Source organism: Agreia sp. Leaf335, from assembly GCF_001423605.1.
Classification (GTDB): domain Bacteria; phylum Actinomycetota; class Actinomycetes; order Actinomycetales; family Microbacteriaceae; genus Agreia.
In genome coordinates this window covers 1,133,893-1,190,489 of the sequence record NZ_LMOQ01000001.1, presented here as the reverse complement: position 1 = coordinate 1,190,489, position 56,597 = coordinate 1,133,893, and the positions used below count along the sequence as shown (strand labels likewise).

The 56,597-nt window shown below is 67.5% G+C and carries 56 protein-coding genes and 1 tRNA gene (2 of these 57 only partly in view); 18 read left to right on the top strand and 39 right to left on the bottom strand.

The genetic code is table 11. The annotated features are described in order from the left end of the window. On the bottom strand, window positions 1-1,017 hold the 5' portion of the coding sequence (locus ASF79_RS05710; RefSeq protein ID WP_082495696.1) for an aminotransferase class I/II-fold pyridoxal phosphate-dependent enzyme. 642 nt of this gene lie to the left of the window's left edge; the window shows 1,017 of its 1,659 coding nt (coding positions 1-1,017); it begins with the start codon at window positions 1,015-1,017; its stop codon lies off the left edge, out of view. A gap of 211 nt (window positions 1,018-1,228) precedes the next feature. Between ASF79_RS05710 and rpsT the strand changes: the two genes are divergently transcribed. After that, complete coding sequence (gene rpsT / locus ASF79_RS05705) at window positions 1,229-1,489, top strand: 30S ribosomal protein S20 (protein WP_055774365.1); 261 nt, start codon at window positions 1,229-1,231, stop codon at window positions 1,487-1,489. A gap of 57 nt (window positions 1,490-1,546) precedes the next feature. On the opposite strand, the gene holA is transcribed toward rpsT, so the two are convergent. The 8 genes from holA to ASF79_RS05670 all read right to left on the bottom strand — a co-directional run bounded on the left by holA (window position 1,547) and on the right by ASF79_RS05670 (window position 11,193). Beyond that, on the bottom strand, window positions 1,547-2,533 hold the full coding sequence (holA, locus tag ASF79_RS17660; protein WP_235480507.1) for a DNA polymerase III subunit delta: 987 nt from the start codon (window positions 2,531-2,533) through the stop codon (window positions 1,547-1,549). Next, window positions 2,433-5,042 carry a ComEC/Rec2 family competence protein gene (locus tag ASF79_RS17030; protein ID WP_082495695.1) on the bottom strand — a complete coding sequence of 870 codons (2,610 nt, stop codon included), beginning with the start codon at window positions 5,040-5,042 and terminating at the stop codon, window positions 2,433-2,435. The genes holA and ASF79_RS17030 overlap by 101 nt, the downstream gene beginning before the upstream one ends. After that, window positions 5,039-5,695, bottom strand: coding sequence for a ComEA family DNA-binding protein (locus ASF79_RS05695; RefSeq protein WP_055852752.1), 657 nt, complete (start codon window positions 5,693-5,695; stop codon window positions 5,039-5,041). The genes ASF79_RS17030 and ASF79_RS05695 overlap by 4 nt, the downstream gene beginning before the upstream one ends. A gap of 104 nt (window positions 5,696-5,799) precedes the next feature. Next, on the bottom strand, window positions 5,800-7,659 hold the full coding sequence (locus ASF79_RS05690; protein WP_082495694.1) for a sensor histidine kinase: 1,860 nt from the start codon (window positions 7,657-7,659) through the stop codon (window positions 5,800-5,802). Window positions 7,660-7,666: 7 nt separating this feature from the next. Further along, a complete protein-coding gene (locus tag ASF79_RS05685; protein WP_055852746.1) occupies window positions 7,667-8,854 on the bottom strand; it encodes an ABC transporter permease in 1,188 nt (395 codons plus the stop codon). Further along, window positions 8,847-9,536 carry an ABC transporter ATP-binding protein gene (locus ASF79_RS05680; RefSeq protein WP_055852742.1) on the bottom strand — a complete coding sequence of 230 codons (690 nt, stop codon included), beginning with the start codon at window positions 9,534-9,536 and terminating at the stop codon, window positions 8,847-8,849. Before ASF79_RS05680 ends, ASF79_RS05685 begins: the two co-directional genes overlap by 8 nt. Next, window positions 9,533-10,576, bottom strand: a complete 1,044-nt coding sequence (locus tag ASF79_RS05675; protein WP_055852739.1) for a peptidoglycan-binding protein — start codon at window positions 10,574-10,576, stop codon at window positions 9,533-9,535. Before ASF79_RS05675 ends, ASF79_RS05680 begins: the two co-directional genes overlap by 4 nt. After that, window positions 10,573-11,193: a hypothetical protein gene (locus tag ASF79_RS05670; protein WP_156366169.1), complete on the bottom strand. Its 621-nt coding sequence runs from the start codon at window positions 11,191-11,193 to the stop codon at window positions 10,573-10,575. Before ASF79_RS05670 ends, ASF79_RS05675 begins: the two co-directional genes overlap by 4 nt. Before the next feature lie 116 nt (window positions 11,194-11,309). Here ASF79_RS05670 and ASF79_RS05665 point away from each other — a divergent pair, with 116 nt between their 5' ends. Continuing rightward, complete coding sequence (locus ASF79_RS05665) at window positions 11,310-11,993, top strand: response regulator transcription factor (RefSeq protein ID WP_055852731.1); 684 nt, start codon at window positions 11,310-11,312, stop codon at window positions 11,991-11,993. A 2-nt stretch (window positions 11,994-11,995) separates the two neighbouring features. Here the strand turns inward: ASF79_RS05665 and ASF79_RS05660 are convergent, their stop codons facing one another. Both ASF79_RS05660 and leuS read right to left on the bottom strand, forming a co-directional pair. Beyond that, entirely contained in the window at window positions 11,996-12,175 is a 180-nt protein-coding gene (locus ASF79_RS05660; protein ID WP_055852725.1) for a hypothetical protein, read from the bottom strand. A gap of 13 nt (window positions 12,176-12,188) precedes the next feature. Continuing rightward, window positions 12,189-14,669: a leucine--tRNA ligase gene (gene leuS / locus ASF79_RS05655; protein WP_442853851.1), complete on the bottom strand. Its 2,481-nt coding sequence runs from the start codon at window positions 14,667-14,669 to the stop codon at window positions 12,189-12,191. A 251-nt stretch (window positions 14,670-14,920) separates the two neighbouring features. On the opposite strand from leuS, the gene ASF79_RS05650 reads away from it, so the two are divergent. After that, window positions 14,921-15,520 (top strand): DNA-3-methyladenine glycosylase I, encoded by a 600-nt coding sequence (locus ASF79_RS05650; protein WP_200933529.1) that lies wholly within the window; start codon window positions 14,921-14,923, stop codon window positions 15,518-15,520. Between the two features lie 12 nt (window positions 15,521-15,532). On the opposite strand, the gene ASF79_RS05645 is transcribed toward ASF79_RS05650, so the two are convergent. After that, window positions 15,533-16,891 (bottom strand): anthranilate synthase component I family protein, encoded by a 1,359-nt coding sequence (locus tag ASF79_RS05645; protein WP_055852716.1) that lies wholly within the window; start codon window positions 16,889-16,891, stop codon window positions 15,533-15,535. Between the two features lie 18 nt (window positions 16,892-16,909). Between ASF79_RS05645 and ASF79_RS05640 the strand changes: the two genes are divergently transcribed. Continuing rightward, window positions 16,910-17,695: an aminotransferase class IV gene (locus ASF79_RS05640; protein WP_055852714.1), complete on the top strand. Its 786-nt coding sequence runs from the start codon at window positions 16,910-16,912 to the stop codon at window positions 17,693-17,695. Between the two features lie 5 nt (window positions 17,696-17,700). Here ASF79_RS05640 and cydC read toward each other — a convergent pair whose 3' ends face one another. From cydC to ASF79_RS05620, 4 genes are read right to left on the bottom strand one after another with little or no spacing between them, the layout of a single operon-like run. Next, window positions 17,701-19,356, bottom strand: coding sequence for a thiol reductant ABC exporter subunit CydC (gene cydC, locus ASF79_RS05635; RefSeq protein ID WP_055852711.1), 1,656 nt, complete (start codon window positions 19,354-19,356; stop codon window positions 17,701-17,703). Further along, a complete protein-coding gene (gene cydD, locus ASF79_RS05630) occupies window positions 19,356-21,002 on the bottom strand; it encodes a thiol reductant ABC exporter subunit CydD (protein ID WP_055852709.1) in 1,647 nt (548 codons plus the stop codon). The genes cydC and cydD overlap by 1 nt, the downstream gene beginning before the upstream one ends. A 4-nt stretch (window positions 21,003-21,006) precedes the next feature. After that, on the bottom strand, window positions 21,007-22,017 hold the full coding sequence (gene cydB, locus ASF79_RS05625) for a cytochrome d ubiquinol oxidase subunit II (protein WP_055852706.1): 1,011 nt from the start codon (window positions 22,015-22,017) through the stop codon (window positions 21,007-21,009). Between the two features lie 2 nt (window positions 22,018-22,019). Further along, window positions 22,020-23,456 (bottom strand): cytochrome ubiquinol oxidase subunit I, encoded by a 1,437-nt coding sequence (locus ASF79_RS05620; RefSeq protein ID WP_055852702.1) that lies wholly within the window; start codon window positions 23,454-23,456, stop codon window positions 22,020-22,022. A 96-nt stretch (window positions 23,457-23,552) separates the two neighbouring features. Between ASF79_RS05620 and ASF79_RS05615 the strand changes: the two genes are divergently transcribed. From ASF79_RS05615 to ASF79_RS05600, 4 genes are read left to right on the top strand one after another with little or no spacing between them, the layout of a single operon-like run. Then, window positions 23,553-23,933: a BlaI/MecI/CopY family transcriptional regulator gene (locus tag ASF79_RS05615; RefSeq protein ID WP_055774399.1), complete on the top strand. Its 381-nt coding sequence runs from the start codon at window positions 23,553-23,555 to the stop codon at window positions 23,931-23,933. A 2-nt stretch (window positions 23,934-23,935) separates the two neighbouring features. Then, window positions 23,936-24,880, top strand: coding sequence for a M56 family metallopeptidase (locus tag ASF79_RS05610; protein ID WP_082495692.1), 945 nt, complete (start codon window positions 23,936-23,938; stop codon window positions 24,878-24,880). A 49-nt stretch (window positions 24,881-24,929) separates the two neighbouring features. After that, window positions 24,930-25,622, top strand: coding sequence for a DedA family protein (locus tag ASF79_RS05605; protein WP_055852696.1), 693 nt, complete (start codon window positions 24,930-24,932; stop codon window positions 25,620-25,622). Beyond that, entirely contained in the window at window positions 25,561-26,409 is an 849-nt protein-coding gene (locus ASF79_RS05600; protein WP_055852693.1) for a CPBP family intramembrane glutamic endopeptidase, read from the top strand. Before ASF79_RS05605 ends, ASF79_RS05600 begins: the two co-directional genes overlap by 62 nt. 67 nt (window positions 26,410-26,476) lie before the next feature. Here the strand turns inward: ASF79_RS05600 and ASF79_RS05595 are convergent, their stop codons facing one another. From ASF79_RS05595 to ASF79_RS05575, 5 genes are all read right to left on the bottom strand, one after another. Then, a complete protein-coding gene (locus ASF79_RS05595) occupies window positions 26,477-27,403 on the bottom strand; it encodes a glycine betaine ABC transporter substrate-binding protein (protein WP_055852689.1) in 927 nt (308 codons plus the stop codon). 2 nt (window positions 27,404-27,405) lie between these two features. Beyond that, window positions 27,406-28,143 carry an ABC transporter permease gene (locus tag ASF79_RS05590; RefSeq protein WP_055777172.1) on the bottom strand — a complete coding sequence of 246 codons (738 nt, stop codon included), beginning with the start codon at window positions 28,141-28,143 and terminating at the stop codon, window positions 27,406-27,408. After that, on the bottom strand, window positions 28,140-28,826 hold the full coding sequence (locus ASF79_RS05585; protein ID WP_055852686.1) for an ABC transporter permease: 687 nt from the start codon (window positions 28,824-28,826) through the stop codon (window positions 28,140-28,142). The genes ASF79_RS05590 and ASF79_RS05585 overlap by 4 nt, the downstream gene beginning before the upstream one ends. Further along, entirely contained in the window at window positions 28,823-29,683 is an 861-nt protein-coding gene (locus tag ASF79_RS05580; RefSeq protein ID WP_055774418.1) for an ABC transporter ATP-binding protein, read from the bottom strand. The genes ASF79_RS05585 and ASF79_RS05580 overlap by 4 nt, the downstream gene beginning before the upstream one ends. Window positions 29,684-29,818: 135 nt before the next feature. Then, complete coding sequence (locus tag ASF79_RS05575; protein ID WP_162239067.1) at window positions 29,819-30,481, bottom strand: TetR/AcrR family transcriptional regulator; 663 nt, start codon at window positions 30,479-30,481, stop codon at window positions 29,819-29,821. A 67-nt stretch (window positions 30,482-30,548) separates the two neighbouring features. Between ASF79_RS05575 and ASF79_RS05570 the strand changes: the two genes are divergently transcribed. Both ASF79_RS05570 and ASF79_RS05565 read left to right on the top strand, forming a co-directional pair. Continuing rightward, window positions 30,549-31,286: an SOS response-associated peptidase gene (locus tag ASF79_RS05570; protein ID WP_055852679.1), complete on the top strand. Its 738-nt coding sequence runs from the start codon at window positions 30,549-30,551 to the stop codon at window positions 31,284-31,286. A 35-nt stretch (window positions 31,287-31,321) separates the two neighbouring features. Continuing rightward, entirely contained in the window at window positions 31,322-32,404 is a 1,083-nt protein-coding gene (locus ASF79_RS05565) for an App1 family protein (RefSeq protein ID WP_055774427.1), read from the top strand. On the opposite strand, the gene ASF79_RS05560 is transcribed toward ASF79_RS05565, so the two are convergent. Beyond that, complete coding sequence (locus ASF79_RS05560; RefSeq protein WP_055774428.1) at window positions 32,401-33,003, bottom strand: response regulator transcription factor; 603 nt, start codon at window positions 33,001-33,003, stop codon at window positions 32,401-32,403. The two genes, ASF79_RS05565 and ASF79_RS05560, sit on opposite strands and share 4 nt — an antisense overlap. Continuing rightward, window positions 33,000-34,217 carry a sensor histidine kinase gene (locus tag ASF79_RS05555; RefSeq protein WP_055853192.1) on the bottom strand — a complete coding sequence of 406 codons (1,218 nt, stop codon included), beginning with the start codon at window positions 34,215-34,217 and terminating at the stop codon, window positions 33,000-33,002. Before ASF79_RS05555 ends, ASF79_RS05560 begins: the two co-directional genes overlap by 4 nt. Before the next feature lie 163 nt (window positions 34,218-34,380). On the opposite strand from ASF79_RS05555, the gene ASF79_RS05550 reads away from it, so the two are divergent. From ASF79_RS05550 to ASF79_RS05530, 5 genes are all read left to right on the top strand, one after another. Next, window positions 34,381-34,956 carry a hypothetical protein gene (locus tag ASF79_RS05550; RefSeq protein WP_055852677.1) on the top strand — a complete coding sequence of 192 codons (576 nt, stop codon included), beginning with the start codon at window positions 34,381-34,383 and terminating at the stop codon, window positions 34,954-34,956. Window positions 34,957-35,060: 104 nt separating this feature from the next. Next, complete coding sequence (locus tag ASF79_RS05545; RefSeq protein ID WP_055852674.1) at window positions 35,061-35,387, top strand: DUF6504 family protein; 327 nt, start codon at window positions 35,061-35,063, stop codon at window positions 35,385-35,387. Between the two features lie 5 nt (window positions 35,388-35,392). Further along, window positions 35,393-38,860: a DNA polymerase III subunit alpha gene (locus tag ASF79_RS05540; protein WP_055852671.1), complete on the top strand. Its 3,468-nt coding sequence runs from the start codon at window positions 35,393-35,395 to the stop codon at window positions 38,858-38,860. A gap of 40 nt (window positions 38,861-38,900) precedes the next feature. Then, window positions 38,901-39,998 carry a winged helix DNA-binding domain-containing protein gene (locus ASF79_RS05535; protein ID WP_055852668.1) on the top strand — a complete coding sequence of 366 codons (1,098 nt, stop codon included), beginning with the start codon at window positions 38,901-38,903 and terminating at the stop codon, window positions 39,996-39,998. A gap of 47 nt (window positions 39,999-40,045) precedes the next feature. Next, window positions 40,046-41,029 (top strand): alpha/beta fold hydrolase, encoded by a 984-nt coding sequence (locus ASF79_RS05530; protein WP_055852665.1) that lies wholly within the window; start codon window positions 40,046-40,048, stop codon window positions 41,027-41,029. Between the two features lie 42 nt (window positions 41,030-41,071). Here ASF79_RS05530 and ASF79_RS05525 read toward each other — a convergent pair whose 3' ends face one another. Beyond that, the gene (locus ASF79_RS05525) at window positions 41,072-41,626 is read right to left on the bottom strand and encodes a YceI family protein (protein WP_055774439.1); all 555 of its coding nucleotides are present in this window, start codon (window positions 41,624-41,626) and stop codon (window positions 41,072-41,074) included. 164 nt (window positions 41,627-41,790) lie between these two features. Between ASF79_RS05525 and ASF79_RS05520 the strand changes: the two genes are divergently transcribed. After that, window positions 41,791-42,420 carry a mycothiol-dependent nitroreductase Rv2466c family protein gene (locus ASF79_RS05520; RefSeq protein ID WP_055852663.1) on the top strand — a complete coding sequence of 210 codons (630 nt, stop codon included), beginning with the start codon at window positions 41,791-41,793 and terminating at the stop codon, window positions 42,418-42,420. A gap of 49 nt (window positions 42,421-42,469) precedes the next feature. Then, window positions 42,470-43,645, top strand: a complete 1,176-nt coding sequence (locus ASF79_RS05515) for a coiled-coil domain-containing protein (RefSeq protein WP_055852660.1) — start codon at window positions 42,470-42,472, stop codon at window positions 43,643-43,645. A 15-nt stretch (window positions 43,646-43,660) separates the two neighbouring features. On the opposite strand, the gene ASF79_RS05510 is transcribed toward ASF79_RS05515, so the two are convergent. Beyond that, the gene (locus ASF79_RS05510) at window positions 43,661-44,485 is read right to left on the bottom strand and encodes a UbiA family prenyltransferase (protein WP_235500651.1); all 825 of its coding nucleotides are present in this window, start codon (window positions 44,483-44,485) and stop codon (window positions 43,661-43,663) included. 40 nt (window positions 44,486-44,525) lie between these two features. Beyond that, window positions 44,526-45,041 (bottom strand): MarR family winged helix-turn-helix transcriptional regulator, encoded by a 516-nt coding sequence (locus ASF79_RS05505; protein ID WP_055852656.1) that lies wholly within the window; start codon window positions 45,039-45,041, stop codon window positions 44,526-44,528. Window positions 45,042-45,080: 39 nt separating this feature from the next. Between ASF79_RS05505 and ASF79_RS05500 the strand changes: the two genes are divergently transcribed. Then, a complete protein-coding gene (locus tag ASF79_RS05500) occupies window positions 45,081-46,121 on the top strand; it encodes an FUSC family protein (RefSeq protein WP_082495689.1) in 1,041 nt (346 codons plus the stop codon). Here the strand turns inward: ASF79_RS05500 and ASF79_RS05495 are convergent. The 13 genes from ASF79_RS05495 to ASF79_RS05435 all read right to left on the bottom strand — a co-directional run. After that, entirely contained in the window at window positions 46,098-47,732 is a 1,635-nt protein-coding gene (locus tag ASF79_RS05495; RefSeq protein WP_055853188.1) for an MDR family MFS transporter, read from the bottom strand. The two genes, ASF79_RS05500 and ASF79_RS05495, sit on opposite strands and share 24 nt — an antisense overlap. A gap of 26 nt (window positions 47,733-47,758) precedes the next feature. Continuing rightward, window positions 47,759-48,391 carry a TetR/AcrR family transcriptional regulator gene (locus tag ASF79_RS05490; protein ID WP_162239066.1) on the bottom strand — a complete coding sequence of 211 codons (633 nt, stop codon included), beginning with the start codon at window positions 48,389-48,391 and terminating at the stop codon, window positions 47,759-47,761. 102 nt (window positions 48,392-48,493) lie between these two features. Further along, window positions 48,494-48,566 (bottom strand) — tRNA-Ala (locus ASF79_RS05485). Window positions 48,567-48,674: 108 nt separating this feature from the next. Beyond that, window positions 48,675-49,052, bottom strand: a complete 378-nt coding sequence (rsfS, locus tag ASF79_RS05480; protein WP_055852647.1) for a ribosome silencing factor — start codon at window positions 49,050-49,052, stop codon at window positions 48,675-48,677. Between the two features lie 6 nt (window positions 49,053-49,058). Then, on the bottom strand, window positions 49,059-50,123 hold the full coding sequence (locus ASF79_RS05475) for a hypothetical protein (RefSeq protein WP_055852644.1): 1,065 nt from the start codon (window positions 50,121-50,123) through the stop codon (window positions 49,059-49,061). Beyond that, complete coding sequence (nadD, locus tag ASF79_RS05470; RefSeq protein WP_082465812.1) at window positions 50,120-50,722, bottom strand: nicotinate-nucleotide adenylyltransferase; 603 nt, start codon at window positions 50,720-50,722, stop codon at window positions 50,120-50,122. The genes ASF79_RS05475 and nadD overlap by 4 nt, the downstream gene beginning before the upstream one ends. A gap of 12 nt (window positions 50,723-50,734) precedes the next feature. Continuing rightward, on the bottom strand, window positions 50,735-50,956 hold the full coding sequence (locus ASF79_RS05465; protein WP_055774464.1) for a hypothetical protein: 222 nt from the start codon (window positions 50,954-50,956) through the stop codon (window positions 50,735-50,737). A gap of 57 nt (window positions 50,957-51,013) precedes the next feature. Further along, window positions 51,014-52,282, bottom strand: a complete 1,269-nt coding sequence (locus ASF79_RS05460; protein WP_055852641.1) for a glutamate-5-semialdehyde dehydrogenase — start codon at window positions 52,280-52,282, stop codon at window positions 51,014-51,016. A gap of 10 nt (window positions 52,283-52,292) precedes the next feature. Continuing rightward, window positions 52,293-53,072, bottom strand: a complete 780-nt coding sequence (gene proB, locus ASF79_RS05455) for a glutamate 5-kinase (RefSeq protein ID WP_181035711.1) — start codon at window positions 53,070-53,072, stop codon at window positions 52,293-52,295. A gap of 11 nt (window positions 53,073-53,083) precedes the next feature. Beyond that, window positions 53,084-54,598, bottom strand: coding sequence for a GTPase ObgE (gene obgE / locus ASF79_RS05450; protein WP_055852634.1), 1,515 nt, complete (start codon window positions 54,596-54,598; stop codon window positions 53,084-53,086). Window positions 54,599-54,690: 92 nt separating this feature from the next. Beyond that, on the bottom strand, window positions 54,691-54,945 hold the full coding sequence (gene rpmA / locus ASF79_RS05445; RefSeq protein ID WP_044442950.1) for a 50S ribosomal protein L27: 255 nt from the start codon (window positions 54,943-54,945) through the stop codon (window positions 54,691-54,693). Between the two features lie 14 nt (window positions 54,946-54,959). Continuing rightward, entirely contained in the window at window positions 54,960-55,268 is a 309-nt protein-coding gene (rplU, locus tag ASF79_RS05440; protein WP_044442947.1) for a 50S ribosomal protein L21, read from the bottom strand. A 196-nt stretch (window positions 55,269-55,464) separates the two neighbouring features. Then, on the bottom strand, window positions 55,465-56,597 hold the 3' portion of the coding sequence (locus ASF79_RS05435) for an Ig-like domain-containing protein (protein WP_156366166.1). The gene runs 229 nt beyond the window's last position; the window shows 1,133 of its 1,362 coding nt (coding positions 230-1,362); the start codon falls outside the window, past its right edge; it ends in the stop codon at window positions 55,465-55,467.

Genomic DNA, 56,597 nt, shown 5'->3' with positions numbered 1-56,597 from the left:
CTCGAGCAGGAACCGCTCGGCCCACCCCGCCACGTCGCCGTCGGTCGCGTATCCGACGTTCACCCACAGGTAGAAGGCGCCCGACGGCTGGAGATATTCGATGCCGCGCTGGCGCAGAACGGCGGTGGCGGCGTCGAGGTTCTGCCGGTAGTGCAGGCCCGCGGTTGTCACGTGCTGCTGATCGCCCTCGACGGCCACGAGGGCGGCCAGCTGTGCGGGCGTGTTGACGCAGCTGATCATCGCCTCCTGCGCCGTGCGCATGATCGTCGACAGCCCCGGAGGTGTGACGAGGTATCCGACTCGCGCGCCGGTGAGCGCGTAGGTCTTCGACAGCGAGAAGACGGAGAACACGCGATCATCCGCATCGAGGCTTGCGACCGAGACGTGCGGCGTCTCGTAGCTGAACGCCTCGTACACCTCGTCGCTCAGGATCCAGAGGTCGTTCTGCCGCGCGAACTCCACGAGCGCCCGGAGGGTCTCTTCGGGAAAGACCGAGCCGAGCGGATTCGACGGCGAATTGATGACGATCATGCGGGTGCGCGGGGTGACGAGACGCGTCAGCTCGTCGAAGTCGGGGAGGAACGCGTTGTCACGGCGCAGCGGATACGGCACGGAGACAGCCGAGATCATCGCGGCATTCATCGCGAAGGTCGAGTATCCCGGATCGGGGATGAGCACCTCGTCTCCCGGGCCGAGCGTGAGGCTCATCGCGACGTAGAGAGCCTGCATGCCCCCGCAGGTCACCCAGACCTGCTCCGTGTCGACGACGACGCCGTTCTCACGGGCAAGCTTGCGCACCAGCGCCTGACGAAGTGCGGGAAGGCCGCCGTTGGGACCGTAGTCGGTCTCGTCTGCGAGCCAGGCATCAGAGCCCGCACGGAGGATCTCGGGAGCGACCGCGACGTCGGGCTCGCCCACCGCGAGCATCACCACGTCGTCGAGCACCAGGGCCATCTCGAAGATGCGGCGGATTCCCGACGGGGGAACGGAATCGATGTGGGATGCGAGCTGTGGCATGAGAGCATTAACGCTACGCCTCGGTCGGGGTACGGTGAAACGCCGCAGTCCGCTGAGACAGCGAACCGTCGGACGCCTCGATATTGTCGAGAAGGCGCCCGTCTGGTAACGTTGCCTGTTGGCTTACGCTTCCGTCTTACTATGCGGAGCGAACTCGCGGTCGCCGGTCGATCGCATTGCATTCATCCGAACACATACAAGAGGTAATTTCGTGGCAAACATCAAGTCGCAGATCAAGCGCATCGGCACCAACAAGAAGGCCCAGGAGCGCAACAAGGCCGTCAAGAGTGGCCTGAAGACTGCTATCCGCGCCACCAAGACCGCTGTCGCCACGGGCGACAAAGACAAGGCCCTCGCCGCGCTGACCGCAGCGGGCAAGAAGCTCGACAAGGCCGCCTCGAAGGGCGTCATCCACAAGAACCAGGCCGCGAACCGCAAGTCGGCCCTCGCGAAGACCGTCGCCTCGCTCTAACGAGGTGCACGCACGAAAAAAGCCCCGCTGATGCGGGGCTTTTTTCGTGCCCGCTAGTCAGCGAGGAAGCTCTCCCCGTTCGGCGATGACACCGATCATGCGCTCGAGCGAGTAGACCGCGTCGCGGCTGCCACCCTTGATGTTCTCGTCGGTCTCGGCGAGCATCTGGATGCTGCGCCCCAAGCCAGCACCCGACCAGCCGGCCAGGTCTCGGCGGGCTCTGTCGATCTGCCACGGCGCGAGGCCCAGTTGGCCGGCGAGCTGGCCTGACCCTCCGCGCGTTCCGAGTACCTTGGCCATCGTGCGGAGCTTCATGGCGAACGCCGCGACCATGGGCACGGGATCGGCGCCCGAGGCGAGCGCGTGCCGGGCGAGCGCGAGCGCTTCGCCGTGCCTGCCCGCGATGGCCATGTCGGCCACCGCGAAGGCGCTGGCCTCGACGCGACCGCCGTAGTAGCGGTCGACCGTGGCCTCGGTGATCTCGGCCGATGCATCGGCGACGAGTTGCTGACAGGCGCTCGAGAGCTCGGCGAGGTCGTCGGAGAACGCGGCGACGAGCGCCCGCAGAGCGCCCGACGAAACGCGGCGCCCGGCGGCGCGGAACTCGGAGGAGGCGAACTCGTACCGCTCGGTGTCTTTCTTGAGCTCGGCGCAGACGATCTCGATGCCCCCGCCCGAACCGGAGCGGATGGCGTCGAGCAGCCGCTTGCCTCTGACGCCGCCGCCGTGGCGGAGCACCAGGTATGTGTCGTCTGCCGGGTTCTCGAGGTAGGAGATCGTCTCGCTGAGGAAATCGTCGGTGCACTTCTCGACGGACGACACCCGGATCATGCGGGGCTCGCCGAAGAGCGAGGGGCTTGCAACGGTGAGCAGCTCGCCCGGCGCGTACGACGACGCGTCGATGTCGGAGACTTCGAGGCTGGGGTCTTCGATCTTCAACAGCTCACGAAGCTGCCGGATGCTGCGCTCGGCGAGGAACGTCTCTGTGCCCGAGACCAGCACCACCGGCGCCGGGCGGACCTGCTCCCACGAGAGCTGCGGGATCGAGGCCTTGGCCGTTTGTTTTGCGCCGCGTGCAGTAGCCACGTGTCCTCACTCTGTCGATTCTCGTCTCGAGCCTAGTCGGCGGCACCGACAGAGCGGACGCGGCCGGGGCGGCTACCGCCTTCTCGCTCCATACGACGGTCTGGCCATTCTCGATCGACACCACGATCAGTCCCAGCTGATCCGTGCGGAAGACACGAGTGGCCGCTCCCGAGAGGATCTCGAGGATGCGATTGTTCGGATGCCCGTAGTCGTTGTCGGCGCCCACGGAGATGATTCCCGCCCGCGCGTGGATGCCGTCGTAGAGCTCTGCGCTCTGGTCGCCCGATCCGTGATGCGCCACCTTCACGACATCGACCCGCCCCAGCCGGCCCTCCGCCATCAACTGGGCCTGGTCGCTCTCGCCGAGGTCTCCGAGGAACAGGGCATCGACGTCACCGGAGAACAGGAGCGTGACGCTTGCGCCGTTGCCCCGGAGCGTGGTGTCGACGGTGGGCCAGAGCACCTCCCAGCGCAGTCGGCCGAGCACTCCCCTGTCGCCGCGTGCCGCCTGGTGCACCGCGGCCCCGGACTCGACGAGGCGGCTGACCACCGTCTCGTCGGATCGACCGTCGGTGGGGCCCACGAGCACCGCGTCGGCGCGATCGACCACGGCATCGAGACCGCCGATGTGGTCGAGGTCGAAGTGCGTGAGCACGAGGAGGTCGATGCGACCGATCTGCATCCGATCGAGACAGGCGCGCAGCGCGTCTGGATCAGGCCCCGTGTCGATGAGCGCGGTGACACCGTCGCTTCTGACCAGTACCGCGTCGCCCTGCCCGATGTCGCACGCGGCGATGCGCCAGTTCTGCGGCACGGACAGCCGGAGCGCGATGGTGCCGCCGACCAGCACCCCGCCGTAGACGCCGACGATCGCCGCGATCAGGAACACGGCCGCGAAACGACGTAGCCGAGGGGCGCCGGTGGCCAGAACGACCCAGAGCGCCAATGCCGTCAGCACCAGCACGAGTAGGGCGCCGATGAGTCCGGGCACCCAGGGCAGCCGCGCCCCCGGTGCGCCCGCGAAGAAACGTGCGACAGCACCGATCCAGGCGGCGGGCACCCAGCACAGCCATGCCGCCGGAACCGCGAGCGCCGGTATGAGCGCGCCCACCAGGCAGGCCAGCAAACCCACAACGGTGGCGACAGGGGCGGCCGGAGCCGCGAGCAGATTGGCCGGCACGCTGTAGGGAGCGATCGTGGGTGTGAGGAGGGCGAGCACCGGCTGACAGGCGAGTTGCGCAGCAAGCGGAACCGCGATGACAGCGGCGAGCCAGGTCGGCATCCACCGAGACAAGGCGGAGGTGAGGGGCCGGGTGAACAGAAGGAGTCCGGCCGTGGCGAGAGAAGACAGGGCGAAGCCGAAGCTGTGCGAGAGCCACGGATCGGTGACGATGAGGCTGATGACGGCCACACAGAGCACGGGCATGCCTCGAGCCGAGCGGGACGCACCCATCGACACGAGAACGATCCCCGCCATCGCGGCCGCGCGAATCACACTCGGTTGCGGCGTCACGAGGACGACGAAGAGCACCAGCACGGCGCCGGCCGAGCCGAGTCGTGCGCTGCGACGAAGACCGGCGAAGCCGGCGATCAGGAATGCACCCGCGATGACGATGGCGCAGTTCGCCCCGGAGACGGCGGTGAGATGACTGAGACCGCTGTCTTTCATCGCCTCGTCGAGCGACGCGTCGACCAGCGAGTCGTCGCCCAGAGCGAGGCCGGGCACGAGTTCTGCCCCGTCGCCGGGGAGGCCACGGGCTGCGTCGGCGAACCGGGCGCGCAACTCGGCTGCCCACGCGAGCTGCCACCCCGGCGGCCGGATCGTCTGCGGTCGCCCCTCTGCGAACGCGAGCCACGCCGTCTGCGATCCGTCATCGGTCGCGCGGAACATCGCATCGACACGGATCGTCGATCCGATAGCCGGTGCGTCGGCGGTGGCGAGGTCGTCGACGAAGAGCAGCACTCTCGTCGACGTGCGGTCGCTGCGGCCGGCAGTGTTCTGAATCCGGTGCAGGGTCGCCTCGAACCGCACCCCCGACACCGACTGGCCGGCGAATCCCGAGTGCGCGGTCTCTGACGGCGTTCCCACGACCTCGAGCTCGGCCGACAGCATCGCCTGCGTCTCGTCGAGAAGAAGCGGCGGCTCTCGGAGGGGCTGGAAGACGAGAACCGCCGACGCGATAGACGCGCCGATGCCGGCGCACACGGCGATCGTCGGGAGAGCGCTGCGTGCTGCTCGGAGTACTCGACCCCGACGAGATCTCTTCGGCGACGAGGGCCGCACTCGCCACAGCGCGAGCGAGACCGCCGTGCAGGCGAAGGCGGCGATCAGCACCGGCACAGCTGCAGCAGGCTGGCCCACCACAGCGAAGGCCACGCCCCAGGCGCACAGAGCAGGAAGCGTCAGGCGATGATCGGCCCACCGGGTCGAGGCCGATTGCCGTGCGCCATGCTGCGTCTCGGTCACACGACTGCCGCATCACGGAGTCCATCGAGAGTCTTCTGCCCGATTCCAGGCACCTCGAGCAGCTGGTCGATCGACGTGAACGGACCGTGCTCGTCTCGGTAGTCGAGGATCTTCTTCGCCGTCTCCGGACCGATGCGCGGCAGAGTCTCGAGCGCCGCGGAATCGGCGGTGTTCAGGTTGACGGCGGACGACCCGGGATCTCCCGACGTTGCGGCGCCGCCGCTCGGCGGAGGTGGTGGCGCCTCTCCAATGGCGGGTGCGTACACCTGCTCCCCGTCGGCTACGACGCGCGCCAGGTTGAGCTGGGCCGGATCGGCCGCGTCTGTGTAGCCTCCGGCGGCGGCGATCGCATCGACGATCCGTGCGCCCTCGCGCAGTTCGTACAGCCCCGGTCGCGCCACCGACCCGAGCACGTGCACATAAATCACCGGCGCATCGGCCCCGCCGCCGCCGCCACCGGGCTCCCCCGTCCCGTCGAACGAGGATCCGCTCTGTTCGGCCCCCTGGTCGGTCACGAGAACTTCGCTGCTGCCCCTCGGCGCCAGCGCTGAGACCAGCACCGCGACCACGAGCACGGCGAGCACGATGACGATGCCCGCCCCGAACCCGATGCTGAGCCGAGCCCGCGCCGGCGGCGGTGGTCCGGCATCCATGCCCTCACGGTAGGCGCGTGAGCGGCCCCGTGGCTCGGCCCGATGCCGCGCTGTGAACAGCACGCACGCCGGGGCGATTGGTGAGGAGAGGTGGCTAGCCGATATCAGCCGAGCGAGTGGCCCGCAGGCAGCGACAGCTCGAAACGACTACCCTCGCCGATGGCGCTTCGCGCGCGAAGTGAGCCACCCAACGCCTCGGCGAGGCCTCGAGCGATGGAGAGGCCCAGGCCCGTGCTCTGTCCTGCGCGAACACGAGACGGCTCGCCGCGCCACAGCCGATCGAAGACCCGGGGAAGGTCTGCTGGCGCGATACCCTCGCCGGTGTCGACGACGGCTATCCGCACCGTGCCATCGTGCATTGTCGCCACCAGGTCGACGCGCCCACCCGGCGGAGTGTGCCGCAGCGCGTTCGACAGCAGATTGTCGAGGATCTGGCGCAGCCGCGCAGGGTCGGTCACAAGAGGCAGAGATGGACTGGCCTCGACGTTCAGCGCGACACCGGAGGTCGTCGCGCGGGCTCGGTACGCTTCGGCGAGCTCTCGAACAACGGCAGCCGCGTCGCATCTCGTCCTCTCCAGCACGAGGTCTCCGGACTCCGCGAGCGAGAGGAGCTGCAGGTCTCCGGTGATCCGCTCCATGCGCCCCGCCTCGTCGAGCACGAGCCGACGGAGCGCCGCGTCGTCGAGACCGAGACCATCGTCTGCTGCCTCGACCCATCCGCGGATGTTCGTGAGCGGACTGCGCAGCTCGTGCGCGATGTCGCCGAGCAGTCGACGGCGCGACGCTTCGTGGCCGGCGATCTCGCTCGACATACGATCGAATGCGGCGCCGACTCCGGCAAGATCGTCGCGGGCGTGCATCCCCGTGCGGGCCTCGCGATCGCCAGCGCTGAAGCGATCGACCGCAGTCTCGAGTCGGCGCGCGCTGCGCAGGGTCGGCACGATGATGAGAGCCGCCGCCGCAGACAGGAGCGCCAGCAGCACAACGACGAACACGGCGACGCGGGCGATCGACCCGGGACTCGCATCGAGCGGGCCCCGAGCGTCGCCTCGCTGGTCGGTGAGCACGATGTTCACGGCGGGTGCCGTGGTCACCCTCGACTGTTCGATACGCGCCTGCACGAGGCAGTCGTCGGCCGCGTCGCCACCGGTCGGAACGGTGCGGAACGCGAGATTCGCCGGGCCGCTCGACAGCGTCAGGTCGAGTTCGACGTCGGAGACGAGTGGTGCGTCTGCGGCGAGCAGGCAGGCGTTCGTGCGATCACGAAGCTGGTCGAGGGCGGCTCGCTCGCTCGGCAGCGGAGCGTTCAAGGCGGCACGGCCGCAATCCGGCGCATCCTCGTAGCCGTTGACCACGCGGCGACCGGTCGCCCACACAGCCGTTCCGACGACCGCATCGCCCAGACACTCCACGACAGCGCTCGCCTGCCGCGTGAGTAGCTCGCGTTGCGCCTCGTCAAGCACAAAAGCCCCGCTCGCGCCCCCGTTCACCTGCACCTCGAGCGTCACGGGGTCGACCACGGGTTCGAGCGGGTCGAGCAGTCGGGTGGAGCCTTCAGGACGGGGCAGCCCGGGCGCGGTGTCGGCGATCACCGCTCCCGTGCCGTCGATCACCGCGATGCGACGCCCCGTCTCGTGACTGAGCTGGAGGAGAGTGGGTCCGACGTCGCGCCAGTCGGCGTGGCTCCCGGCCCAGGTCCTGAGCGCGTCCACCACCTGCTCGTCTCGCACGAATTCATCGCCGGACGTCTGCTGGTCGAAACGGTACTCCGAGGTCTGCGCGAGCCAGACAGTGCCGCCCACCGAGGCGAGCACGAGCAGCAGCCCGGCCGCGAAGTAGCGGATGAGCATTCGGGGCACGCGCCGAGCGCCCTCGGCTGCGCTTCTCGTCGTCGTGCCCATGTCGTATGCCATGCTCTCATCGACCTCCGCCACGACGCGCATCCGCCCCCTCTGTTGCTGCATCACTCGGTCAGGTTGCCGCGAGCGCCGCGGTCGGCGATTGCCGAGCGGCGCGCACCGAGGGCGCGAGTCCGGCGACCGCGCCCGTGCAGAGAGAGGCGGCAATGCCGTACAGGACCGTCTGCAGCGGAACCACCAACGGCCAGCCCTGGTGGCCGCTCCAGGCGGCAGTGCCCAGCAGACCGAGCAGCACCCCGGCAGCCCCACCCAGAGCGCACAGCACGATCGCCTCGACAAGGAACTGCGCCTGGATCTGACCACGGTGCGCGCCGAGCGCGCGGCGGAGACCGATCTCCCGACGCCGTTCGAGCACCGAGACGAACATGGTGTTGGCGATGCCGATGCCCCCGATCACGAGAGCGACCGCGGCAAGAGCGAGAAACAGTCCGTCGAAACTGTCGCGGGCAGCCTCCTTGGCTGCGAGCACGGCGGATGGTCGACTCACCTGCACCAGTCCGCTCGCGTCGGGCGAGAGGGTCGCGGCGACGACGGGACGCAACGCTTCGATCGAGGCCTCGATACCGGTGACGTAGGCGGCGGTGGGCGCGCCGTCGAAGCCGAGCCAGCGCTGCGCGGCAGCATCCTCGACCAGAACAGCCGACTGCAGATCGGCGGAGAGCGGGGTCTCAGCAAGCACCCCGACGACCGTGAACGCAACGCCCCCGACATCGATCGTCACCGGCCGGTCGGGAAGCTCCGCCAGGCCGAGTCGCTCTGCGGCGTCTATGCCGAGCACTGCCGTCGGGAGATCGCTGCCGTCGAGCCAGCGGCCGGAGGTCACGTCTGCTCGCAGCACTCCCACGAAGTCGCCGCGAACGGCGAGCGTGGTCACCCCGCTCTCGGGGTAGCTGCGCAGCTCGTTGCTGCGCACGGGGGCGTGCGTGTTGCCGACGGATGCGGCACCGGTCACCGTTCCGATTCGCTCCAGCATGCCGACGGCCTCGGCCGGAAACGGCACGAGCTCGCCGTCGACGCCTGCCCGGGGATCGGCGCGGAGCAGGTCTGCGCCGAGCGCGGTGAGCGTCTTGTCGAGCGCGGCCTGCGACGATGCGGGCACCGCGGTGACGGTCACCAGCGTGGCGATGCCGATGGCGACGCCGATTGCCGAGAGCACGGCGCGCAGGGGTCGTGTACGGAGCCCGACGGTGCCGACCTCGATCAGGTCGCGGAGGTCGAGGCGGGGGCGGTGCTCACGCATGGGCCACCGCCTCGGAGTCGGTGACGATCCGTCCGTCGAGCAGCTCGATGCGCCGCGGCAGTCGCGCGGCAAGCTCGACATCGTGCGTGATCACGACGACCGTGGTGCCCTCGTCGTGCAGGTGCTCGAGCAGAGCGAGCACGCGTTCACCGTTGGCCGTATCGAGGGCACCCGTCGGCTCGTCGGCGAGAACGACGAGCGGATCGGTCACGATCGCGCGGGCGATGGCGACTCGCTGCCGTTCACCGCCGGAGAGGTCCTGTGCCGCATGCCGGATGCGGTGGCCGAGTCCGACGCGCTCCAGCGCTGCGCGGGCGAGGCCGCGGCGTTCGCGCCGGGGCACCCCGCTGTAGAGCAGTGCGGTCGCGACGTTCTGCTCGGCGGTGACGCCGTCGGTCAGATGGAAGCCCTGGAAGACGAACCCGATCGTGCTGCCCCGCAGGGCGGACAGCTGTCGGTCCGTGAGGTCGCGGGTGTCGACGCCGCCGATGCTCACGGTCCCCGCGGTGGGCCGGTCGAGGGTTCCGAGTACGTTGAGCAGCGTCGACTTGCCTGCACCGGAGCGTCCCACTATCGCGACGAGGTCTCCGGCGTCGACCTGCAGCGACACATCGTCTAGGGCGGCTACACCGCCGGGATGGATGCGGCTGACGTGGTCGAGCTGCAGCGCAGGAGTCGTCATCGTGCCGACACCACCGCCATGCCGGCGTCGATTCCTGCGCCGCTCACCTCGACGAGATCGTCGGCGATGAGACCCAGCTCGACTCTGTGAAGCGCACCCCGTTCATCCTGCAGCGCATAGCCGCCTTCCGCGAGGGCCACGAGCGAGGCCACCGGCGCGATCACCACGTCGTCCACCGTCTTGGTCACGACACGCACGGTGACAGCTGCGGCATCCACGCCGTCGAGAGCCGCCTGATCGTCGATCGCGACCACCGCGTGGACCTTCGCCTCGACCCCTTCGCCCGTCGTCGTCACCGTGACGAGAGAACCCTCGACGGTGCGCCCGTCTGGCAGTTCTACCGTCGCTCTGGCCCCCACCCCGATCACTCCGGCATCCTGGGCCGGCACCGATGCCTCGACGATCCTCGTCGTTGCCGTGACCGTGAACGGCTGGCCGGCTGCCGCATCACCCAGGCGAGCGGACACGGCGGCGATGCGGCTCGGCGCACTCAGGACGATCACATCGGCGGGGCCGAGCACGCCGGTGCGCTCCAGATCGAGGGACTCCTGCCAGTCACGCACGGCTTCGGCGAACTGCGGCCCTGTCACGAAGGTCGCCGGGTCGCTGTGACGCAGATGTCCGAGCTCCATCAGGTTCGCGGCGAGCATGCTGACGTCGGCCCCTTTCAGCCCCGAGCCGTCGACCGCTCGGTAGAGCGGAACGTCACCGACGAGCACCGGTACGGCACGCTCGTTCGCGCGCAGTGCCACCGACCCACGGACGAGCTGCTCGCCGACAGCGGGCAGTTTGGTGATGACTCCCTCGGCCTTGGCGGTCACCGGCGCGGCGGCTCCGAAGCTGACGGCGCCGTCGAGTCGAGCAGTCTGCGTGAGTGTGCCGCGCTCGACGACGACGGTGACCGGAGCCGCCGATTTCTCGGTGGGGGCAGTGTCATCGACAGGGTGGAGCAGCAGGACAGCTGCCGCGCCACCCACGGCCAGGGCCAAACAGAGCGCGAGCGTGCTGACGAGCACGGTGCGACGCCGGGAGCGCGTCACGGGGCGACTCCCTCGGATGCGGTGGCCATGCAGGCGTCGATGTGCTGCATACCCAGAGAGATCGATGCGGAGTCGTTGCTCTCGCCTCCGAGCGCCACGGCGATCCGACCGAATTGATCGGCCTCGCCGATCTCGACCTCCCGGACCCCGTGGCCGCGCAGGCAGTCCACGACCGTCTGCACGAAGCGCAGCGCATCCGGGTTCTGCGCGTCCAGCTCCCACGGCGGAAGCGGCGCCAGACGCGAGCAGATCGCCTCCGCCTCGGCAGAACTGTCGGTATCGACCGCAGCCGAGCTGCTGCCGCTCGTGTCGTCGCCCTCCTCCGAGGTGCTCTGCGGGGCCGAGGTGTGGTCGTCGATACAGCGATCACGCGGCCTCCACGCGGCCTCTCCCTCCTCGTCTGTCATGTCGAGGCGCTCCCGAACGGGCTCGCCGTAGGTGGCGAAGAGAGGGTCTACGCTTGCCGTCGGCACCGGAGAGCCGGTCTCCAGCGTGGCGACTCTCGAATCGCCCCCCGTGTCGTGTTCAGCCGCGGGGGCGGAACACCCAACGAGCATCGTCAGCAGCGCAACGCCGCCCACTGCGGCGGTCAGGGATCGGTGTGTGGTGCGAAGCACGGTTCCTCCTCGGATTATGAGTGGCTGTAATCCACGCTCGTCGCCGGATGTGAGGGACTTGTGAGCGATCGGTGCCGAGCCCGACCGCGTATCGGTCCCATGCATAGGATCAGAGCGTGACCCGAGTCTTGATCGTCGAGGACGATGCGCTGCAGTCCGAGCTCATCCGTCGCTACCTCGAACGAGAGGGGCACGACGTGACGGTGCTGGCCGACGGCGCCGAAGCACTCTCCGAGGTGCGCCGCTCCGCGCCCGATCTGCTCGTACTCGACGTGATGCTGCCCGGGGCCGACGGCCTCACGGTCTGCCGCACGCTGCGCGAGGAGGAGTTCGAACTCCCCATTCTGCTGCTCACCGCGCGCTCCACAGAGAACGATCTACTCCTCGGGCTCGAGCTCGGCGCCGACGACTACCTCGCCAAGCCGTACAGTCCTCGCGAGCTCGTCGCGCGGGTCCGAGCACTCTTGAGAAGAGCCCGCCGAACCGGGCCCACCTCGACGATCATCGCCGTGGGCGACCTCGAGATCGATCCTGAGCGGCATCGGGTCACGGTGTCAGAACGACTTCTCGACCTCACCCGAGCAGAGTTCGACCTACTCGAGGAGTTCGCCCTGCACCCCGGCATCGTGCTCAGTCGTGCCCACCTGCTTGATCGCCTCCACGGCACCGATCGCTGGATCGGCGGCCGCACGATCGACACCCACGTCAAGAATCTGCGAGCCAAGATCGAGACCGATCCGCAGAACCCGGCCCGGCTCGTCACGGTCTACGGGGTCGGGTACGCCCTCCACGCGGGGTGAGGTCAGCGCGGCGTGCGGCGCCGCTCACGGCGTGTGTCGACGGCCAGCACCGCCGCCGCGACGAGCAGGATGACGCCGACCGGAATCATGATCCAGTTCATCGTGAGCGCGGGAACGAGCACGCCGAAGTACACGCCGAATCCCGTCAGCAGCACGAGCGCGGTGTTGCGGTAGGCGTCCACTCGGCGACTCCCGCTAGGCCGCCGGCTTCGTCGCGATGCTGACGACGCGCGGGGCCCGCACGACGACGTTGACGATCTCACGATCGCCGATCGCACGCTGCACGGCGGCGGATGCCCGGGCCATCGCCTCGAGATCGCTACCGGCGATCGTGGGCGGCACCTCGAGCCGGTCGCGCACCTTGCCGTCGACCTGCACGACCGCGGTCACCGATTCCTCGGTGAGCAGCGCAGGATCGGCTCCGCGCCAGCCGTAGCCGGAGATCGTGGCCGGGTAGCCGAGTCGCTCCCACATGTCTTCTGCCGTGTAGGGCGCGAAGAGGCTGAGTCCGAGCGCGATCGTCTCGACGGCCTCGCGCACGGCCGGGTCGCCGCCGCCCGGGCCCTTGTCGACGGCCTTGCGGGTCACGTTGACGAGCTCCATGATGCGGGCGACGACCACGTTGAACTTGAACGCCTCGATGAGGCCGGGCGCCTCGGCCAGGAAGCGGTGGGTGACCCGGCGCAGGGCGATGTCGCCGTCGCGCCAGTTGACCTCGGGCTTGCTGGTGACGTCTCCGGCCAGCCTCCACGCGCGGGCGAGGAACTTGGAGGATCCGGCGGGCGACACGTCCGCCCAGTCGATGTCGTCTTCCGGAGGGCCGGCGAACGCCATCGTGAGCCGCACGGCGTCGACACCGTGCTCGTCGAGCTGATCGCTCAGCTGCACGATGTTGCCCTTCGACTTCGACATCGCCGAGCCGTCCATCAGAACCATGCCCTGGTTCAGCAGCGCGCTGAACGGCTCGGTGAACGAGACGAGTCCCAGGTCGAACAGCACCTTGGTGATGAAGCGCGCGTAGAGCAGATGCAGGATCGCGTGCGTGACGCCGCCCACGTACTGGTCGACGGGTGCCCACTTGTCGACGTCTTTCGGGTCGAAGGCCTTCTCGCTGTCGTGCGGGTTGAGGAAGCGCAGGAAGTACCACGAGCTGTCGACGAAGGTATCCATGGTGTCGGCGTCGCGCAGCGCCGGGGTGCCGTCGACGGGGTTGGTCACGTTGACCCAGTCCTCTGCGGCGCCCAACGGAGAGCTTCCGCGCGGCTTGAGGTCGAGACCGTCGCTCGGCGGCAGCAGCACGGGCAGCTGGTCTTCGGGAACAGGAATCTCTTCGCCGTTCTCGCCGTGGATGATCGGGATCGGCGTACCCCAGTAGCGCTGGCGCGAGATCAACCAGTCGCGCAGGCGGTAGTTCTTGGCGGGGCGGCCGGCGCCCTGCTGCTGCAGGATCTCGATGGCCTTCTTGATGGCGTTGACCTTCGAGAGCCCGTTCAGCGGGCCGGAGTTCATGAGACGCCCGTCGCCCGCGAGCGCGACTCCCGTGACGGCGGGGTCGTAGCTGCCGAAGTTCGGGTCGTCGAGCATCTCGTCGGTGATGATCGGGATGGCGCCGGTCGCGGGTGCGGTGACGTCGACGACCATACGGATCGGCAGGTCGAAGGCGCGGGCGAAGTCGAGGTCACGCTGGTCGTGGGCGGGAACGGCCATGACCGCACCGGTGCCGTAGTCGGCCAGCACGTAGTCTGCGGCCCAGATGGGCATGCGCTCTCCGTTGACCGGGTTGATCGCATAGCGCTCGAGGAACACGCCGGTCTTGGGGCGGTCGGTGGCCTGGCGCTCGGTCTCGGTGCTCTTCTGCACGGCGGTGAGGTACTGCTTGAACGCGTCCTGCACCTCCGGCGTCGACTCTGCCGCGAGTTCGATCGCGAGATCGGAGTCGGGGGCAACGACCATGAAGGTCGCGCCGAAGAGCGTGTCGGGCCGGGTGGTGAACACGGTGACGGGCTCGTCGCGCCCCTCGACGGCGAAGTCGACGTCGGCACCGATCGAGCGTCCGATCCAGTTGCGCTGCATGCTCAGCACCTTCGACGGCCATGAGCCCTCGAGCTGGTTGAGGTCGTCGAGCAGACGGTCGGCGTAGTCGGTGATCTTGAAGTACCACTGGGTGAGCTTCTTCTTGACGACCACCGCGCCGCTGCGCTCCGAGGTGCCGTCGGGTAGGACCTGCTCGTTGGCGAGCACGGTCTGGTCTACCGGGTCCCAGTTGACCCAGCTGGCCTTGCGGTAGGCGAGACCCTTCTTGTACATCTGCAGGAACAGCCACTGATTCCACTTGTAGTACTCGGGATCGCTGGTGTGCAGCACGCGGTCCCAGTCGAACGAGGCGGCGTAGCGGCGCATGCTGCGCTTCTGCTGTTCGATGTTGTCGTAGGTCCACTGGCGCGGGTCGAGGCCGCGCTTGATCGCGGCGTTCTCGGCGGGCAGGCCGAAGGAATCCCAGCCGATGGGGTGCAGCACGTTGAAGCCCTGCTGGCGCCAGTAGCGCGCGATCACGTCTCCCAGCGCATACGCCTCGGCGTGGCCCATGTGCAGGTCGCCCGATGGGTAGGGGAACATGTCGAGCACGTACTTGCGCGGGCGCTTGTCGCCCTCGAGGTCGGTCTTGAAGGGCTGCATCTCGTCCCAGCGAGGCAGCCACTTGTTCTGGATGGCGGCGAAGTCGTAGTGGAGGGCCGGGTCGTTGCGGGGGTCGTACTGCTCGGCGCTCGTCGTTTCGATGGTCACGCGACTCTCAATTCCTGCTTGGGTTCGGCTGCTGGGCCAAGATCGCCGCGATACACAGCCCGTCGATGCACGTCAGACGCGTGACACGGGGGCGCGGCAGCAATCCATCGTACTAAACCTGCCCGCACCGTATCGTTGAGCACGTGGATGCGACCATCACCAGCGCCGACGGCGTCACCCGTTGCGGCTGGGCTCATTCCGCGCCGGAGATGCTGCCCTATCACGACGAGGAGTGGGGCAGAACGCTGCACGGCGACCAGCCGCTGTTCGAGAAGCTCTGCCTCGAGGCATTCCAGTCGGGGCTCTCGTGGATCACGATCCTGCGCAAGCGCGAGGCCTTCCGCACCGCCTTCACCTCGTTCGATATCGACCGTGTCGCCGCATTCGACGAGGGCGATGTGGAGCGCCTCATGGCCGATGCCGGCATCGTGCGGAACCGCGCGAAGATCACCGCCTCCATCGCCAATGCCCGGGCGACGAAGGCCCTCGTCGACCCGCAGCCGGGGGCGCTCGACTCCCTGCTCTGGAGCTACGCTCCCCCACGGCGCACGGTCGCGCCGGAGTCGTATTCCCAGGTCCCCGCGTCGACGCCGTTCTCGACCTCCGCGAGCGCCGCACTCAAGACGCTCGGCTTCCGCTTCGTCGGACCCACCACGATGTACGCGCTCATGCAATACGCGGGCCTGGTCAACGATCACGCCGCCGGCTGCCATCTGGCCGTGGGTGAACCGGGCGCGCTCTAGCCCGAATCGCCGCTACAGGCCGAGCGCATCCAGCAGTGGACCGGCCTTGACCCGGGTCTCTTCGACCTCGTCGTCGACGATCGAGAGGGCGGTGATGCCGCCGCCCGTGCCGATGGATGCGCCGCGTGGCGTGAGCACGACGCTGCGGATGACCATCGCCAGGTCGAGCGCGTCATCGAGGCCGATGTATCCGAAGACGCCGGCGTAGATGCCGCGGGCGCCGCCTTCCAGCCTGTTCAGGATGCGCATGGCGCTGATCTTGGGAGCCCCGGTCATCGACCCCGCGGGAAACAGCGCGGCGATGGCGTCGAGCGAATCGGCCTCGGGAGCGAGCCGGGCTGTGACCGTGCTGACGAGCTGGTGAACGGAACTGTAGCTCTCGACCGCCAGCAGGCTGGTCACCTCGACCGATCCGAGCTGCGCCACCCGCGAGAGGTCGTTGCGCATCAGGTCGACGATCATGAGGTTCTCGGCCCGCTCCTTGTCGCTGGCGAGCAACTCCTCTTTGAGCCGCTCGTCGTCGACGACGTCCACTCCGCGCGGACGCGTTCCCTTGATCGGTTTCGTCTCGACGGCGCCAGAGGAGTCGATGCGCAGAAAACGCTCGGGGCTGGCGCTCACGAGTGCGACGTCGTTGATGCGCAGATACCCGCCGTGGTGGCTCGCGTGAGCGGCGCGCACGGCGATATAGAGACCGAGAGGGTCGGGGTGCACCTCGGCGGTGATCTCGTTCGTGAGGCAGAGCTGGTAGGCGTCTCCCCTTCGGATCGACTCCTGACACTCGCGTACCAGCCGCGCGTAGTCGTGCGCGTCGTGCCTCCACCGGGCGGCTGTCGCCTCGGCGGGCTGCCGGATGCGGTCCGCTTGTGCAAGAGGAAATGGCGCGAGCACCGGCGCGCGTCCGAGACGGAGGGCGTCGAGACGGCGCGCGGTGCGCTCGAGCCAGCCCTCGGCATCCGGTTCGCCCTCGAGCGCGAGCAGCGTGACCGTGCCCGACCGGTGATCGAAGGCGATCGCGCGGGTCACCCACAGCAGAGCCGCGCCGGGCGTCGTCGCCGAGGCCGTGTCGACCCCGAGCTCGACCGCGCCGAACTCGTACGACAGCCAGCCGACCCAGCCGAGTGCGAATCCCTCGGACGCGCCGCTGACCAGGTCGACCCCGCGTCGGCGTTCGCGCAGATCGTGGATCAGCCCGGGCAGGTCTGCCGGGGCATCGATCGGGTCTCCGGCGCCGAGGTAGCTCGTGCCCGAGGCCGCGTCACGACCGGAGTCGAGCCAGAACGCGTTCGGCTCACGACCGTAGACCTCGATGAACACCCGCTCGGGATCGACCCAGTGCTCGAGTGCTCTGGTGACGACGCGGCGGGACACTGTAATAGCGTAGGCCGTGTGATCGCGCCCCGCTTCTTCGTCTGGACGGGGCGAGAACTGGCAGAGACGCCGGATGTTCCGGCTCACGACGGCGTGTTCGTGGCCGACAGCTGGCTGGTCGCCGACGGGGGCGTGCGGGCCCTGCAGCTGCATCGCGACAGATTCCTTCCCGGCGTCGCATCGGAGACGAGCATCGACTCGCTCGCCGCAGAGGGCTTCTGGCAGGCGGCGGTCGATGCGCTCCCCCACACGGGCGAGTGGTTTCCCCGCGTCGAGGCGCTGCGCACGGACGCCGGGCCGACACTCTCCTTCCGCCTGCGCCCCGCACCCCCGCTCGGGGCCTCGGTACGCGTGGCGTCGCTCGACGAGGGCGACCCGCGAACGGTCGCCACGGTTAAAGGTCCCGACCTCGACCGACTCGGCGCGCTGAAGAGCGAGGCAGCGCAGAACGATGTCGACGAACCGATCATCGTCTCGGCCGCGGGCCACATCGTCGACGGAGCCACGAGCGCGGTGCTGTGGTGGCGCGGAGAGCGGCTGTTCGCTCCCTCCGCGTCGCTCAGCCGTGTCGACAGCGTGACCGCCAAGTCCATCCGGCTTCTCGCCACGGCCACGGGCATCACGACCGGAGAGGAGTTCGCCGCCCCGGCGGATCTCTCGGGGTGCGAGGTCTGGGTGGTCAACGCGCTGCACGGTATCCGGGTCGTGACGTCGTGGCGGAACGGACCGACGCTCGGTCGCACCGCCGGACGAGCGGCCGCGTGGCAGCGCCGACTCGACGCCCTCGTTCGGCCGCTCCCCTAGCCTCGTCAGCCCAGCCGCAGACGAGCCGTTATCAGCTCGGCAGGAACGGGCAGGTGGCTGATGATCACCACCGCGCGTCGGCCGTCGGGGTCGGCGGATGCGGACAGCAGGTCTCGCAGCAGAGCGTCTGCTCGGCCCGGGTCGACATTGGCCGTCGGCTCGTCGAGCACGAGAATCGGGAAGTCTGCGAGCAGCGCGCGGGCCAGGGCGATGCGCTGCGCCTGTCCACCCGACACGAGCGATCCCCGCTCGCCCACCCGGGCATCCAGACCGCCGCGCTGCTCGAGCCACTCCGACAGCCCCACCCGTTCGAGCACGGCGATCAGCTCGTCGTCGGACGCGTCGTCTCGGGCGAACAGCAGGTTCTGCCGAATCGACTCGTCGAACAGGTACGGCGTCTGCTCGCTGAGCCCGATCGTGCGCCGCACCTCGGCGAGGGGCAGGCTGCGCGCGTCGACGCCGCCGAGGCGGTACGAGCCCTCGAACTCGAGGAAGCGCACCAGGACGTGCGCGAGCGTGGTCTTTCCCGATCCGCTCGGGCCGGTCACCAGGATGCGGTCGCCCGGCGACACGGTGAGGTCGATTCCCCGAATGGCCGGCGACGACTCGTGCGGCCACGAGGCCGAGACGCTCCGAAGCTCGATCACCGCGTTCGCCGGATCGACCGTTCGGTGCGCGTCCGCTGCACGGTCTGTCGGAATCTCCGGCGGCACGATCTCCGGCACGGCTGAACCGATGCGCTCGGCGCTCGAACGCACCTGGCGGAGCGCCGACAGCGCGAGCGGCACGCTCGAGATCACCTCGAAGACGGCGATCGGCACCAGCGCGATGATCGCGAGCACCGGCCCGTCGAAGCCCGCGGTTCCGAGCGCGGGGATGCCGACGAGGAGCGCGGCGATGCTCGCCGCCCCCGCCAGCAGAGACAAGATGCCCGTGGCGACGCCGGTGCCCGCCGCGCTCGAGAGCACGGCGCGGGTCAGCCGCGCGTCGGCGCGTTCGACCGCGGCTAGCCGGGAGCCGGTGGCGTCGAAGGCGGTGAGCACGTCGAGGTTCACGACGGTGTCGAGCACTTCGTCGGCGAAGGCGCCCCGGAGCGGGGCGATCGACCGCTCGGCGCGCGCCGCGATGAGGCTGTTGGCCGCGGTTCCCACGAGCGCCGCGAGCACGAGCGCGACCAACAGGGCGAGGCCCGCCGGAGGAAGCAGGATCCACACCGTGATGACGCTGGTGGCGGCCACGGCCCCCGAGATCAGCAGCGGCTGAACGACTCGCAGGGGCAGGTTCTGCAGCTCGTCGACGTCGGCGGTGAGTCGAGTCAGGAGGTCTCCGCGTCGCGTGCCGGTGAGTCCGTCGGGGGCGATCGGCACGAGGGGCTCGTAGATGCCGACCCGCAGCGTCGCCAGGGTGCGGAACGCGGCATCGTGGCTCGCGAGACGCTCGGCGTAGCGGAAGCCGGCTCGCCCGAGAGCGAAGGCCCGAACGCCGACGATCGCCATGTTCAGGTAGAGGATGGGCGGCATCTCGGCGGCACGCGTGATGAGGTAGGCCGAGGTCGCGAGCAGACCGACCGCGCAGAGGGCGCTCAACAGTCCGAGCAGGGCTCCGGGGGCGAATCGCCTGGCGCTCGGCTGCGCGAGGCGCAGAATCTCGCTCGTGCGCATCAGGCGACCATCGCAGCCGGCTCGAGCGCAAGGATGCTGTCGGCGGCACGGGCGACCGCCTCGCGGTGCGTCACGACGACGAGGGTGAGCGTCGTGCTCTCTCTGAGGGCGCGAAGCCCCTCGACGAGTCTCGCTTCCGACAGTTCGTCGAGGGCCGAGCTCGGCTCGTCGAGCACCAGAACAGACGAATGCCGCTCGAGCGCGCGATAGACCGCGCGAGCGATCGACACCCGCTGCGCCTGCCCGCCCGACAGGCCCGCCCCGGCGACCCCGAGCATCCGGTCGAGGTCTATCTCGTCTGCCGCGGCGACGGCGAGCGCTCGCGCGGCCAGCGCGCGATCGGGCGAGCGGCTTCCGAGGGTCACGTTCTCGAAGACCGAGCCCTCGAGCAGTCCGGAACGCTGCCCGCACCACGAGATCCAGTCGAGACCGGTCGCGCCGACCTCGATCTCGCGCCCGCCGAGGGCGACGACGCCCGTGTGCCCGACGAAGCCGAGGAGCGCGGCGACGAGCGTGGACTTGCCGACCCCGGACGGGCCGGTGATGGCGGTGAAGCTGCCCTCGGGGAACTCCGCGTCGAGGGGCCCGATCACGGGCCGGTCGCCGTATGCCGCACCGAAGCCCGTCAAGACGAGCGCGCCTGCCGATGCGCGATCAGGCGTGGCAGCGACCGCCGTCGCGGGCGCGGCGGACGACTCCGCGTCGAGGATCTCGAAGACGTCGTCGGCCGCGGCGACACCGTCTGCCGCGGCATGGAACTGCGTTCCCACCTGGCGCAGCGGCAGGAAGGCCTCGGGCGCGAGAAGCAGCACGAAGAGCCCGACGGAGAGGCCCAGCGAACCGTCTATCAGGCGCAGCCCGACCGAGACGGCGACCACGGCGACCGCGAGACTCGACACGAGTTCGAGAACGAAGCCGCTGAGGAACGAGACCCGCAGCACCTTCATCGTCTGCACGCGATACTGCTCGGTGACACTGCGGATGCGCTCGGCCTGGCGTGCCGCGCGCCCGAACAGCGTCAGCGTGGCGAGACCCCCGACGACGTCGAGGAAGCCTGTGGAGAGGCTGTTGAGCAGACGCCACTGCTTCTTCTGCACGGTCTGCGTCGCCCACCCGATGAGGACCATGAAGACGGGGATGATCGGGAGTGTCAGCACCACGCCAAGGGCGCTCGGCCAGTCCTGGAGAAAGATCACGAGAACGACGACCGGCGTGGCGATGGCGGTGAGGATGAGCTGCGGAAGATAGCGGGAGAAATAGGTGTCGAGGGCATCGAGACCGGGACCCGTGACGGTGGCTACCGACGTCGCGTTCCGCTCGGCCATCCACCCCGGGCCCAGCCGGGTGACGGCAGAGAGCACGCGGGAGCGCAGCTGGCTCTTGACCCGGGCGGCGCCTCGGGTGCTCGTGACCTCGGCGATCCAGAGCAGCAGTGCGCGCGCCGCCACGACGCCGGCGAGTGCCGCGATCAGCGGAGCCAATTCGTGAAGGCCCTGTCCGTCGATCGCTCGCACGATGACCTGGCTGAGAAACCAGGCGAAGCCCACGATGCAGGCGGTCTGGGCCAGCCCGATCAGCGCACCCGCCGCCAGGAATGCCCGGGCTGCTCTGGCATAGCCGAGCAGCCGGGGATCGAGAGGTTTCACTCGTCTAGTGTGCCGCCTGCGCACCCTCGATGTGCGCACGGGTGATCCTCTTGCGGAACACCCAGTATGTCCAGCCCTGGTAGGCGAGGATCAGCGGGAGCGCCACGAGGGCCACCCAGGTCATGACCTGCAGCGTGTAGGCCGACGACGAGGCGTTCGCGATGGTGAGGCTGTTGGCCGGGTTGTTCGAGGCCGGCATCACATCGGGGAAGAGCGAGAGGAACAGGCTGAGTACGGCGAACGCGACGGTCGCCGCCATCGCGCCGAACGCCCACCCCTCGCGCCCCCGCGCGTTGGCGAGCACGGCGGAGATCAGCGTGACCGCAGCGACCAGAGAGAGCACGGCCGACCAGAAGGTGCCGTACGCCAGGGTCGTCCACAGGAGGAAGGACGCGGCGACGACGATCGTGAGCAGCCCCGAGCGGCCGGCCAACCGCCGGGCTCGTCGCTGCAGCTCCCCGTCGGTCTTCAACGAGACGAACAGCGTGCCGTGCGTGAAGAAGAGCAGCAGTGTGGTGAGCCCGGCGAGGAGCGCGTAGGGGTTCAGGAGGTCGAAGAACGACCCGGTGTAGTTGAAACCCGAATCGAGCGGAACACCGCGGACGATGTTGCCGAACGCGACGCCCCACAGGAAAGCGGGGACGGCAGAACCGATCACGATCATGGCGTCGAATCGGCGCTTCCAGGCGGCCTCCGGCCGCTGGTGGCGATACTCGAACGAGACACCGCGCAGAATGAGCGACAAGAGGATCAGGAGCAGCGCCAGATAGAAGCCCGAGAACAGGGTCGCGTACCACTCGGGGAACGCCGCGAACAGCGAGGCGCCGGCGACGATCAGCCAGGTCTCGTTCAGATCCCAGATCGGGCCGATCGTGTTGATGATGACCCGGCGGTCGGTGTCGTCTTTTCCGAGGAACGGAATCGACATTCCGACGCCGAAGTCGAAGCCGTCGAGAACGAAGTACCCGATGAAGAGGAATGTGATGATTCCGAACCAGACGATCGTGAGGTCCATGATCAGTACACCGTCGTTTCCTGGCGTCGCACGCCTGTCTCGGGATGGGGTTCGGGAAGGTCGTCCGGGCCCTTCTGGGCAGCCTTCTTGATGAGCTTGAACTCGACGACGGTGAGAGAGCCGTAGATGAGGGTGAAGGCGATCAGAGAGATCAGCACCTCGAGGCCGGTGACGTTCGGCGAGACGCCGTCAGCCGTCTTGAGCAGGCCGAACACGAGCCACGGCTGCCGGCCCATCTCGGTGAAGACCCAGCCCATGATCATGGCGCCCAGCGAGAGCGGGAAGCTCCAGATCGCGGCCTTCCAGATCCAACGGCCCCAGCGGCCCGCGAACAGGCGGGCGCCGAGGGCGCTCTTCTTTCGGGTCAGCACCAGACCGACGAACGCGGTGAACACGTGCAGAACGCCGAGCGCGATCATCCACCGGAACGCCCAATAGGTGACCCAGATGGTGGGCGTGTAGTCGCCGGGGCCGTAGAGCTGAACGTACTGAGCCTGAAGATCGTTGATGCCTTCGACGGTGCCGTCGAAGGTGTGCGTCGAGAGAAAAGAGAGCAGGTACGGGATGCGGATCGAGAACAACTCGCTCGAGCCGTCGGGCGTGCCGAGGGTGAAGATGCTGAACGAGGCGTCGGCTCCCGTCGATGTCGTGTACATCGCCTCCGCGGCCGCCATCTTCATGGGCTGCGTCTGCACCATGGCGAGGCCGAGCGAGTCGCCGGTCAAGACGGTGAGAGCACCCGCGATCATCATCATCCACAGGCCGAACTTGAGCGCCGGGCGCATGGTGTCGAGGTGCTGATTGCGCGAGAGGTGCCAGGCGGCGACGGTGATGATGAGACCGGCGGCGACCATGAAGCAGGCGAAGATCGTGTGGGGGAACGCCGCGAGCGCCACCTTGTTCGTGAGGAGTGCCCAGATGTCGGTGAGTTCGGCACGCCCCTTCGCCTCGTTGATGTCGTAGCCCACCGGGTTCTGCATGAACGCGTTGGCGGCGATGATGAAGTAGGCCGAGAGGATGCTGCCGACCGCGGTCGCCCAGATGGTGGCCAGGTGCAGGCCGCGCGGCAGCTTGTCCCAGCCGAAGATCCAGAGACCGATGAATGTCGCCTCGAAGAAGAACGCGAGCAGGCCTTCCATGGCGAGCGGCGCTCCGAACACGTCGCCCACGAACCGCGAGTAGTCGGACCAGTTCATTCCGAACTGGAACTCCTGCACGATTCCCGTGACGACGCCCATCGCGAAGTTGATGAGAAAGAGCTTTCCGAAGAACTTTGTGAGCTGCAGATACTTCTCTTTGTCGGTGCGCACCCACGCGGTCTGGAACAGCGCGACGGTGAGCGCCATGCCGATCGTGATGGGTACGAAGAGAAAGTGGTAGACGGTGGTGAGGCCGAACTGCCAACGCGACAGGAGCAGTGGATCGAGCCACTCGTTCATGGAGAGTTCCCCTTCGGAAGTAGACTTCTACACAACGTAGAAATCCTTCTTCTACAGAGCGTAGAACATATCGAAACGAAAAGGTAGTCTTGTCGCATGATCACTCTCGGCGTACTCGAGCGTTCGGTGATGAACGCCCTGTGGGAGTCCCCCGACGGCCTCTCCGCCCCCGAACTCGGCGAACGGCTGGTGGCAGCCGAGGCTCCCGCCAAGCGTCGCGAACTCGCGACGACCACTCTGCTCACCGTGCTCTCGCGCCTCGAGAGCAAGGGCTTCGTCTCGCGCAGCCGCGCCACCAGGCCGCACCGATATCACGCGGTCAACTCGCGGTCTGAGCACACGGCCGAGCTCATGCACGAGGTTCTGCAGCTCGCGCCCGATCGAGACGACGCTCTCGCCCGTTTCGTCGGTGGGGTCTCACCGACCGAAGCCGAAACGCTTCGCCGCCTCCTCGCATCCCGCGGCACCGGTAACTGACGGTGACCGGAGCCTGGATCGGGCTCGCGGTTCTCGCCCTCGCTCTGGCGTGGCCCGTTCCCATCGCCCTGTCGAAAGCGGCGTGGCCCGCCCGCGCCCCGGGCACCGCGTTGGCGCTGTGGCAGGCGGTTGCCCTCTCCGGTGGTCTCTCGATGATCGGGGCACTGTTGGCGTTCGGCCTGACGCCCTTCGAGAACGACCTGGGGATCGCATCGACACTCCTCTCCGGCCACCTCCTCGACGGCCCCGTGCCCGCTCAGGCCGGCGCCTTGCAGATCGTCTCGCTGGCCGGGGCCGTGGTGCTCGGAGTTCACCTGGTGCTGAGTCTCGCGACCACGGCGGCCAACACCGCCCGCGAGCGCCATCGGCATCGAGCACTGATCGAACTCCTCAGCTCGCCGCTTCAGGGCAGCCCCGGAACGCGCATGCTGGATTTCCCTGCACCCGTCGCGTACTGCCTTCCCGGCGTGCGCTCGATCACGGTGCTCACCGAGGGCCTGGTTCGGGTTCTGGATGCCGCGCAGCTCCGGGCCGTGTTGGCCCACGAGCGGGCGCACCTCCGCCAGTATCACCATCTCGTGCTGCTCGCCTTCAAGGCGTGGAACATCGCGCTCCCGTGGTTTCCCATCGCGAACCGCGCCGAGAAGGCCGTCGCCCTCCTCGTCGAGATGCTGGCGGACGACGACGCTCGTCGCGAGGTAGACGACGCCTCGCTCGCCACGGCGATCGCCATCGTCGGCTCCCCCTGGAGAGACGGCGACCCCGCGTCCGCACCTCTCCCGTCAGACGAGATCGTGCCCGAGGCCGATCCCGAGACACTCGGGGCACGGGTATCGCGTCTGATCTCCCCACCCGACTCTCTCTCCCGGGCAGCTCGCGCCCTCGTGCTCACGACCGGGGTCGTCCTCGTCGCCGTGCCCGTCGCCGTGCTCGTCGCCCTGCTGTGATCGGGCGCATCCCCAGGTCATCGACACCGACAGGTCATAGGCTCGGGGCGTGAACGAGATTCTCAGTTGGATACTGGACACGGTGTCCGGCGTCGATCCCGTGTGGCGCACCCTCATCGCGGGTGTCGCCATGCTGCTCGAGACGAGCATCCTGCTCGGTCTCATCGTTCCGGGCGACACCGTACTGCTCGTCACCGCCACCGGAGTGCAGGGCCCGGTGCAATACGTCGCGCTCGCCCTGGCCTCCATCGTCGGCGCACTCGGCGGCGAGAGCATCGGATTCATGCTCGGTCGCTACTTCGGCCCGCGGATCCGCCACTCGCGGCTCGGGCGACGAATCGGAGAGCGGCACTGGCAGCGGGCAGAGCGCTACCTCGATCGCCGCGGAGGCATCGCCGTGTTCCTCTCCCGCTTCCTCCCCGTGCTGCACTCTCTCATCCCCGTCACCGTGGGCATGAGCACGATGACCTACCGCCGATTCATCGCGTGGACCTTGCCCGCCTGCATCCTGTGGTCGTTCGCCTACGTCACCGCCGGCTCGGTCGCCGCCGGCAGCTACCGCGAGCTGGCCGACCGCCTACACTTCGCGGGGTACATCTTCGTGGCCGCCATCGTGGTCTTTGTCATCGTTGTGATCATCGTGAAGAAAGTCATCGCGCGCGGTGAGGAGAGGCATATGAATGACGCACCAGACTCCCCCGATTCCCCTGACTCCGCCGAGCGGGGCGCACTCCCCCGCTGAGGCGGCCGACGACTACTCGTCGATCGGATATCGTCCCGACGCGGCCATCCGTTGGGGTCTGCCTCAGTTCGCCATCGGGATCGGTCTGTTCGTCGCGATCCTCATCGTGGTCAACGCCGTCGCCCTGTTCGTGCCGCGCGCGGCGCAGAGCCCGCTGCTCTTCGCGGCTGTGCTCGCGGGGTACGGTGCGCTGTTCCTGTCGGCCCTCCATGCAGCGCGTTCACGGGGAACCGGCTCACTCGCTCGGGACTTCGGCCTGCGCTTTCGGCCGGTCGACCTGGCCACCGGGCTCGGCGTGGGGATCGCGGCGAAGATCGTCGGCGTCATCATCGCGATTCCGTTGGTCGGGCTGACCGGCGGCGTGCCGACGAGCAATGTGCCGATGCAAAGCGATCTCGTCTGGATCGTCCTCAATACCGTGGTCGCCACCACCCTTGTGGCTCCCCTCGTCGAGGAGCTCTTCTTCCGTGGGCTGCTGCTGCGGGCGATCAGAAACGGTGTGTTGCGCGGCCGGGCATCGCACCCGCGCACTGCTCCGCCTTCCGCGGCTCGGGCGCGCAGCGCCCTGCTGGCCAGCATTCTGATCTCGTCAGTGGCCTTCATGGCCATGCACCTGTATCAGGCGCCCGATCTGACCACACTCCTCGTGCTCGGCACCTCGACGCTCGTTCTCGGGCTGGCCAATGCCGCGCTCGCGACCCGTACTGGTCGTCTGGGCCCCGGCATCGTCGCGCACATGGTGTTCAATGGCGTGGCTCTTCTGGGTTTTTTCGCCACCAGTAGATGACGCCCGCTCCACGAACGAGCGGGCCCGTCGACCTCGGTCGACGGACCCGCTCGTGGTGACAGAAGGCTTAGAAGAGCTTCTTCTCGGCGAGCCACGCCTTGGCGATGACCTCGGCCGATTTCTGGTCGTTGACGCTCTGCGAGTTCAACTCGACGAGATCGTCTTCGGTCAGCGCACCGTTGACCTTGTTGATGACGTCTGCTGCCTTGTCGTCGACCTTCTTCGACGCGACGGGCACGACGTTGTCGGCCACGAACAGGCCATCGGGGTCGGTCAGAGCGACGAGGTTGTTCGACTTGATGTTGGGGTCGGCCGTGTAGATGTTGCCCAACTGGATCGTGTTGTCGACGAGCGCCTTCACGGTCAGGGGTCCGCCCGAGTCCTCGATCGACTGGAAGGTCGTGTCGATTCCGTACTTCTCCTTGAGCGTTGCCGGGCCGTAGGGGCGGGTCTCGAGCTCCGCGTTGCCGCCGACGACGATCGGAGTCGTGACGTTCTTCAACGAGGCGATGTCGGTGAGCTTGTTCTCGGCCGCGTAGGCCTCGGTCACCGTGTACGAGTTCTGGTCACTCGCCTCGGACTTGTCGAGCGCGCGCAGGCCGTCGGGCAGAGCCGCCTCGAGCTCGGAGTAGACATCGTCGCTCGTCGTCGCCTTCGTGTCGGGCTTGAGCGCCTGCAGCAGACTGCCGCTGTAGTCGGGGAACAGGTCGATCTTGCCCGCCTCGATCTCGGGAAGGTAGACCTCACGCTGACCGATGCGGAACTGGCGGTCGACGGTGTAGTCGTTGGCCTCGAGCGCCTGGGCGTAGATCTCGGCGATGATCTCGTTCGAGTAGTAGTCCTGCGAGCCGATCACGATGGAGTCGGTGCTGGCCGCATCAGTGGATCCGGCGTCCAGCGGATCGGATGTTGCACACCCTGCCAGTGCCACCACGGCACCGACCGCGATAACGCTTGCGACGATCCGGCCCTTCCTAATGTTTGCTGTGAACATCGTTATTTCCTCTCTTGGGTGGGAGACCCCACCACCGCGACGCGTCGGGATGACGGCGTGCGGACATCTGTGTTCTGGTTTGCGACGACGCCGCGTGGTACGACCAACTTCTGCAACACCGCGAAGATTCCCTCGCTGAGCAGCGCGAGCGCGATCACGAGCAGTGACCCGGCGAGCATCTGGGAGTAGTCGTTGGATTTGAGGCCGACGAAGATGAAGCGCCCGAGGCCGCCGGCACCCACGTAGTCGGCGAGGGTCGCCGTCGCGATGACCTGGAGTGTCGCCGAACGAAGCCCTCCGATCAGCAGGGGAAGGCCGAGCGGAACCTCGACCTTGCGCACGATCTGACCCTCCGTCATTCCCACGGCCCGAGCGGAGTCGATCGTGCGGCGATCGATCGCCTCGAACCCCGAGTAGGCGCCGGCCAGAATCGGTGGGACCGCCAGCACCACCAGCGCGATGATGGGGGCCTCCACGCCGATTCCGAGCCAGAGCGCGACGATGATGAGCAGGCCGAGGGTGGGCAGCGCCCGGAATCCCCCGGTCAGGCTCACGGCCAGGCTGCGACCGCGACCCGTATGCCCGATGAGGTACCCCAGCGGGATCGCGATGACGCTCGCGATGACGAGAACGACCAGGCTGATCGTGAGGTGTTGCACGAGACGAATCGGAATGCCGTTCGGTCCCCCGAGATGGGCCGGATCGAAGATCCAGGCGAAGGCGTCGATGAGCAGATTCACGATGCGGCCGCCTCTGCGGTGAGCCGCGAGCGACGCGTGGAGGAGGCCCGGGTCGCACGCGCCCACGGCATGAGAAGCCGACCGAGGAGCACCAGTGCCGCGTCGATCAGCAGTGCGAGCGCGATGGTGGCCACCATGCCGGCGAGCACCTCTGCCACGATGTTGCGCTGCAATCCGTCGGTGAAGAGCAGCCCGAGGCTCTTGATGCCGAGGACCGCACCGACCGTGACGAGGCTGACGGTACTGACCGCCACCACGCGGATGCCCGCGAGAAGCACCGGACCCGCCAACGGCAGATCGACCCTCCAGAAGCGCGTCCACGGCGAGAATCCCATCGCGGTGGCGGACTGGCTGATGTCCGACGACACCGAGCCGAGGGCATCCGACGTCGTGCGGACCATCAGCGCGATGCCGTAGAGGGTGAGCGCCACGACGACGTTGATCGAATCCCTCGCGCCCGTTCCCAGGACGATCGGGAGAACGATGAGGAGCGGCAGAGAGGGGATCGCGTAGAGCAGGCCGAGCACCGTAAGCAGCACTCCGCGGCTGAGCCGGTAGCGGTTCGCCACCCAGCCGAGTGGAACAGAGAGGACGAAGCTCAGAACGATGGGCGGGATGCTGAGTGCGAGGTGCTCGAGAGTGCGCTGTCCGATGAGGGGCAGGTTCTCGATGATCCAGTTCATGCCGGTTCGTCCTCGAGGGGCCTCGGGTCGCCGCCGGACGGGGCACCGTCGACCAGGACTCCGGCAGCGCGGCCCTCGCTGTCGAGCACCACGTCGCGCCCGTCGCGCCGGTCGATGTGCAGCGCCCTCTTGCCCTTGGTCGCTCCGATGAAGTCGGCCACGAAGTCGTTGGCCGGAGCCGTGAGGATCTCGGTCGGCGAGCCCTTCTGCACGATGACGCCGCCCTTCTGCAGGATGACCACCTGGTCGCCCAGCAGGAATGCCTCATCGATGTCGTGTGTGACGAAGACGACCGTCTTGTCGAGCTCGCGCTGCAGCCGGATGAGTTCTTGCTGGAGCTCTGCGCGCACGAGCGGGTCGACGGCGCCGAACGGCTCGTCCATCAGCAGGATGTTCGGGTCGGCCGCCAGTCCACGGGCGACGCCCACGCGCTGCTGCTGACCACCCGAGAGCTGGCTCGGGTAGCGGTTCGCAAGGGAGCGATCCAGACCGACCGTGTCGAGGAGTTCGAGGGCCCGGGCATGAGCCTCCCGCTTCGGAACCCCGTTCAGAAGGGGGACGGTGGCGACGTTGTCGACCACCTTGCGATGGGGCAGCAGCCCGGAGTTCTGCATCACGTAGCCGATGCGACGACGGAGTTTCACCTTGTCGAGACCGACGATGTCTTCGCCGTCGATCTCGATCGAGCCGGATGACCGGTCGATCATGCGGTTGATCATGCGCAGGATGGTGGTCTTGCCACAGCCGGAGGACCCGACGAAGACCGTGGTCTTGCGCGACGGGATCACGAGGCTGAAGTCCTCGACGGCCAGCGTGCCGTCAGGAAAACGCTTCGAGACCTGACGGAATTCGATCATGTCATGGCCCGTTCGTCTGGCGCGCACGAGTGCGCGCGTGTGACCTCAGCCAAACATGCAACGCCCCAATCGGCAAAGCATGCGAGCCGGGAATGACGAATTGTGTCCGGCAGGCTAAGGTGCAGCCGACTCAGGTCAGGCGAGCGGCGTGGCGCTCTCGTCGTTGCGGGTGAGATAGTCGCGAACGACCTGCTCGCACTCGTCGATGATCGTGTCGTCGCCCGGGCCGCCGAGCATGAATGCTCGGACCAGCAGTGCGTCGATCATGGTGACGGCGACCTCGAGGCGCGTCAGGAACGCGGCCCCGTTCGAGACGCCGTACTTCTCGATGAGCACGTCATGCAGATTCTGCGCGACGCGATGCGTCTTGATGCGCGACACGTCGGTCTCGGGCGACGAGACCAGGTCGCCGAGTCTGATCGATGTGAAGCCCACCTCGCTGCGGTGCATGGCGACCGAAGAGCCGATAGAGACGACGACCGCGTCGATCCAGCTCGAGGGGGTCTTCTCGGCGATGTCGGCTTCGAACTGCCGCAGGAACCGCTCGATGCTGCGGGCTCCCAGTGCCGTCAAGACCGCGATGCGGTCGGGAAAGTAGCGGTAGACGGTTCCGATGGAGGCCTCGGCTCGGTCTGCGACGAGGGCCGTGGTGAGTCGTTCGATTCCCACCTCGTCGACGACGGCGGCCGCCGCGTCGAGCAGAGCGGCGATGCGATCGGAGCTGCGAGCCTGAATGGGTTCGTTGCGCACCTGCACGGCGTCGGGGCGGATTTCCTCGGTGACGTTGTTCACAGGCACGGCGCCGATCCTTTCATCAGGGATGTGCTGACCATCTTAGTTGCGCGAGGGCGGCAGAATAGAGAACATGTGTGGTCGTTTCGTCGTGTCCCGTGCAGCAGGCGACCTGGTCGCCCTCTTCGATGTCGATGTCGAAGGCGCCGACTTACCCGAGCCATCGTGGAACGTGGCACCGACCCAGCGCGTCCCGGTGATCATCGATGCCGTCAATCGTGCTGCCGCGACCGACGAGGACGCACCCGCCGTGCTGAGGCGGCTGGAGTCGGCCCGCTGGGGACTCGTGCCCGGGTTCGCGACCGAGCCGACAGCATCCGCGCCCCTCTTCAACGCCCGCATCGAGACAGCGGCAGAGAAGCCGGCCTTCCGCGAGGCCGTCGCCGCGCGCCGTGCCGCCATACCGGCGTCGGGATACTACGAGTGGTTGATCGCGCCCGACGGCAGCAAGAGGCCGCAGTTCGTCTCAGCCAGCGACGACGAGCCGATCCTCTTCGCCGGACTGTACGAGTGGTGGCGCAATCCTGCGGTCGCAGCCGACGATCCCGCTCGTTGGCTGCTCTCGACCACCATCCTGACTCGAGCCGGAGCGGGGCCGCTGGCCTCGCTGCACGAGCGGATGCCCGTGTTCCTCGAGCCTGGACTGATGGAGGACTGGCTCGACCCGCGCACCACCGGAGACGCGGGACTGCTCGCCGACATCTCGCTGGCCGCCGAAGAGCTCGCCGACGACATGATGTTCCACACGGTCGGGACCGCTGTCGGCACGGTCGGCAACGACTCGCCCGAACTGGTCATGCCGGTCGACTGACGGCGAGGCAAATCGGATGCGTGCGACACTGGGGTGTGCGGAAATCGGATAAGCCCCTCTCGGCCAAGCAGGGCGCCGAAGTCATCATTCACCGTGCGGCCCGCATCGAAGACGCGGTGCACGAGTTCCGTCAGAAACGGGCACAGGCCAGCGGCAAGGTGCCCACGGTCATCCCGTTCACGGGATACGGGTCGACCACCTGGGTCAGGGTCCTCGCCCGGGTGCTGCTGACGACCCCGCCCAGACCCGGATCGCGCGAAGACCGCAAGGCCCGCACGCAGCACGAGAGCGTTCGCGGGTGGAGGAGCTTCACCAGCGTCCCCTTCGGCAACGCCTCGGTCACGGTCGAGGCGGGCGGCGGGTCCCACACGGTGGCCGCCGATCGCGGCGGCGTCGTGGATGCGGTCATCGAGGTCGTACTCGAGCCCGGGTGGCAGACGGTCACCATCGGGATCGACGGCGGCCAGACGGTCGAGGCTCCGATCTTCGTCCTCGATCCCTCGTCTCGCTTCGGCGTCGTCAGCGACATCGACGACACCGTGATGGTCACGGCCTTGCCACGGCCTCTTCTGGCTGCCTGGAACACCTTCGTGCTCGATGAGCACGCACGGGTGCCCACGCCCGGAATGGCCGTGCTGCTCGAACGCCTGACCACGGAGAACCCCACCTCCCCCGTGATCTACCTCTCGACGGGCGCGTGGAACGTCGCGCCCACGCTCAGCCGCTTCCTCTCACGCAACCTCTACCCCGCAGGCCCTCTGCTTCTCACCGATTGGGGTCCGACGCACGATCGTTGGTTCCGCAGCGGACGCGAGCACAAGCGAGAGAACCTGCGGCGGCTCGCACGCGAGTTCCCCGACGTGCGCTGGCTGCTCATCGGCGACGACGGGCAGCACGACGAGGAGATCTACGCGGACTTCGCCATCGATTTTCCCGAGAGCATCGCCGCGGTCGCCATCCGACAGCTCTCGCCGAGCGAGGCCGTTCTGGCCGGAGGCCGCTCGAACGACGAGGTGCACACCGAGCAGACCGGCGCGACGTGGGTCTACGCCCCCGATGGCGCCGGCATCTCAGCCCAGCTCACGGAGGCCGGCATCCTCCAACTTCCGCCGCGCTAGATCCAGCCGCGTTCCTGGGCGACGAACACGGCCTGCTGACGAGTATCGACGGCGAGCTTCGCGAGCACGGCCGATACGTGATTGCGCACCGTTCCGGGCGCGAGCTTCAGCTGCCGGGCGATCTGGGCGGTCGTCTCGCCCCGTCGGCCGACGCGCAAGACGTCGAGCTCTCGATCGGTGAGCGGGCAGCGTTCGTCGCTCAACGCGTCGGCCGCCATCTCCGGGTCGACGTACCGGGCTCCCGCCATCACGCGCCGGATGACCGCGGCAACTTCTCCGGCATCCCGCGACTTGGGCAGAAAGCCGGCCACTCCGGCCGCGAGCGCACGTCTCAGCACACCGGGGCGCGCATGACGGGTGACCACCACGCACCGCGCGCTGACCGTGCGTCGAAGCCGCTCGGCGACCTCGACTCCATCGAGGCCGGGCATCTCGAGGTCGAGAAGGCACACATCGGGCTTCAGCCGCTCGGCCTCGGCGACGGCCTCCTCGCCGTCGGCGCATTCGGCGATCACGTCGATGTCGCCCTCGAGGCGCAGCAGGGCCGCGAGGGCGGAGCGGATCATCGCCTCGTCGTCGGCGAGAAGCACCCGGATCATGCTCGCACCGCCCGGTTGTCCGGAACAGTGACGACCACGCAGAACTCACCATCGTCTGTCGTCACGGTCAAGGAACCACCGGCCGCGCCCACGCGCCGAGCGATGCCGTCGAGCCCTGATCCGCGGTTGTCGGCGAGGATCATCGGGTCGGATTCCCCGGTGTCGTTTCGGATCTCGTAGCGCCACTGCTCGCCGCCACGGGTGAGGGCCAGTGCGGCCCGGCGTCCGCCGCCGTGACGGAGCACGTTCGTCGTCGTCTCACGGATGACGGGTGCGAAGACCGAGGCAGGAGCATCGGCCGCATCCGGTGAGACACGCGTGTCTGCCGCCATGCCCGCCGCACGGAGGAGGTCTCGGGCATTCGCCAGCTCGTCGGGCAGGGGCACGGAGCGGAAGCGCGTGGCGAGGTCCCTGGTTCCCTGGCGTGCCTCGTCGACGCTCACTCGCGCCGCGCGCAGCTGCTGCAGCGCCGCATCCCGGTCATCGGGCAGCAGGCGCTCGGCCAACTCCAGCTGCAGGGCGATCACCTGCAGATGATGACCCTGCAGGTCGTGCACGTCTGTCGCAACGCTCAAGCGTTCCTCCGCGGCGGCAAGGCGCGACTCGGAGATCCGGGCGCGGTCGAGCGCGATGAGAACGTCCCACCACCAGAGCGAGAACACCGTCATCAACGGAAGAACGCTCGTGTAGAAGCCGAACACGAAGTAGTCGCCGCCTCCCGGCCCCGCGAAGGCGCCGTTGACGTCGAGCCCCCAGAGACACACCAGCAGCACCGTGACGACGATCACCAGGCGCAGGCGCACAGGGCGCGGCCAGTCGAGCAGCTGCAGAGACTGCGCCAGCGGCAGCGCGAGCATCAACCAGAGACCGCTCACTGAGAAGACGACGGTGCCGGCGGCCACAGCCACCAGCAGCGGCACGAGAACAGAGCGGCCGGGCAGGCTCGTCGTCTCACCCGTGCGATGCCGATAGGTGCGCACCAGCGGCAGGGTCGAGGCGATCCAGATCAGTCCCGCAGCCGAGACCACGAGCAGTGTCGCCGCCTGTTCTCCTCTCTGGATCAGCGTCGCCGCCCAGATCAGCACGATGACGACCTCGAAGAACACGACCGCAGACGCCGTGTACCACCAGGTGGCGACGACTCCCCGCGCCGTCGTCGAGCCCGGTCGCCCGGTCGTATCGGATGCGCGGCGAGAGTCTGCGGGATGCGTCACGTCCACCACCATAGGCGCGTGACAGATGTCACGGCCGCGGCGGGCATAAGACCCGACAGGAGGTGACAGACCGACACTGTCGAAGGGGCAGCTCGTGCGCTGGGCTTGACCATGACACCGGCACCGTCGATCCGGGTGCCGCCACACGAGAAGGAGTCACACCATGGACCTCATCCCCCGCTTCCAGGATCTGGTCGCCCAGGTTCCGGAGTTCGTTCAACCGCTGATCGTCGCCCTGGCAGGCGCCGTGCCCTTCATCGAAGGCGAGGGGGCCGCCGTCATCGGCGTCATCGGCGGAGTGCATCCCGTGGCCGCCGTGCTGGCGGGTATCGCCGGCAACTTCCTCTGCGTACTCGTGCTCGTGACGCTCAGCTCGAGAACACGCTCGGCGATCGTGAGCCACCGACGAAGTAGGGCCGAGGCCCGCGACGCGACCCGGGTCGGCGCCGGCCCCGGGGCGCATGACGAGAGCGCAGACGAGAACGCAGACGTGGATGCACCGGAGTCGGGCCGAAAGACGGCTCGCTGGGTGAAATTCCAGCGCGCGCTCGACCGCTACGGCGTTCCCGGAGTCAGTCTGCTCGGGCCTCTGCTGCTGCCGACGCAGTTCACGGCGACGATGCTCACCGCGTCGGGAGTGGCCGCGCGACGCGTGCTGTTCTGGCAGGGTCTCGCCATCATCGGCTGGACGACCCTTCTCGGCGTCGTCGTCGGCGGTGTCGTGCACACCGTCGCATAGTCGCGCTCGCACGCCACGCCGGGGCGAGTGGCGGATGTCGGTGCCGGTTCGTACACTTCGAATATAGAAGATATATTCGAATGTCTCCCGATTGGAGAGCGGCCATGAACATCGAAGAACCCGTCACCGTCGAGCTGTCCGACGACGGCTCTCCCCTGAGATTCGAGTGGCGTGGGGTGCACTACGGAGTCATCAGCGCACCCGAACGCTGGTTCGCTCGACGACCCTGGTGGCTGCTCGACGGCAGGGCCTCTCTCGGCACGGGCGGGGCGCTGATCGATCGTGAGATGTGGCGCGTCGATGCCGTGCCGCTCACCGCCGGCATGCCGCGCCGCGACGGCACGTTCGATCTCGCCCTGCGCTCCGCGCCGAGCGAGTGGCACATGTCCCGCGCCTTCGACGACGTTCTCGACACGCAGCTCTTCGCCTGACGCCGATGCCCCGATTCACCCACCTGCATGTCGCGTCGGCCTACTCCGCGCACTTCGGAACATCCCAGCCCGAGGCGTTGGTCGCTTCCGCTGTGAGCGACGGCGCCGAGGTCGCGGCCATCACCGATCGCGACGGCCTCTACGGCGCCATCCGGCATGTGCGGGCCTGCATAGCCGCGGGCATCGACGCGGTCGTGGGCGTCGACCTGGCTCTGCTGCCAGAGAGATCGGCGCGAGCCTCGACCCCGGGCAGGCAGGCCGATTCCCCGGCTCCCCCGTCCTCGACGCCGGCCCGCATCACGGTCCTGGCGCACGGCCACAACTCCGGAGAGGGATGGGCTGCACTCTGTCGGCTGATCAGTGCCGCCCACAGCCCTGCAGGCGACGGAATGCCGCGGCGTCCGAACGATGTCGGCATTCAGCGCTCCCGTCCCAGCGGGTTTCTCATCGGGGAGTCCGGCCCGGTCGCGACGGTACTGCTCGGCCCTGATTCCGACGTCGCGCAGGCGGTAGCCGCGGCAGATCTCTCACTCGCGGCATCCATGCTGGCCGAATGGAAGAGACTGCTGCCCGGCGCGATCGCGGTCGAGGTGGTGTGCCACCTCACCGAACCGGGCGAGCGCGCGAGCATCCGCCACGCCGCGCGCATGCTCGAACTCGCCGACAGCGTCGGCGTGCCTGCCGTGCTCAGCAACGCCGTGCGTTACCTCAGACCCGACGACGCGGTCACGGGCGACGTGCTCGACGCGGCCGACAGACTCCGCCCCCTCGGCGCATTCCAGCCTCAACCCAACGCCCAGGCCTGGCTCAAGTCGGCCGATGCCATGAGGCGACTCGCTTTTCTCATCGTCGACCACTCTGCGCTGCCCCGATCGGCAGCCGAGCAGCTGCTCTCGAGCACAGAGCGCCTGGCAGACACCTGCCGACTCGACCCGCGTGAGGACCTCGCCTGGCGGCGACCCAAGCTTCCCTCGCAAACGGTCCTCGGCATCGAGGGCGACCCGCTCGTCGAGCTGCGTCGACGAAGCGAATCCGGCCTCCTCGAGCGCTATGCCGATGCACGATCGAGCGAGGTCGAGTCGCTGAAGACCCGCCTCGACACAGAGATCGACACGATCGGCCGATTCGGCTTCGCCAGCTATTTCCTCACCGTCGCGGAGGTGTCGTCGCTCATGCGCTCCATGAACGTGCGCAACCAGGCGCGCGGCTCCGGAGCCGGAAGCCTGGTGAACTACGCACTGCGCATCTCCAACGTCGATCCGATCCGACACGATCTGCTGTTCGAACGCTTCCTCGGCAACAAGAGATCGACTCTGCCCGACATCGACATCGACGTCGAATCGGCCAGGCGGCACGACATCTATCGGGCGATCTTCGAGCGTTTCGGCCAGAACCGGGTGAGCCTCATGTCGATGCAGAACACCTACAGGGCCCGCGGCGCCGCGCGCGATGCCGGACTCGCCCTGGGGCTCGACGACGCCCAGATCGATCTCGTCGCCACCAACCTCTGGCGGTTCAACGCGCGTGACTTTCGTCAGGTGCTCGATGAGAAGCCCGAACTCCGCGAGATCGCCGCCCTGGTCAAGAACGATGCCCAGATCGACATGCTCGTCGATCTCACCGAACGACTCGACCGCCTTCCCCGGCACATCAGCATGCATCCGTGCGGCGTCATCCTCGGCAACGACGAGCTTCTCAACACAACACCCGTGCAACCCAGTGGCATGGGCCTGCCCATGAGCCAGTACGACAAGCACGACATGGACGACGCGGGGTTGCTGAAGCTCGACGTCCTCGGTGTGCGCATGCAGAGCACGCTGGCCTATGCGGTGTCCGAGATCCACCGTGTTCACGGTCGTCGCACGGCCCACGCGGGCGGCCTGCCCGTCGACGCGCGCTACGTCAGCGCAGACGGCATCATCGAACTCGACGAGATTCCCCTCGACGACGAAGCGACCTTCGAGGCGATCCGCACCACCCGCACCCTCGGTATGTTCCAGATCGAGAGTCCCGGCCAACGCGAACTGATCGGCAAGATGCAGCCCACCGAGTTCGAAGACCTCATCGCCGACATCTCGTTGTTCCGCCCCGGCCCGATGAAGGGCAACATGGTGGCGCCCTTCCTCGACACGAAGCACGGCTTCGCCCAACCTCAGTATCTGCACCCGACGTTCCGCCCCTTCCTCGAAAGCACCTACGGCGTCGTCATCTACCACGAGCAGATCCTGCGCATCTTCGCGGCCTGCATGAACGTCTCGCTCGCCGAAGGCGACGAGATGAGACGAACGATCGACGACCCAGATGCTCGTGTCGAAGAGCGATTCCGTCAACAGACCGCAGCGAACGTCGATAGCGACGGCGCGCGCATCTACGACGACCGGGCCATCGAGCGCATCTGGGCCGTGCTCAAAGGATTCGGCTCGTTCGGCTTCTGCAAGGCCCACGGAGCAGCGTTCGCCCTGCCGACGTTCCAAAGCGCCTGGCTGAAGACGCACTACCCGGCCGAGTTCGTGGCCGCTCTGCTCACCCACGACCCCGGCATGTACCCTAAACGGCTGCTGCTCGCCGAGGCCCGACGCATGGGTGTGCCGATCCTGCCGCTCGACGTCAGCGCCTCTCGCGAGGTCTACACGGTCGAGCGCATCGAGCCACCCCGATCGCACGGGGTGCTCGCCGATCCCGACGACGTGATCCTCGGCATCCGCCTCTCGCTCAGCGACGTGCATGGAATCACCGCGGCCGAACTCGAGCGAATCCTCGAGAACCAGCCCTACGTCGGCATCGGCGACTTCTACCAGCGTGCCGCGCCGTCACGCGCCCTGCTCACCCGGCTGGGCCTGGTCGGCGCTCTCGACTCACTGGCCGCGCCCGGTGAGGCCGTGGGTGATGCAGCTGCATCGCGCGGCGATGTGATGGCGCGAGTGCGCGAGCTGATCGCGAGGGGCAAGCGTCCCGCGACCCGGCACATCCAGCCGACCCTGCCCATCTTCGTCGACGACCGAGAACAGCTGACCGAGCTCGCTGAGCCGCCGAGCATGATCGAGCGGGTGGCGACCGAACTCGATGTGCTGCAGATGGAGATCAGCGAACACGTGATCGAGAGCTACCGTCCCCTGCTCGACGAGCTCGGCGTCCTGCCTGCGAGCGAGCTTCTCAACTGCTGGAACGGCACGACCGTGCTGGTGGCGGGAATCCGCGTCGCGACCCAGACTCCCCCGATGCGCAGCGGCAAACGAGTGGTGTTCATCAGCCTCGACGACGGCTCGGGGTGCTCGGACTCCACATTCTTCGAGGAGGCCCAAGACCGGGCCGGACCTCTGCTCTTCGGAACGAAGCTCATGGTGATCCAGGGAAAGACGCGGCGAACGGGAGAACGCGGAATCTCGATCGAGGCGAGCAACGCCTGGGATCTGAAGGCGCTGTGGGCGCAGTGGCAGCAGACGCAGCAGCGTCAGGCGCGTGAGGCGTCGTGAATTCCGTGACACCGATCGCCAGCCCGAGCAGAATGGGCGCATGCGACGCACAGACCGCGCTCGGATCGCGAACCTCAGGCTGGTCTCCCAGCACCTGGCGGCGAGCACATTCTCCTCACCCGCAGAAGTAGCTTTCTCGATGCTCGCGATGCAGGCGCAAGACCTGTCGTCGGCGCAGTGGGCTCTGGCCGTGCGCAGCCCGGGCTCCACGATCGCCGATGTCGACCACGCATTCACCGAGGGCTCGATCGTGCGGTCATGGCCCTTCCGGGGAACACTCCACGTGACGCCCGCGGCAGACCTCGGCTGGATGCTCGCCCTCACCCGCGACAGAACCCTGCGCGGCGCGAAGACGAGACATGCCGGCCTGGGGCTCGACGAACAGACCTTCTCGCGCGCCGCCGGTGTCGTCCGCAACTCGTTGCAAGGGGGTGGGCGATTGTCGCGGGCGGCCCTGCTCGCCGAGCTCGACGCTGCCGGCGTCGCGACCGACCATCAGCGCGGTGGCCACATCATCTGGTACCTGGCCCATGCCGGCCTCATCTGCTTCGGTCCGATGGGGGCCTCGGGGCAGGCCGTGGTGCTGACCGACGAATGGGTGACGGAGCCGCGCCAGCTCTCCACCGATGAGGCGCTCGCCGAACTCGCGGTGCGCTACTTCACGTCGCACGGCCCGGCGACGCTTCGCGATCTCCTCTGGTGGAGCAAAGTCCTGGTGCCGGAGGCGAGACGAGGCATCGAGGGCGCCGGCGACAGACTTCGCCGCCTAGCGGTCGACGGCACGACCTACTATCTCTCGGCAGACCAGGCGGACGAGCCCGTTGCACCCGGGCTCGTTCTGCTCCCCGGCTTCGACGAATACCTCCTGGGGTACGAGAACCGCGATGCTGTTCTGGCTCGAGAGCACAGCGCCCGCGTCGTGCCCGGCTCGAACGGCATCTTCCTGCCGATGGTCGTCTCGAACGGTCAGGTGGTCGGCACCTGGCGGCGAACGATTCGACGGGCATCGGTCGACATCGCAGCGTCGACGTTCGCGCCGACGACCTCCACGGTCACCGCCCGCTACGTGAAGGCCGCCCGAGGGTACGCACGATATCTGGGGCTCGGCCAGGGTGAGACGACGATCGCCGACTGCTGAGGTCTGCCGCAATCCGCGCGCCCCTGCGACAACGAAGACCCTTCGATATGACTCCCGCCGATGCCTCCTCACCGCGCTACGCTCCGTTCGGCCTCGACGCCGACTCGGCGGCGTCGAGCCTCATCTCGAGCACCATCGAGACCGAGCTCGGCCCGATCCGCGTGCATCGATCGCCGACCCGAACCGCATCGACCGCGATCCTTCTGCTGCACGGAGCGGCCGGAAGCTGGACGACCTGGACGCCGTTGCTCGCTGCGGCTCGCGCCGCCGGCGAACCGCTCACCGATGTGGTGGCCGTCGACCTGCCCGGGTGGGGCGACTCGCCCGGCCCCCGCATCCGGTCGCGTCTCACCCTCGACTCGCTGGCCGACGTGGTGTGGCAGGTCGTCACCCACCTCGGATACACCCGAGCCGACATCACGGGCCATTCACTGGGGGCCTTCATCGCCCTGCACCTCGCATCGATCCGACCGGCGCACGTCGAGGCCGTGCGCCTCGTCTCGGCGACCACCTTCTCGGTGCTGGCGAGCGTCGAGCATCCGCTGCGATCGTTCGGCGCCGTTCCCGGGTTCACTCTTCTACTCGGCGTGTTCCGTCTACTCCGGATGGGCGGGGATCGGGGCGTCGGGCTGGTACACGCCGTGCAGAAGATCGGACTGCTGCGCCTCGCCGTCAGCCCGCTCTTCCGGCACCCGCTGCGCGTACCCCGCTCGGTCGTCGATGCTCTGGCACTCGAGGTTCGCCCCGACAGCTTCGTCCGCGCCGCCGAAGCGACCCGCGGATACGATCCGGCCAAACGCTGGGCGAGCATCCGGTGCGCCGTCTGGGCTGTTCGAGGCGACGCCGACTCGTTCGTTCCCTCTCGAGACCTCACCGGACTGCTCCGCGCGATACCCCTCGCCACGCTGGCGGAGATCGGCGATTGCGGCCACTTCGCCCATGTCGAGCGTCCGCGAGAGACGCTCGAAGCGCTCGGATTCCTGACGCCCCGACGATCCCCGCTCAGAAACGACGAAGCCGCCGCCCGGTGATTCCGGACGACGGCTTCGATACGCGGAGGACCCGCGGAATGACTACTTCTGGAGCGAGGCCTGAAGGTCGATCGTGATGGTGACCTCGTCGCCGACGAGGACTCCGCCGGTCTCGAGGGGAGCGTTCCAGCTGACACCGAAGTCGTTGCGGTTGATCTTGGTCGTCGCGGTCAGTCCGGCCTTGTAGTTGCCGTACAGGTCGTCCTGGAATCCACCGAACTCGAGGTCGAACGTGACCGGCTTGGTCACGCCCTTGATCGTGAGGTCTCCGTCGACGAGGAAGTCGCCACCCTCGTAGCGGATACCCGTCGAGACGAAGGTGAGCTCGGGGTGGGTGGGGGCGTCGAAGAAGTCGTTGGTGCGCAGGTGACCGTCGCGGTTCTCGTCGTTCGTGTTGATCGAGGCGACCTCGGCCTTGGCCGTGACGGTGGAGTCGAGGGGGTTCTCGCCCGTGGTGAAGGTGGCGTCGAACTTCTCGAACTTGCCCTTGACCTTGCTGATGAGCAGGTGGCGGACGCTGAACGAGACCTCGGAGTGCGAAGCGTCGATTGTCCAGGTGCCGGCCTTGTAACCCGGGATGGTGATCGTGTCGGTCATGATTTCTCTTTTCGTCTGAGACAGAAGGGAGTGGGTCAGAACCCACTTCGATACAAATGCATGTACCACGGTGATTATTCCACTTCGGTGAAACGAGATCCTGAATAGCCGGTGAATGTCGTCATGCGGCGACACAGTGGGGCGGCAGTTGAGAGGATTGCAGAATGACGAATGACAACACACGCGTGGATTTCTGGTTCGACCCCTCGTGCCCCTGGGCATGGATGACAAGCCGCTGGGTCGACGAGGTCGCCACCCATCGCGACCTCGACGTGCACTGGCACATCATGAGCCTCGCGATCCTCAACGAGAACAACGACGTGCCCGAGGACTACCGGGCCTTCTTCCCGCGCGCCCTGCGCTACGCCCGCGTCGTGGCGACAGCCGAGGCCCTGCATGGCGAAGAGACTCTCAAGCCGCTGTACGACGCTCTCGGTCGGCGCATCCACCTCGACGAGCGGGCGACCGACGTCGAGGCCGAGGTCGCCGAGTCGCTGGCAGAGGCGGGTCTCGACGCGTCGATCGCCGATCGCGCTCTTCCGGATGCCGAGGGCCGGTTCGAGTTCGACGCGGAGTTGCGCGCGTCCCACCGCAGCGGCATCGACCTGGTCGGTGCCGATGTCGGAACTCCGATCATCGCGGTGAACGGCGTCGCGTTCTTCGGCCCCGTGATCTCACCCGCGCCGAAGGGCGAGCAGGCGCTCGCACTCTGGGATGGAGTGGTCGCCGCGGCGTCGTACGACGGGTTCTTCGAGCTCAAGCGCAGCCGCACCCGCGACCCGATCTTCTCCTAAAGTCCCGGTAATCCCGGGATTCGAAAACGCTTCGCCTACCCTGGAGATCATGGCTCACTCCGTTCTGAGATTCTTCGGCGTGCTCGCGACGGTCACCGCGCTCGTCGCGGTGCCGTTGACGGGCGCCACCGCCGGCCCCCTGCGCGCCGCCGACTACCCCTCGTGGGACGACGTGCAGGCGGCGAAGCAGAACGAAGCCAGCGCTCAGGCGGAGGCCGACAGGATCACCGGACTACTCGACGAGCTCGAGGCCACGGCCACCACGCTCAGCAACGAGGCGTTGAAGCGCGGCCAGGAGTACCTCGTCGCGACCTACAACCGAGACGCAGCGCAGACCTCGGCCGACGACCTCGATACCAGGGCCACCCAGGCATCCGCCAAAGCCGACACTGCGAAGCGACAGGTGGGTCAGATCGCCGCGCAGCTCTACAAGTCCGGCGGCGACAACGGCACGGTGAACCTGCTGCTGAACGGCGACAAGTCGAAAGAACTGCTCTACAAGCTCGGCACCATGAGCCAGCTCACATCGCAGACGGTGGGGCTGCGCGACGCCGCAGAGATCGCGGCCAACAACGCGTCGTCACTGAGGCTGCAGGCCGACGCGGCGTTGGCCGAACGCGACCGACTCTCGACCGAGGCGGAGACGGCGCTCGAAGCGGCGGAAGACGCACAGGCTGCCGCCGACGCCCAGGTCGCCGAGGAGAAGGCGCACAGCGCCACCCTCTACCAGCAGCTCGCGACGCTGAAGAACACCACCGCCGCAGCCGAGCAGGGCTACCGGGATGGCCTGGCCAAGGCCGCAGAAGAGGCCGCGCGCAAAGCGGCCGCAGAGGCTGCGGCTGCCGCGGAGGCCGCGGCGAACGACAGCGGCGGCGACGGCAGCGCCTGGGTGCCCGACTCCGGATCGGTCGCGTCACCCGACGAGGCGAAGCAGATCGCCTTCAACATGCTGGGCTCCTACGGTTGGGGCGCCGAACAGCAGAGCTGTCTCGTTCGCCTCTGGACGGGCGAGTCCGGCTGGCGCGTCAACGCGTACAACCCCGACAGCGGAGCGTACGGGATTCCCCAGTCGCTGCCTGCGAACAAGATGGCCGACGTGGCTCCAGACTGGCCGACCAATGCCGCGACGCAGATCACCTGGGGGCTTAACTACATCAGCGGCAGGTACGGATCGCCGTGCAGCGCGTTGGCGTTCTGGAACGGCAATTCGCCGCACTGGTACTGATCGGTCGGGCCCCGATCAGCGCCCGACGAGGCTCGATCCGGCCGTCGTCAGCAGAATCACGTCGACCACGGCGCTGGCCATGATCAGCTGAAACAGCAATCGCGTCGGCGGCCTGGTGAGGGCCAAGATTATCCCCGCCGCCGCTATCGTCGCGCCGGCCACGAGCCCGATCACAGAGACGACGATCAGTCCGGGTGACGACGCAGCGATGCCGATCGACGCGACGAGCGATGCGACGGCGAGCGAGGCGAACGCGACGACGGCAGACGGCCGGCGGCCGAGTATGTGAGGCAGACCGCGAACCCCTGTGCGCGCGTCGTCGTCGAGGTCGGGGAGGACGTTGGCGAAATGCGCCCCGAAGCCCAGGAGCGCGCCGACAGCGATCGCCCACCACACCGCAGGCCGAGGATCGGCCGACGACAGCGTCACGAAGAGGGGAAGCGTTCCGAAGGTGATCAGGTAGGGCACGCCCGACGCCGGAGTGCGCTTCAGCCACGCGTTGTAGCTCCACCCCGAGGCGATTCCGACGATGTTCACCAGCGCGGCCAGCGGCCCCAGGAGGAGCGACAACGGCACGGCGACGATCACGGCCGCGATGGCGGCCGTGCGAACCGCCGAGCGGCTGATACGGCCGGATGCGATCGGCTTGTCCGAGCGAGCCACGGCCGAATCGCGATCGGCATCGATCCAGTCGTTGCTCCAGCCGATCGACAGCTGACCGGCGAGCATGGCGGCACCGACGAGAACGGCCCGCGCCGGGTCGATACCGACCCCTATCGCGAGGATGACCGTGACCAGGGTGACGGCCACAGCTGGCCCCGGGTGGGACGCGCTGATCATCCCACGGAGCATACGTCGAATTATAGGGACAGACCGGGCGTCAGGATCGTTCGATGCTCGCCAGGAGCGCCGTGAGCGACCCCACGAGCGCGATGCGCTCGTCACTCGATATCCCCGCGAGCAACGCGTCCTCGGCTGCGAGTTGCAGCGGAAATACCTCATCGACGAGGTCACGGCCCTCCGCCGTCAACGAGATCAGCGCACTCCGCCCATCGGCCGGATTCACCGATCGATCCACCAGACCGCGCCCCTCGAGTCCTTTGAGCCTCTTCGTGGTCGACGGAGCTGTCGCCAGGGAGATCGTGCGCAGTTCGCTCGGAGATCTCGGGGCGGTGGATCTCCTCAGCACGGCGAGGATGTCGAACTCCCCCCGCGTGAGCCCATGAGCCGCGAGCACCTCGTCGCTGCGATCCACGATCAACGCGGCGCTGCGCAGCACCCGGCCCACCACTCCGATCGCGGCGAGGTCGAGATCCGGCCTGAGCCGACGCCACTCCGACTGGATGGCATCGATCGCATCGCCCGCCGAGCCCGGCTCATCGAGTGCGCTGCTCATCGAACCTCCACAAACTAATTTACTAGTAAACTATATCCAATGAGTTCATCCATGCTGCCCCATCCGCGCCATCTCGTGGCGTTCGGCCCGCACGGAGGCGCCCACACCGTTGCCCTACGCGCCGGCATCTCGATGGCCGTGCCTCTGACCGCCCTGTGGCTCAGCGGTCATCTCGATCTCTCGCTCTACGCGGCATTCGGTGCGTTCACAGCGCTCTACGGCCGCAACCACACCCACCTCCCCCGGCTGCGCATGCAGACCCTCGCCGCGGCGATGTTGGTCTCGGCCGTCGTCATCGGAACGACCGTCGGGGTGTTCGAGGCCCGACAGTGGATCGTCGTCCCCGTCGTGGCCATCGTGGCCGCCCTGGTGACGATCGTCTCGAACGCCGCCGACCTGCATCCGCCCGGCGCTCTCTTCGCCACGTTCGCCGTCGCCGCCTGCGCATCCGTGCCGAGCACGCCCGCGTCGATCGGCCTGGCGCTGGTCGTCGCATCCGCCAGCGCCGCTTTGTCGTTGGCCATCGGAGTCATCGGATTCGCGCATCCGGCCGCACGGCTCCGACCACGCTCGACCTTCTCCATCTCGTTCCGCGACGCGATCGCTCGACCCGAGAACGTCTCGACCGTCGCCAGACTGATGACGGGAATCCTCATCGCCGGAATCGTTCCGACCGTCGTGGGCATCGGGCATCCGTACTGGGCCATGGTGGCCGTCGTCGCCGCCCTGTCGGGGCCGGATGCGACGGCACGCCTCGTGCGGGCCGGTCACCGGATCGTCGGGACGATCCTCGGTCTCGGCCTCGCGGCGCTGCTCTTCGCCGCCGATCTGCCGGCACCCGCGACCATCGCCGTGGTCGTCGCGTTGCAGATGACCGCCGAGCTCTTCATCGGGCGAAACTACGGACTGACGATGGTCTTCGTCACTCCGCTCGCCCTCTGCATGATCGAGCTCGCCCACGCGGTCGATGGCGGCGCACTGATCGCCGACCGCCTCGTGGAGACGCTCTTCGGTGCGGTCGTCGGCATCGGACTCACGCTCCTGTGGCGCTCCCGATCATCGACGGTCGTCGACCCGTGACGCACGACCCGGCTCTGCCGTAGCCGAACCGGCGACGACACCCGTCTTCTCGTCGGCCTCGAGGCGCTCGGCCTCGTCTCCGCCGATCGCCTCGCCGCGGGCGACGAGCCCGGCCACGTCTGACAGCGGAATCTGCTTGAGGAAGAGCGAGAGCAGGAAGGCGAGCCCGATGAAGGGCAGCAGGTACCAGAACACGGGTGCGAGCGCGTCGGCGTACGCGGTGACGATGCCATCGCGCACGCTGTCGGGCAGCTGCGAGAGCGTCTGCGGGTCGAGCGTCGACGTCGAGGCCGCGGCATCCGACGCACTGGCCCCGGCGTTGGTGAAGACCGTGGTGAGGTTCTCTGACAGGCGCGTGGTGAAGATGGTGCCGAAGACGGCCACACCGAGAGACGCGCCGACCTCGCGGAAATAGTTGTTCGTGCTCGTCGCCGTGCCGACCATCGACGGGTTCACCGAGTTCTGCGCCACCAGGACGACGACCTGCATGATGAGACCGAGACCGGCCCCGAAGACGAACAGGAAGACGCAGATGAGCCAGATCGGTGTGTCCGCGGTCAAGGTCGTCATGGCGACCATCGCGGCGGCGGTCAGCAACGTTCCGACGATCGGGAAGAGCTTGTAGCGGCCCGTGCGGGTGATCGCGATTCCCGACACGATCGAGGTGCCGATCAAGCCGGCCATCATGGGCAGCATCAGCAGTCCGGACGCGGCCGCCGAGGTTCCCGACGACATCTGCAGGAAGGTCGGAATGAAGCCGATCGCGGAGAACATGCCGAGGCCCAGGGTGAGCCCGATCAGGGTCGCGTTGACGAAAGTGCGGTTCTTAAACAGTGCGAGCGGGATCACCGGGTCTTTCGCGCGCGCCTCGACGATGACGAATAGGATCGCGGCCACGATCATGCCGGCTCCGAACATCCAGGTCTCGGGCGCAGCCCAGCCGTGATCGGTCTTGTCTCCGCCGAAGTCGGTGAAGAAGATGAGGCAGGTGGTGAAAGCCGAGAGCAGGATCACTCCGAGGATGTCGATCGGCTGCGTGGCCTTCTTGCTCGGCAGCCTGAGAGCGAACCAGGCGATGGCGAACGCGGCGATGCCCACGGGGATGTTGATGTAGAACGCCCACTGCCAAGTGAGGTGATCGACGAAGAAGCCACCCAGCAGCGGACCACCGACGGCGGAGAGGCCGAAGATCGCGCCGAGGGGGCCGAGGTACTTTCCGCGCTCGGAGGCAGGAACGATGTCGGCGATGATGGCCTGCGAGAGGATCATCAGGCCGCCGCCGCCCAGACCCTGCATGGCGCGGAAGACGATGAGCTGGGTGAAGTCCCCGGCGAAGGCGCAGCCGACCGAGGCCAGTGTGAACAGCGCGATGGCGATCAGGAACAGATTGCGGCGACCGAGAACGTCGCCGAACTTGCCGTAGACGGGCATCACGATGGTGGTGGCGAGCAGATACGCGGTGGTCAACCAGACCTGGTGCTCGACGCCGCCGAGCTGACCGACGATGGTCGGCATCGCCGTCGAGACGATCGTCTGATCGAGGCTCGACAGGAGCATGCCGGCGATGAGAGCGCCGAAGATGATCCAGATGCGTCGCTTGGTGAGGAGCATGGGCCTCTCTGAGGTGGAGGCAGTGGTCACGGGTGGGCCTTTCGAGGAGTGGGTTCGGCCATCACGATGCGTGCGGCCGAGAGAGAGTCGGTGAGAATGGAGGCGAGTTCATCGGGCCCCGCGAGGGTGTGCACGCGTTCGCCCACGCTGCGCAGCAGACCGAACAGGATGTGGACGACGGCCTGCGGGCGGAGATCGTCGATGGGGACGTTCTCGCGCTGGGCGACGAGAGCGACGACCTGACGCTCGCGCTCCTTGCTCATACCGATGAAGCGCTGCAGCAGCCGCGGCTCACGCTCGAGGGCGGCGAAGAAGTCGGCGTGCTCGCGGGCCGTACCCTCGAGTGCGCCGAAGTGCTGGATGGCAAGCTCGAGCAGATCGTCGATGACGACAGGCCAGCCGCGCGATCCGCGGGCCAGGAACTCCTCGGCGAAGGTCTGGGACTCGGCTTCGGGATCGGCTCCGATGACCGCGTCTTCCTTCGTTCGGAAGTAGTTGAAGAACGTTCGGCGGGAGACTCCCACCTCGTCACAGAGCTCTTCGATCGTGAAGCCACCCAGCCCATGCTGGGCTGTGAGGCGACGAGAGATCGAGGTGAGACGCGACGCCGTCTGTACGCGTCGCACTTCGCGGCGATCGACTGTTGCACTCTCATTCACAGAGTGCAGTCTTGCACTTTTACTTGAAGAGTGCAATCGGCCCGAATCACGCCGATTAACGCAGAAGACCCCGGCCTCGAGGCCGGGGTCTTTCTCACGGAGTGGAGCTGAGGGGATTCGAACCCCTGACCCCCTGCATGCCATGCAGGTGCGCTACCAACTGCGCCACAGCCCCGTTCATGTTCCCTCCCTGCGCTTTCGCACCGGGCCGAAACAACTTGCCTAGCTTACAACACGGATCGGCCTGAAGAAAAATCGAGAGGCGATCCGACTGTCGTCAGCGTCAGGCGCTGGCCTCGCTCGAGGCGAGCTCGATCGGAACGACCGGGCAGTCCTTCCAGAGACGCTCGAGCGAGTAGTACATGCGGTCTTCCTCGTGAAAGACGTGCACAACGATATCGCCGAAGTCGAGGAGGGCCCAGCGGCCCTCGGAGAGTCCTTCGCGACGCAGGATCTTGACACCCTGCTCGGCGAAGCGGTCAATGATCTCCTCGCCGATGGCGACGACGTTGCGCTCATTGCGGCCGGAGGCGAGGAGGAAGATGTCGGCAAGAGGAAGCGGACCGGACACGTCGAGGGCGACGAGATCGGAGGCCTGCTTCGAATCGGCGGCAGAGGCCGCGATCTGGGTGAGCTCGATGGAGCGTGCTGAAGCTGTCAATTGAATTTAGAAGATCCTGAAGACGAAGGCGGCGAGCAGAAGGCCCACGACGCCGATCGCGAGTACACCCGCGGTGATCGCGAGGACGACAGGCACGTTGACCCTGCCCCGCTTGGGAGGAGCGACGAGAGCGTTGTTCGACGCCCCCGTGCTGACGGCACGACTGGCGCTGACAGGCGCGACGTCGTCGCCGCTCTGCTCGGTCTCACCGATGTCGAGGAGAGCATCGAGATCTTTCGACTCGATGCCCGCAGCGGGAGCGCCGCTGGCGCCCATGCTCGACGGCAGGTCGATAGATCCGGTGATGATGACCTCACCGGTCTCGTCGAGAGCCGTACCCATGTCCATACTGCTCGGAACGGCGGGAAGAACGAGAGCGCTGGTCTGCGACGAGTTGGTCGATCCGACGGTGCGCGATGAGATCAGGTCGTCGAACGAGGCGTCGGCGTCGTCGATCTTGGCCGGGGCCTGCTCGTCGGGGACAACGGTCGGCGGCTGGAAGATCGGTGCGAGGATCGGACCGCTCGAGAGCGACTCGACGGTGATCTCCGTGACGGAGTCTCCGTCGTCGGGGTCGTCGTCGATCGGCACGTCGTCGGACCGCGAGGCATCCGTTCGCGACGCGTCCGTTCGCGGTTCGTCGATTCGCGGTTCGTCGATGACGAGTTCTTCGACGATGGGCTCCGACTCGGTGGCCTCGGGCGCGAAGCTCGAGATCGGGTCGGATGCGCTGCGTGCGCCGACGGGAGGCGGCATCTGCTGAGGCGTCTCACGTTCGAACGTGGGGATCGCCTGGGTCGGTTCTTCGACGACGACGGCGTCTTCGACGACCTCTGTGGCGTCGGATGTCTGGGTCGGCTCGGTTTCGGAGGCCTCTGCCTGCTCGGACGGAGTCTCGGATGCCTGCTCGGGAGCGACAGGGGCTTCGGTGTCGGCGTCGGCCTCGGCAGCGCGTCGCGCTGCCTCTTCGTGCACCTTGGCGGCGTCCTGCCGGTCTTTCTTGGGCATGGTGCGCTCGAGTTCGCGCAGCTGGCGCCGTGTCAGCGGCTGCTCGTCGGGAGACAACGTCATTCAAAACTCCGATATAGATGGTGCTTGGTGATGTACTGTACGACACCGTCGGGTACCAAGTACCACACCGGAAAACCCCGGCCCACCCGGCCGCGTATGTCAGTGGACGATATCGCTAGAGCCGGAACTTCCAAATAGCTTACGTCTTCATGCGGCAAAGCGGAAATGGACAGCGGATGCCCGGGCCGGGAGACGGCCACGAAGTGGGCGAGCGACCACAGTTCATCGGCGTTCTTCCAGCCCAGAATCTGGGCGATGGCGTCCGCTCCCGAGATGAAGAACAGGTCTGCGTCGGGCCGTTGTTCGTGCAGATCGCGCAGGGTGTCGATCGTGTAGGTGTCGCCGACCCGGTCGATGTCGACGCGGCTCACCGTGAAGCGAGGGTTCGACGCGGTGGCGATCACCGTCATGAGATAACGGTGCTCGGCCGGGGTGACGACCTTCTTCTGCCAGGGCTGACCGGTCGGCACGAAGACGACCTCGTCGAGGTCGAACGACTGCGCCACTTCGCTGGCGGCCACGAGGTGCCCGTGGTGAATGGGGTCGAAGGTTCCACCCATCACACCGATCCGGGCACGCCGCCCGCTCGCGGAGGTCACGTTCTTCGAAACCTAGTGGTCGGCGCCGGTGCGGTCTGCGTGTCCGTGAGGATCGTGGCTGCTCGCGTAGGCGGCAGACTTGCGCGGGTGGCGGTTGGCGACATCGCGGTAGCTCCACATCACGGCGGCCAGTGCGATGAAGATCACGAAGGCGATGAGTCCGAAGACGATGGCCGGGAACGGCAATTCGACGTGGGCCTCAGCTTCGGCCAACAGGCTGGTCACAACTGACATGGTTCTCTTTCGTCGTCGGCGGCGCGCAGAAAATAACGCGGTCGATCAAGGATACCGCTATGCGCGCACCTGACCTGTTCCCCGCACCAGCCACTTCGTGCTCGTGAGCTCGGGAAGACCCATCGGACCACGCGCGTGCAGCTTCTGGGTGGAGATGCCGACCTCCGCGCCGAAGCCGAACTCGCCGCCGTCGGTGAAGCGGGTCGAGGCGTTCACCATGACGGCGGCAGAGTCGACCTCGCGCAGAAAGCGCTCGGCGTTCGACAGGTCGTTGGTGATGATCGATTCGGTGTGGTGCGTGGAGTAGTGGCGGATGTGATCCATCGCCTCGTCGAGATCGGCGACGACCCGCACGGCGAGGTCGAGCGTCATGTACTCGGTCGCCCAGTCGTCGTCGGTCGCCTCGATCGCATCGGGGAACAGGGCGAGCGTGCGGGCATCACCGTGAATCGTGACGCCGGATGCCCGGAGCGCACCGAGCACGCCGGGAAGCAGCCGTTCCGCTGCGCTCTCGTGCACCAGCAGCGTCTCGAGCGCATTGCACACGCTCGGCCGCTGCACCTTGGAGTTGTGCACGATGGCGGTGGCCATATCGGGGTCTGCGCTGGCGTCGAGGAAGATGTGCACGACGCCGGCACCGGTTTCGATGACCGGCACCGTCGACTCGCTGACGACGGTGTTGATGAGGGCAGCGCTGCCGCGGGGAATCAGCACGTCGACGTATCCCCGTGCCGTCATCAGAGCGGTCGCGCCGTCTCGCCCGAATTCGTCGATCGTCTGCGCGGCCTCTCGCGGCAGGCCGACTGACTCGAGCGCGCTCTGGAGGAGATCGACCAGCACCCGGTTCGTGTTCTCGGCGGCCGAGCCGCCCCGCAGGACCACCGCGTTGCCACTCTTGATGGCCAGCGCGGCGATGTCGATCGTTACGTTCGGGCGCGCCTCGTAGATGGCGCCTACGACACCGAACGGAACGCGCACCTGCTCGATGCGCACGCCGTTGGGTAGCGAGCGTCCGCGCACGGTCTCCCCCACCGGATCGACGAGCCCGACCAGGTCGAGGGTCGCCGTCGCCAGTGCCTCGATACGGGCGTCGTTCAGAGTGAGCCGATCCAGCAGCCCGGCGGCGAGTCCGTTCTCGCGGCCGTTGGCCAGGTCGAGATCGTTGGCCTCGCTGATGCGCGAGGCGTTCGCCCTCAGCTGCTCCGCGATGGCCGTGAGGGCACCGTTCTTCACCATCGTCGTGGCCTGCGCGAGACTGCGCGCAGACGTGCGCGCGGCATCCAGTTTCTCGGTGAACGTCGTGGAGGCCATGGTCGAAAGGGACATGGCGCTCAGTTTACGACGATGGGGCCGCGTCGAACCAGGTTCCGACGGGCTCGCCTGCCAGCGCCTGGGCGGCCTGCGGCGTCGACGTCAGAATGACCGCGGTGCCGTTGCTCGCCGCGTACCGCGCGGCCGAGACCTTGGTCGTCGCGCCGCCCGTACCGAGCCCCGTTCCCACATCTCCGACGACGACACCGTCGAGCTCGTCGCCGTAGGGCACGTGCGAGATCAGGATGGCGCCGGGTTCGAGAGGCGGCCGGGTATAGAGAGCGTCGACGTCGGAGAGCAGGACCAGCAGGTCGGCCTGCACCAGCTCGGCCACGAGCGAGGCAAGGCGGTCGTTGTCGCCGAAGCGGATCTCGTGCGTGGCCACCGTGTCGTTCTCGTTCACGATGGGCAGGATGCGCAGACCGAGCAGCCGCTCCATGGCGCGCTGAGCGTTCGAACGGGGCGTGGGGTTCTCGAGGTCTCCGGCTGTGAGCAGCACCTGACCGGCCACGATGTCGAAGCGGTCGAGGCTGTCTTGATAGCGGTAGATGAGCACGTTCTGCCCCACCGCCGCCGCCGCCTGCTGGGTGGCCAGATCGGTGGGGCGAGAATCGAGCTGCAGATACGGCATGCCCGTCGCGATGGCTCCCGATGAGACGAGCATGATCTCGACTCCGCGACCGTGCGCCGTGGCCAGCGCGTCGACGAGCGGCGCGATTTGGCCGGCGTTGTCACCGGAGATCGACGACGAGCCGACCTTCACGACGATGCGCCTCGCGCGCTCGATGTCGCTGCGGTCGGCCAGCCGGACGCGGGTCACTCCTCGTCCGTGCTGTCTTCGCGCCAGAGCCCCGCCTCTTTCTCGCGTACGAGTTCTGCGCGGGCCTCGGCCTTGGCGTCCATGCGCTCGAAGTACTCCTCGCGGCGCTGGTTGCTCGTGCGTCGTCCGTCTTTGAGCAGTCGGGGATCGAGGCCACGCGGAGCGGTGACGAGCTCGGCCGTCGACGTCATCGTGGGCTCCCAATCGAACACCACACCGTTGTCGAGGCCGATGATGACCGTCGAACCCGCCTGGGCGCCCTTCTTGAAGAGTTGGTCTTCGACGCCCAGCTTCGCCAGACGGTCTGCGAGGAAGCCGATGGCCTCTTCGTTCGTGAAGTCGGTCTGCTGCACCCAGCGCTCAGGCTTCGTTCCGAGAACACGGTAGATGTTTCCGCCCGATCCGCCCTCGACGCGCACGGTGAAGCCGGCCTCGTCGACGGCGCGGGGGCGCATGACGAGCCGAGGCTTCGGCGGCGCGTCGATGAGCGCCTGTCGGCCCTCCTCGACGAGTTGCGCGAGAGCGAACGACAGCGGCTTCAGACCCTCGTGGCTCACCGTCGAGATCTCGAACACGCGGTATCCACGCGCCTCGAGTTCTGCGGTGACGAAGTCGGCGAGCTCGCGCCCTTCCGGCACGTCGATCTTGTTCAGGGCGACGAGCTGCGGGCGCTCGATGAGCGGGATCTGACCCTCGGGAACCGGGTAGGCGGCCAGCTCGGCGAGAATGATGTCGAGGTCGGAGATCGGATCGCGGCCCGGTTCGAGTGTGGCGCAGTCGAGCACGTGCAGCAGCGCGGTGCACCGCTCGACGTGACGAAGGAACTCGAGGCCCAGCCCCTTGCCCTCGCTCGCGCCCTCGATGAGGCCGGGAACGTCGGCGATGGTGTAGCGGGTCTCCCCCGCCTGGACGACGCCCAGGTTGGGGTGGAGTGTGGTGAACGGGTAGTCGGCGATCTTCGGCTTCGCGGCAGAGAGCGCGGCGACGAGACTCGACTTGCCCGCGGAGGGGTAGCCCACGAGGGCAACGTCGGCGACGACCTTCAGTTCGAGCCGGATGTCGCCCTCGAAGCCGAGCGTGCCGAGCAGAGCGAACCCCGGAGCCTTTCGCTTCGTGTTCGACAGCGCGGCGTTTCCGAGCCCGCCCTGTCCGGCCTCGGCGACGACGACGCGCATTCCAGCGTCGGTCATGTCGGCGAGCTCGGTGCCGTCGGCGTCTTTCACCAGTGTTCCGATGGGCACGCTGAGCACGAGCTCGTCTGCATTCGTGCCGCTGCGGTGGTCGCCCATGCCCGGGCCGCCGTTGTCACTGCGACGATGCGGTGAACGGTGGAATCCGAGCAGGGTCGTGACGCCGGGGTCGGCCACGAGCACGATGTCGCCACCGTTGCCGCCGGTTCCGCCGTCCGGGCCCGCGAGGGGCTTGAATTTCTCTCGCTTCACCGACACGCAGCCGTTGCCGCCATTGCCTGCGCGGAGGTGGAGTGTCACATGGTCAACAAACGTCGCCATCTGCTCTCCTTACGTTGGTGTTTCTGTGAAAAACGAAGAATGGCAGGAACGGGCCGAAGCCCGCCCCTGCCATCTGTGCCTGCGAGGTGGTGCTACTCGCCTGCCACGATGTTGATGACCTTGCGGCCACCCTTGTGTCCGAACTCGACCGAACCTGCAGCCAATGCGAACAGCGTGTCGTCGCCGCCACGGCCGACGTTCACGCCGGGGTGGAAGTGGGTGCCGCGCTGGCGGACGATGATCTCGCCCGCTCCGACGACCTGGCCACCGAAGCGCTTGACGCCCAGACGCTGTGCGTTGGAGTCACGACCGTTGCGAGTGGAACTCGCGCCCTTTTTATGTGCCATTAGCTCTTCCTGCCCTACTTGATTCCGGTGACCTTGACGCGGGTCAGGTCTTGACGGTGACCCTGGCGCTTCTTGTACCCGGTCTTGTTCTTGAACTTCTGGATGACGATCTTCGGGCCACGGAGGTCTTCGAGGACCTCGGCGGTGACGGTGACCTTGGCGAGCGATGCGGCGTCGAAGGTGATCTTGTCACCGTCGACGAGCAGCACGGCGGCCAACTCGATGTTGCCGTCTTTGTCGGCCTTGATGCGGTCGAGGGTGACGATCGTGCCGACCTCTACCTTTTCTTGCCGACCACCGGCGCGCACAACTGCGTAAACCACTTCAGTACCTATTCTCTAGAGAGCGAATGCCCACAAAACTCGATTGACACGCGGGCTGAGCCAAGCGCGCGTCAACGGACAACTTTACGTCAAGCTCGCGCTCCGGTCAAACCCGGAGCACGTTGATGAGCGCCTTCCCCCGAGGGTTCGGTCGAGGTCTTTGCGCTCTCGACAGCATAACAGCCTCCACCGCCGGCTACGGCCAGGTGACGCGAAGGCCCGACAGCGTGCGCACCACGGCCCCGGTCGAGCGGTCGACGAGAGAGGTCACGATCTCGGCCCCCGGGCGCGGTTCCACGGCGATTGCAAGGTACTGCGTGTTGGGCGACTGGACGACGGAGACGATTCGGGCATCCCCTGAGGCCGTGTCGAAAACCATCGTCGCTCCACTGCTGTCGCTGCGGACGACGATCTGCCTCGTCGTGCCGTCATCGGCGGTCGCGGACGCCATGGAGACGGTCGTCGAACCGTCGGGCCCCAGGAGGGGAAGGCCCAGGGCGCTCGCACCCTCCGGAAGGATCGGGGCGAGCGGCGACACCTGACCGGACAGCAGGTCGAGCGTGTGGAACGCCCCCTGCCCACCGATCACCGACTGCTTTCCCGCCGGTGCGACCTCTCCGAGGCTGTCGTAGTCCCCGATCACGGCTCCCTGCTGCAGAGCGGAGTCGTAGATCGACATCACCCCGTCGGCGGTCGTCTCGATCAGGGTGCTGTCGGGGATGAAGCGCCACTGGTCGACACGCAACGCCTCGCCGATCACGGTGCCGGGCAGGGTGAACGACGCGTGCTTGGCGAGCAGGTCGAACACCAGCAGGGTGTTCGAGTAGCCGGCAGCCGGGTCGACGCTGGTGAAGCGGAACCCGAGCATCGCCTGCTTCACCGACGAGCCGAGCTGCGTGATCGTGCCGCGGGTCGGCAGGGGAAGGGTCTCGACGGCCGCCTGTCCGGGTGCCACCAGCATCAGCTGCGACAGGCCATCGGCGGTCTCGGTCGCGATCGCGAGGCTCGACCCCACCACCGCGAAGTCCTGGATGCGCGGGGCCGCGTAGACGACGTCTCTCACCGTTCCCGAGACGGTGGTCCGCACGATCGCGTCGTCGGCGCCACCCGCGGCACCCGGGGCGCCTTTCTGCAGATAGTAGATCGGCGGGGATCCCGTCGTGAAGGAGTAGTCGAACGTCGACGCCGCTTCTTGGAACGGGCTCGTGACGCCCGAGACGGATACCACGTAGTCGGTGCCGTAGAGCAGACGCTGGTCGAAGGTGATCGAGAGCGTGCTTCCGTCGGTGGCGACCGTCAGCGGAATGCTCGGTGTTACGCTGACCTGCT

Excerpts from the sequence above, each read along its gene's own strand:
- ASF79_RS05695 (WP_055852752.1), bottom strand. The coding sequence starts at position 5,695 with ATGGATGCCGGACCACCGCCGCCGGCGCGGGCTCGGCTCAGCATCGGG.
- ASF79_RS05690 (WP_082495694.1), bottom strand. The coding sequence starts at position 7,659 with ATGCAGCAACAGAGGGGGCGGATGCGCGTCGTGGCGGAGGTCGATGAG.
- ASF79_RS05685 (WP_055852746.1), bottom strand. The coding sequence starts at position 8,854 with ATGCGTGAGCACCGCCCCCGCCTCGACCTCCGCGACCTGATCGAGGTC.
- ASF79_RS05680 (WP_055852742.1), bottom strand. The coding sequence starts at position 9,536 with ATGACGACTCCTGCGCTGCAGCTCGACCACGTCAGCCGCATCCATCCC.
- leuS (WP_442853851.1), bottom strand. The coding sequence starts at position 14,669 with ATGCAGCCCTTCAAGACCGACCTCGAGGGCGACAAGCGCCCGCGCAAG.
- cydC (WP_055852711.1), bottom strand. The coding sequence starts at position 19,356 with ATGCGCACGAGCGAGATTCTGCGCCTCGCGCAGCCGAGCGCCAGGCGA.
- cydB (WP_055852706.1), bottom strand. The coding sequence starts at position 22,017 with ATGGACCTCACGATCGTCTGGTTCGGAATCATCACATTCCTCTTCATC.
- ASF79_RS05620 (WP_055852702.1), bottom strand. The coding sequence starts at position 23,456 with ATGAACGAGTGGCTCGATCCACTGCTCCTGTCGCGTTGGCAGTTCGGC.
- ASF79_RS05615 (WP_055774399.1), top strand. The coding sequence starts at position 23,553 with ATGATCACTCTCGGCGTACTCGAGCGTTCGGTGATGAACGCCCTGTGG.
- ASF79_RS05600 (WP_055852693.1), top strand. The coding sequence starts at position 25,561 with ATGACGCACCAGACTCCCCCGATTCCCCTGACTCCGCCGAGCGGGGCG.
- ASF79_RS05595 (WP_055852689.1), bottom strand. The coding sequence starts at position 27,403 with ATGTTCACAGCAAACATTAGGAAGGGCCGGATCGTCGCAAGCGTTATC.
- ASF79_RS05585 (WP_055852686.1), bottom strand. The coding sequence starts at position 28,826 with ATGAACTGGATCATCGAGAACCTGCCCCTCATCGGACAGCGCACTCTC.
- ASF79_RS05580 (WP_055774418.1), bottom strand. The coding sequence starts at position 29,683 with ATGATCGAATTCCGTCAGGTCTCGAAGCGTTTTCCTGACGGCACGCTG.
- ASF79_RS05570 (WP_055852679.1), top strand. The coding sequence starts at position 30,549 with ATGTGTGGTCGTTTCGTCGTGTCCCGTGCAGCAGGCGACCTGGTCGCC.
- ASF79_RS05560 (WP_055774428.1), bottom strand. The coding sequence starts at position 33,003 with ATGATCCGGGTGCTTCTCGCCGACGACGAGGCGATGATCCGCTCCGCC.
- ASF79_RS05550 (WP_055852677.1), top strand. The coding sequence starts at position 34,381 with ATGGACCTCATCCCCCGCTTCCAGGATCTGGTCGCCCAGGTTCCGGAG.
- ASF79_RS05545 (WP_055852674.1), top strand. The coding sequence starts at position 35,061 with ATGAACATCGAAGAACCCGTCACCGTCGAGCTGTCCGACGACGGCTCT.
- ASF79_RS05540 (WP_055852671.1), top strand. The coding sequence starts at position 35,393 with ATGCCCCGATTCACCCACCTGCATGTCGCGTCGGCCTACTCCGCGCAC.
- ASF79_RS05535 (WP_055852668.1), top strand. The coding sequence starts at position 38,901 with ATGCGACGCACAGACCGCGCTCGGATCGCGAACCTCAGGCTGGTCTCC.
- ASF79_RS05530 (WP_055852665.1), top strand. The coding sequence starts at position 40,046 with ATGACTCCCGCCGATGCCTCCTCACCGCGCTACGCTCCGTTCGGCCTC.
- ASF79_RS05525 (WP_055774439.1), bottom strand. The coding sequence starts at position 41,626 with ATGACCGACACGATCACCATCCCGGGTTACAAGGCCGGCACCTGGACA.
- ASF79_RS05520 (WP_055852663.1), top strand. The coding sequence starts at position 41,791 with ATGACGAATGACAACACACGCGTGGATTTCTGGTTCGACCCCTCGTGC.
- ASF79_RS05515 (WP_055852660.1), top strand. The coding sequence starts at position 42,470 with ATGGCTCACTCCGTTCTGAGATTCTTCGGCGTGCTCGCGACGGTCACC.
- ASF79_RS05510 (WP_235500651.1), bottom strand. The coding sequence starts at position 44,485 with ATGATCAGCGCGTCCCACCCGGGGCCAGCTGTGGCCGTCACCCTGGTC.
- ASF79_RS05505 (WP_055852656.1), bottom strand. The coding sequence starts at position 45,041 with ATGAGCAGCGCACTCGATGAGCCGGGCTCGGCGGGCGATGCGATCGAT.
- ASF79_RS05500 (WP_082495689.1), top strand. The coding sequence starts at position 45,081 with ATGAGTTCATCCATGCTGCCCCATCCGCGCCATCTCGTGGCGTTCGGC.
- ASF79_RS05495 (WP_055853188.1), bottom strand. The coding sequence starts at position 47,732 with ATGCTCCTCACCAAGCGACGCATCTGGATCATCTTCGGCGCTCTCATC.
- ASF79_RS05475 (WP_055852644.1), bottom strand. The coding sequence starts at position 50,123 with ATGACGTTGTCTCCCGACGAGCAGCCGCTGACACGGCGCCAGCTGCGC.
- ASF79_RS05465 (WP_055774464.1), bottom strand. The coding sequence starts at position 50,956 with ATGTCAGTTGTGACCAGCCTGTTGGCCGAAGCTGAGGCCCACGTCGAA.
- ASF79_RS05460 (WP_055852641.1), bottom strand. The coding sequence starts at position 52,282 with ATGTCCCTTTCGACCATGGCCTCCACGACGTTCACCGAGAAACTGGAT.
- obgE (WP_055852634.1), bottom strand. The coding sequence starts at position 54,598 with ATGGCGACGTTTGTTGACCATGTGACACTCCACCTCCGCGCAGGCAAT.
- rpmA (WP_044442950.1), bottom strand. The coding sequence starts at position 54,945 with ATGGCACATAAAAAGGGCGCGAGTTCCACTCGCAACGGTCGTGACTCC.